Here is a 57110-nt window from a genome sequence, read left to right as displayed (position 1 = left end):
ACGCAGGCCTCCTCGCAGTCGGCGGGCGGGCCGCGACAGTCTGCCCTGCGGCGCGGGCACATCTGCGGTCTGATCGAGCCATGTCTGATCGGCACACGAGCCAGGAGAACGTGCCGGCGCAGCCGCCGACCGGGGTCGGGCTGGACGGCCTGCGTGGGGCGGCGGCCAACTGCCGGGCCTGCGAGCTGTGGGAGCCGGCCACCCAGACCGTCTTCGGGGAGGGGCCGGAGACCGCGCGCGTCGTGTTCGTCGGGGAGCAGCCCGGCGACCAGGAGGACCGCAGGGGCGAGCCGTTCGTCGGTCCGGCCGGCCGGTTGCTGGACCGGGCGCTGACCGACGCCGGCATCGAGCGCCGCGACGCCTACATCACCAATGCGGTCAAGCACTTCCGCTTCACGCCCACGCCCAAGCGGCGGCTGCACCAGACCCCCGGCCCCGAGCACCTGCGGGCCTGCCGGCCGTGGCTGGAGGCGGAGTTCGCCGTCCTGCAGCCGGAGGTCGTCGTCTGCCTGGGCGCCACCGCGGCCAAGTCGCTGATCTCACCGTCCTTCCGGATCACCAAGGACCGCGGGCAGCTGCTGCCCTGGACCCCGCCCGGCGTGGCCCGCGCCGAGGCCGGCGACGACACACCGGCCGACGACGACGAGGACGCGCCGCACCAGACCTGGATGCTGGCCACCACGCACCCCTCGGCCATCCTGCGCACGCCCGACGACGCCCGCGCGGCCGCCTACGACGCCCTCGTCGCCGACCTCACGGTGGTCGCGCACGCGCTGGCGTGAGGGGCCCTGGCGCAAGGGTGCAGCGGGCCCCTCCGACGCGGCCCGCCGAGCCCTCAGGAAGATGGGGTCGTCGGCCGGCCCTCGCCCCTCTCGGGGGCGGGCGAGGACGGCCGGAGCTCCTCCGCCGGCACGGTGTCCCAGGCCGAGCGCGAGGCGCGGAAGGCCCAGAACGAGGGCACGACCAGCGCGACCACCACCATCGCGACGACGACCACCACGCCGCCGGAGACCATCGCGGTGGTCACCCCGGCCGCGCTGGCGATCGCGCCCGCCCGCAGGTCGCCGAGCCGCGGGCCGCCGGCGACGACGACGAGGAACACGCCCTGCATCCGGCCGCGCATCTCCTCCGGGGCGGCCAGCTGCAGCATCGAGGAGCGCAGCACGGCGCTGACCATGTCCCCGGCTCCGGCCACCGCCAGGCAGACGACCGCCACCCACAGCGTCGAGGCGAAGCCGAAGCCGATGATCGCCACGCCCCACACCACGATCGCCACCAGCACGACGGCGCCCTGCCGGTCCACCCGGGACACCCACCCCGAGGTCAACCCCATGAGCAGCGCACCGATCGAGATGCCGGCGAAGAGCCAGCCCAGGCTGTTGGGCGAGTCGGCGTAACGGCCCTCCGCCAGCTCCGGGAAGACCGCCTGCGGCCAGGCGAAGAGCATCGCGACGACGTCGACGACGAAGGTCATCAGCAGCACCGGCTGGGTGCGCAGGAAGGCGAAGCCCTCCCCCACCCCGCGCACCGCGGCCCCGAGCTGCAGCGGCCCGGCGTCCCGTCCCGGGGGCAGCGGCGGCAACCCGCGCAGCAGCAGGACGGCGACGAGGAAGCCGAGCGCGTCGACCGCGTACGTGACCGGCAGGTTCCCGACGGCGATGAGCAGGCCGGCCAGCAGCGGCCCGACGATGACGCCCACCTGGCGCACGGTCATGGCCAGCGCGTTGGCCGCCGGGACGCCGTCGATCCCGACGATCGCGGGGATGACGGCGCTGCGGGTGGGCTGGTTGACCGCGGTGAACCCGGACAGGAAAGCGGTGAGCACCCACAGCAGCACCAGGTTGCCGCCGCCGGGCAGCAGCGCCTGGAGGGCGAGCAGGGCACTGGTGACCGCCGACCCGACGCCGGTGAGGAGCATCAGTCGCCGGCGGTCCGTCGAGTCGGCGATCGCGCCGCCCAGCAGGCCGAAGACGACGAGCGGCACCAGCGCGACGACCGAGGTGACGCCGACCAGCAGCGACGAGCCGGTCAGCGCGTAGACCTGGTACGGGACGGCGACCAGGGTCATCTGCTGGCCGATCATCGTAGCCGCCACGCCCCAGAACAGCCGCCGGTAGTGCGGGTTGCGCAGCGGGGTGGTGTCCATGGCCCAGCCGCGGCGGGGCCGGGGCGGCAGCGGCACCGGCTCCTCGACGGGACCGCCGCCCTCGACCGGGTCGACGGGGTAGGGCGCCGAACCGGTTGCGCCCGGGGACCCGGTCACGGCGCGAGGCGCTGGACGACCCAGCCGCCCCTCTCCGCCATGCCGTGCCCCCCGGCGGCGGACCGGACGAAGCGGAGCCGGTCGTGCAGCCGGTCGGCCCCGCCCTGCCAGAACTCCACCCGGTCGGGCACCACCCGGTACCCGCCCCACACCTGCGGGCGCGGCAGCTTGCCCTCGGGGGTCTCGGCGTCCAGCCGGCGCAGCCTGGCCTCCAGCTCGTCCCGGGAGTCCACCGGGGTCGACTGGACCGAGGCCGCGGCGGCCAGCTGCGCACCGCGGGGCCGCGGGTCCCACAGGTCGTCCGACGCCGCCGCGCCGATCCGCTCGACCCGACCGGTGGCCCGCACCTGGCGCTGCAGCGCGTGCCACGGGAAGACCAGCGCCGCGCGCGGGTTGACGGCCAGCTGGGCGCCCTTGGCGGAGGCGTAGCTGGTGCCGAAGACGAAGCCGTACTCGTCGTAGCCCTTCACCAGCACGATGCGGGCGTCCGGGGCCCCGTCGGCGTCGGCGGTGGCGACCACGACCGCGTTGGGCTCGGGCAGTTCGGCGGCGACGGCGTCGGCGAACCAGCGGTCGAACTGCTCGACCCACGTGGGAGCGAGGTCGGCCTCCCGGAGCCCCCGGGCTCCGTAGTCCCTGCGCATGCGGGAGAGGTCGGGCACGCGGCCCATGCTGTCACCGCCCTCCGGCCGGGGTGCGCGGCCTGCCTGCGCCCGCCCCGGGTGTCCCCGGCGTGTCGGCACGGCCTAGGGTCGAGAACCGCAGTCGTGCGCCGCTCCGTGCGCGCACGAGTCCCGCGCGCAGAGGAGCATGCGAGATGGCCGACGACTTCGTACCCGGCCTGGAGGGCGTCATCGCCTTCGAGACGGAGATCGCCGAACCGGACAAGGACGGCGGCGCGCTCCGCTACCGCGGCGTCGACATCCAGGACCTGGTCGGCAAGGTCACGTTCGGCAACGTCTGGGCGCTGCTGGTCGACGGCAAGTTCGGCCCCGGTCTGCCGCCGGCCGAGCCGTTCCCGATCCCCGTGCACAGCGGCGACGTGCGCGTCGACGTCCAGGCCGCCCTGGCCATGCTGGCCCCGTTCTGGGGGTACCGGCCGCTGCTGGACATCGACGCGGCGACCGCCCGCGACCAGCTGGCCCGGGCCGCGGTCATGGCGCTGTCCTACGTCGCGCAGTCCGCCCGCGGCATCGGCGTCCCGGCGGTGCCGCAGTCGCGCGTCGACGAGGCCGCGACCATCGTCGAGCGGTTCATGGTCCGCTGGCGCGGCGAGCCCGACCCCCGCCACGTCGCCGCCGTCGACGCCTACTGGACCTCGGCCGCCGAGCACGGCATGAACGCCTCCACCTTCACCGCCCGCGTGATCGCCTCCACCGGCGCCGACGTCGCCGCGGCGATGTCCGGCGCCATCGGCGCCATGTCCGGCCCGCTGCACGGCGGCGCGCCGTCCCGCGTGCTCGACACCCTGGACGGCGTCGAGAAGGCCGACAGCGCGGAGAAGTACGTCAAGGACCTGCTCGACCGCGGCGAGCGGCTGATGGGCTTCGGCCACCGCGTGTACCGCGCCGAGGACCCGCGCGCCCGCGTGCTGCGCCAGGCCGCCGAGGACCTCGGCGCCCCGCGGTTCGAGGCCGCCCTGGCGCTGGAGCAGGCCGCGCTCAACGAGCTGCGCGAGCGCCGTCCCGACCGGCCGATCGAGACCAACGTGGAGTTCTGGGCGGCCATCGTCCTGGACTTCGCCGAGGTGCCCAGCCACATGTTCACCTCGATGTTCACCTGCGCCCGCACCGCCGGCTGGTGCGCGCACATCCTCGAGCAGAAGAACACCGGCCGCCTCGTGCGCCCGTCGGCCCGCTACATCGGCCCGGCGTCCCGCACGCCGGAGGAGGTCGAGGGGTTCGACACGATCACCACCAAGGCCGTCACCGAGGTCGCGCCGGCCTGAACGAGGACCTCCCTGCCCCCCCACCGTGGAAGGACCCCGTTCTCCCCACCCCTCGGGGAAGGACCCCGTCCTCCTCACCGCTCGCAAGCTCGCGGTGAGCCTCTGGACGGGGCCGACCCGGAACGGGGCCACGGCGGGACCCTGCAGGGAGGCCGCCCGTCCTCCCCATCCCCCGAGAGGCAGCTCCCCCGGATGAGCATGACCATCCCCGCCGACCTCCTGCCCGCCGACGGCCGCTTCGGCTGCGGCCCGTCGAAAGTGCGCCCCGAGGCCCTCGAGGCGCTGGCCGGCAGCGGCGCCTCCCTGATGGGGACCTCCCACCGCCAGGCGCCGGTCAAGGGCCTGGTCCGGCAGGTACGGGAGGGGCTGACCGAGCTGTTCGACCTCCCGGACGGCTACGAGGTCGTCCTGGGCAACGGCGGGACGACTGCGTTCTGGGACGCCGCGATCATCGGGCTGATCCGGGAGCGCAGCGCACACGGCAGCTACGGCGAGTTCTCGAGCAAGTTCGCCTCCGGTGTGGCCGAGGCCCCCTTCCTCGCCGACCCGGTCGTCGCCAAGGCCGACCCCGGCGCGCTCGCGCTGCCGACCGCGACCGACGGCGTCGACGTCTACGCGTGGGCGCACAACGAGACCTCCACGGGTGTCATGGCCCCCGTGCAGCGACCGCACGGCACCGAGGACGCCCTGGTGCTCGTCGACGCGACCAGCGCCGCCGGTGGCCTGCCGGTCGACGTCTCGCAGACCGACGTCTACTACTTCGCCCCGCAGAAGAACTTCGGCGGGGACGGCGGGCTGTGGGTAGCGCTGATGTCCCGCGACGCCCTGGACCGGGTGGCCGAGATCAAGGCCTCCGGCCGCTGGATCCCCGGCTTCCTCGACCTGTCCATCGCCGTCGACAACTCGGTCAAGGACCAGACCTACAACACCCCGGCCGTCGCCACGCTCTTCCTGCTCGCCGACCAGATCCGCTGGCTGCTCTCCCTCGGCGGTCTGTCCGGGGCCGTGGCCCGCACCCAGGAGTCCTCCACCCGGCTGTACGGGTGGGCCGCCCAGTCGCCGTTCGCGACGCCGTTCGTCGCCGACCCCGACCAGCGCTCCTACGTGGTGGGGACGATCGACTTCGACGGCTCCGTCGACGCCGCCGAGGTGGCCACGGTGCTGCGGGCCAACGGCGTCGTCGACGTCGAGCCCTACCGCAAGCTGGGCCGCAACCAGCTGCGGGTCGGCATGTTCCCGGCCGTCGACCCCGACGACGTGAGCGCGCTGACCGCCTGCATCGACTTCGTCGTCGAGAAGCTGTGAGCGCGGGTCGGGGTGAGCGGACAGCGGCGCTGTCCGCCCACCCCGACCTCCTTCACCTGAGGAGGACGTCGGGAGCGGCGTTCGACCCGGTGCTGCCAGGTGCCTACGCTGCGTCAAGTCCCCGCTCGCCCCGCGCCACGCCGGGCGAGCCTGCCGACACGCTCCCGCGCACGCGGATAGCCTCGGCGATGGACTTCCCCATCCCGGGGTCGGTCCGCCCGCCGTCCGACCCCGAACACACGCCAGGAGGCCGCCCATGCGCACGCTGCGCCTCGTGGCGCTCTCCGACGACGGCAAGAGCCTGGTCCTCGCCCTGGACGGCGCCGAGCCCGGCGAGGAGGGCGAGCGCTTTGAGCTGGCCATCGACGAGCGGGTCCGCGCCGCCGCCCGCGGTGATGCCCGCCGGCTCGGGCAGATCGACGTCGAGATCGGTGCCGCGCTGCCGCCGCGGGTGATCCAGGCCCGCATCCGCGCCGGAGAGACCCCCGAGCAGGTGGCCCAGGCCTCCGGCATCCGGGTCGAGCGGATCATGCGCTTCGCCCACCCCGTGCTCCAGGAGCGCGAGCGGGTGGCCGAGCAGGCGCGGGAGGCCCGCGTACGACTGTCGGACGGAACGCCGGGCGCCCCGCTGCAGCAGTTCATGTCCGAGCGGCTGCGGCTGCTCGGCGCCGACCTCGACGCGGTCCGCTGGGACGCGCACCGCGCCGGTGACGGCGTCTGGCAGGTCACCGCCGCCTGGCAGGCCGGCGCCAAGTCCGGCGTCACCCGCTGGGCCTACGACATCCCGGCCCGCACCGTCACCCCGGTCGACGCCGCGACCAGCGACTTCGCCGAGGGCACCCGTCTGGTCCGCGTCGTCCCGCACGTGCCCGGCGAACGGTCGGCGCCGGTGCACCGCGGCCGGCCGGTCTCCGTCGTCCCCGACGACGACGGCGTCGCCGCGCCGGCCTCCTCGGCCCGGCTCGCGCGCGACGAGGACGACGACCCCACGGTGGACGACGACGTCCGTCCGGTGCTGCCGGTCGACGACCCCCCCGCCGGCGGACGGCGCACCGATGCGGCCGCCGACGAGGACGACATCAGCGAGCACGACACCGTCGTCCTCGGCCGCCCCGGCGACGACGACGAGGACCCGCGCGCCCGCATCCCGGCCTGGGAGGACATCGTCTTCGGGGTCCGCCGGCACCGCTGAACGCGACGTGTCCACCGTCCCCACTGCGGGTAGGACGCGGTCATGTCTGCGTCGGTTTCCATGCCCCTCGGCGGCGTCCAGGTCGGTTCCTTCGACAGCTACGAGCAGGCCCAGGCCGCCGTCGACCACCTCTCCGACGAGAAGTTCCCCGTCGAGAACGTCACGATCATCGGGTCGGACCTCCGCCAGGTCGAGCGGGTCACCGGCCGCCTCACCTGGGGCCGGGTGCTCGCCGCCGGCGCGGCCGGCGGCGCGTGGTGGGGCCTCTTCGTCGGCCTGCTGCTCGGCATCTTCGCCGTCGAGCCCGGCGCCTGGATCAGCTCGATCCTGCTCGGCCTGGTCATCGGTCTGATCTTCGGTGCGCTGTTCGCCGCCATCGGCTACTCGGCCACGCGGGGACGACGGGACTTCACGAGCATGAGTGCGATCGTCGCCGGCCGCTACGACATCATGTGCAACCCGGCCCGCGCCGAGGAGGCCCGCGCGCTGCTGGCCCGCTTCTCGCTGCGCGGCTGAGTCAGGCAGCCGCCCGCGTCACACGCCGCCGGGCATCCCCCGGTCGGCGGCCGGGTCCGGCCAGGCGCCGGGAGCCGTGGTCGGTCGGGTCGGGGTCCCCGACCGCCGCCCCCGCTGGTCGTGCACCCACACCGCGAGCACCAGCGCGGCCAGGGCGAGGGCCAGGACGCCGATCACCACCCACTCCATGCGCCGACCGTAGCGGTCGGGTCAGCGCAGCGCCGCGAACCCCACGGCGGCGGCGGCCGCGACGCCGAGGGAGTCGACCCCGGCCCGCATCGGGATGCGCGCCCGCACCTGCGCCGCGTGCTGCGCCTCCGGGGTCAGGCCCGGGCCTTCGGCGCCGAGCAGCACCGCGGTGCGCGAATGGACCCGCGGGTCCACGTCGGCGAGGTCGACGGCGTCGGGGGCCGGGGTGAGCGCGACGGTCAGGTAGCCGGCGGCGTGCAGCCGCGCCAGCCCGCCCGGCCAGTCGGGCAGGACGGCGAAGGGCAGGGCCAGCACGTGTCCCATGGAGACCCGCACCGAGCGCCGGTAGAGCGGGTCGGCGCAGCGCGGGTCCAGCAGCAGCCCGTCGACGCCGAGCGCCACCGCGGAACGGGCGATCGACCCCAGGTTCTCCGCGTCGTTGAGCGCTTCGAGCACGGCCAGCCGCCGGGGCGCCGCCGGGTCCGGCCCGGCCAGCAGCGCGTCCAGGTCGGCCGGCGGACGGCGGTCGGCCGAGGCGAGGACGCCGCGGGTCAGCCGGAAACCGATCACCTCCGAGAGCGCCCACCTGTCCGCCTCGTAGGCCGCGACGCCCTCCGGCAGGTCCAGTGCCGCCACCCGCCCGGGCACGCCGAACACCGCCCGCACCCGGTACGGCGAGGCCAGCAGCCGCTCCACCGCCGGCACGCCCTCCACGATCACCGGGCCGGTCCCCCGCTCGGTGCCCGGTCGCCGATCGCCGGCCTTGAGGTCGCGGAAGTCGGCCACCCGCGGATCGTCCGGGTCGGTGATCGTCACGGGCACGGTCGGCACGGGTCGATCATGCCCGCGACCGAGCGGCCGCCACCGCTCCGCGGAGATCGGAGATCCGTCCGGATCGAGTCCGATTTGCCCGTGGCGGAACGCGCCCATAGCCTCGTGCCCGGGTCAGGTCCGCCCGACGCGACGACGACAGGAACGGCGATGGCGACCCCACACCAGGAAACCCCCGCCCTCGACCGCCGGTCCCTGCGCCGGCTCATGACGGCAGGGCTCGTCGGCAGCTCGATCGAGTGGTACGACTTCTTCATCTACGCCACCGCGGCGGCGTTGGTGTTCGGCGACCTCTTCTTCCCCGACGCCTCTCCGCTCATCGGCACGCTGCTGGCCTTCAGCACCTTCTGGGCGGGCTTCATCGCACGTCCCATCGGCGGCTTGATCTTCGGTCACTTCGGGGACAAGGTCGGTCGCAAGCCAGCCCTCGTCACCTGCCTGGTGCTGATGGGTTCGGCCACCTTCCTCATCGGCCTGCTTCCCACGGCGGCCTCGATCGGCGTGCTCGCCCCCATAGCACTCGTCGTCCTGCGCTTCCTGCAGGGCATCGCCGTCGGCGGGCAGTGGGGCGGGGTCATCCTCCTGCTCACCGAGAACGCCGGGCGGGACCACCAGGGACGCGCGGGCACCTTCGGGCAGATGGGCGTCCCCATCGGCGTCATCCTGGGCAACGTCGTCTTCCTGGTGGTCAGCGCCACCGTGAGCCCCGAGGCCTTCCTTTCGTGGGGCTGGCGCATCCCGTTCCTGGGCAGCGCCGTGCTGCTCCCCGTCGTCCTGTTCATCCAGTTGCGCGTCGAGGACACCCCCGTGTTCCGGCAGTTGCAGGAGCGCCACGCGCATGCTCCCGAGGCCCAGGTCGCGCAGGCCCCCCTGATGGAGGTCGTGCGCAAGCACCGCCGGCCGGTCCTGCTCGGCGCGTGCCTGCTCTTCGGCACCAACGCCATCTTCTACATCAGCATCGCCGGCGTGCTCGACTACGCCACCCGCGACCTCGGCGTCGACCGCGACGCCCTGCTGACCGTCACCCTCATCACCGCCGCGATCTCCATCTTCGTGATCTACTTCAGCGGGTCGGTGTCGGACCGGATAGGTCGCCGGCCACCGATCCTGCTCGGCGCCGCGATCATCGCCCTGTGGGCGTTCCCGTTCTTCTGGCTCATCGACACCGCGTCGCTCCCGCTGATCTTCGTCGCGCTCACCGGTGGGCTGATCGGATCGTCCCTGACCTACGGCCCCCTGGCGGCCTACCTGGCCGAGCTGTTCGAGCCGCGGATCCGCTACTCGGGGGCCTCGTTGGCCTATCAACTGGCCGCCATCCTGGTCAGCGGGGCCACCCCGTTCCTCATGACCGCGCTGCTGGCGGCGACGGGCACGACGGCGTCGGTGTCGGCCTACATCTTCCTCATGGGTGTCGTCACGTTCGTCGCGGCGCTCGTCCTGCGCGAGACCCGCACCAAGGACGAGATCCACAGGAGCACCACCCGCGGCAGCACGGGGACGGCATCGACGAGTGGTATGCCCACGAGGGACCTCGAGCCCGGAACCTGACGGCACGCCCCGGTTGCGCTCCGACCGGGGCTCGCCGCCGGCTGTCGGTCCCTCGTCCGGACGACGCCGTCGGGCCTGAGCAGTCCTCGTCGGTACCGCCTCCGGTTGGTGAGGGCGGCGGCGCGGCCAGCCCAGCTCCCCTCGGCGAGGCATCCCTCACCGTCGAGCCGGAGGCGATCGAGGTGTCCGAGGTCTCCACGGTGGTGGGCAGCGGCTCTCCTCCCGGGCGGCACCCTGGCGTTCGACAACGTCCTCTTCACCTTCGTGATCCCGAACTCGCGCGGGCACATCGAGTTCCATGGCCCGTCGGAGCCTGCCTACCGTGGGCCTGCGTCATCGGAGCTGACAGCCGTGGTCGGCGGATCCGTGGTGGCCGGCGCCGTCGTGCAGCTGTGCGTCCAGCAGTGCACGTGCTCGGCGTGGACAGGATCCGCTGACCTCCGGTGCAGCCGGCGCCACCCTACGCATGACGCGGGCTCAGCGGGGCATCCGGGCCAGTTGGCGGCTCTGCGCGACCAGCCGGCCGGTGGCGTCCCAGATGCGGTAGTCCTCGTCGAGCCAGCCGCCGGCGATCTCGCTCGCCCGCGACTCCGCCAGGCACCAGCCCGGCGCGGGCAGCGCGCGCACCAGCACCTGCAGCTGCACCGTCGGTGCCCAGCCGAACCGGCCCATCGCCCAGCTGGTCGGCGGCAGGACGTCGGCGAACAGCAGCAGCGCCAGCGGATCGGGGTCGCGCCCGTCGGCGAGCCGCACCCAGCCGCGCATGACCGGCTCGTGGCCGGGGCGGCCCGTCGCCCAGCCCGCGGTCGCCGGGTCCAGCCGGGTCTCCACCCGCTTCCGCAGGCCCACCTCCGGCATCGGGTGCACCACGGTGCCGTCGTCCACCGGCCAGACGCAGCGCTCCACCGGGCTCGCCTCGGGAGGCGGGGCCGCGGAGTACGCCGGCGGCTCGTCGGTCAGGGTCGCCGTGGTCACCTGGACCGACAGCGTCGGGCCGTCCGCGCCGGCGAGGACGACCGCGGAGTGCGCCAGCGTGCGCCCGGCCGGGCCGGGCGTCACCGCGAGCGCCGCCCGGCCGGGCCCGGTGGCCCGCAGGAAGCTCGCCGACAGCGCCACCGGGTGCGCGTGCGGGCTCTCCACCAGGGCCGCCCGGGCCACCACGGCGAGCAGGTAGCCGCCGTTGAGCACGCCCGGGCCGACGTCCCAGCCGGGGTCGAGGTCGGCGGCCAGTCCCCCGCCGTCGCTGCGGGTCACGGCGGTGGTGGCGTCGAACACGGAGACGGCGGGATCGGTCTGCGGCACGGCCCCGAGCCTGCCAGGGTGGGTCTCCATGGAGTACACGCACCTGGGGCGCAGCGGCCTGTCGGTCTCCCGTCTCTGCCTCGGCACGATGAACTTCGGCTGGAAGACCGAGGAGGCCGACGCCCACGACGTCATGGACCGGGCCCTCGCCGAGGGCGTCAACTTCTTCGACACCGCCAACGTCTACGGCTTCGGGGCCGGCAAGGGCCGGACCGAGGAGGTCCTCGGCACCTGGTTCGCGCGGGGCGGCGAGCGCCGGGAGAAGACGGTGCTGGCCACCAAGGTGTACGGCTCCATGACCGACTGGCCGAACGACACCTTTCTCTCCGCCCGCAACCTGGTGCGCTCCTGCGAGGCCTCGCTGCGCCGGATGCAGACCAACTGGATCGACCTCTACCAGTTCCACCACGTCGACCTGTCCACGCCGTGGGACGAGATCTGGCAGGCCTGCGAGACCCTGGTCGCCCAGGGCAAGGTGCTCTACGTCGGCTCCTCCAATCACGCCGCCTGGCAGATCGCCGCGGCCAACGAGGCGGCCGCCCGGCGGCACTTCCCCGGCCTGGTCAGCGAGCAGTCGCACTACAACCTGCTCACCCGGCACGTGGAGCTCGAGGTGCTGCCCGCCGCACAGCACTACGCGGTCGGCGTCATCCCGTGGAGCCCCTTGGCCGGCGGCCTGCTGGCCGGGGTCCTCGGCAAGCAGGAAGGCGACCGGCGTCGCGCCGCGGAGGAGCGCGTGGAACGGCACCGCCCCGCGCTGCAGGCCTACGAGGACGCCTGCCGTGAGTGGGGCCTGGCGCCGGCGGACGTCGGTCTGGCCTGGCTGCTGCACCAGCCGGCGGTGACCGCGCCGATCGTCGGCCCGCGCACGATGGAGCAGTTCGAGGGCTCCCTCGGGGCGCTCGACGTCCGGCTCGACGAGGCCCAGCTCGCCCGGCTGGACGAGATCTTCCCCGGTTACGACGCGGCACCGATGGAGTACGCCTGGTGACCTGACCCCGCCTCTGGCGGCTGACCGTCACCGCACGGGCACGAAGCGCAACACGCCGAGCCCCGACCCCCCAGGACTGGGGAGCGGCTTCCCCCTCTGCCGCGTGTGTCCGGCACCTCCCGTCGCCCCCGACGCTCGGACCCACGAGAGCGGCCGGTGGGGGCGGGCTCTCCGACGCCGGGGGCGGGGTGCACGTGCGGGGGTACGGGAACGAGACGGCCGGGGTGTGTCCGTTCAGCGGGGCGGGTGCCGGGGACGGCGGGGCGACGCGCGGCAAGGTGTCCCGGCGGTCGGTACTGGCCGGGCTGGCGGGGCTGGCGGCACTGCCGGTCATGGGCGGGACGGCGCACGCCGCACCGTCCCGCCGCACACCACGGGTCACGCCACCACCACCGCCACCGCCGTCCCGCCGCTCGCGGGCCGCCCGAGGCGCGCACGCCGTCGGCAACCCGCGCGGCAGCGACATCGCGGTGCGCGCAGGCCGGGACAGGGAGGCCCGCTTCGGGGTCATGTTCAAGCGACTGCCGGCCTTCAGCCCGCCCGACGCGCTGCTGACCGCGCTCGCCCTGCAGATGGACGACGGCAAGAAGCCGCTCTCCGACGTCAAGGACTCCGACGTCGAGTTCGACAACCCTGGCATGCCGGCCGGCTACATCTACCTCGGCCAGTTCATCGACCACGACATGACGCTGGACAAGACGCCGCTCACCCTGCAGCAGCAGGACCCGCGGGGGATGACCAACTACGACACGCCGCGCTTCGACCTGGCCAGCGTGTACGGCAAGGGACCGACGGGCAGCCCGGAGCTCTACGACCGGACGCGACCGGGATACCTGCTCTGCAACGACCACGACGGCGTGCGCGACCTGCCCCGCGACGACGTCGGCGCGGCCTACCTCGGCGACCCGCGCAACGACGAGAACCTGATCGTCGCCCAGCTGCACGCGGTCTTCCTGCGCCTGCACAACAAGCTGCGCGACGAGGGCAAGAGCTTCGAGCAGGCTCGGCAGCTGGTCCGCTGGCACTACCAGTGGCTGATCGTCAACGACTTCCTGCCGCGGATCGTCGGCCGGGACGTCGTCGACCGGCTCATCCGCCGCCGCCGCAACGGGCCGGTCGAGTTCCTCGGGAAGTTCTACAAGCCGCGCAACCGGGAGCGGCCGTACATGCCGGTCGAGTACTCCGGCGCGGCCTACCGCTTCGGGCACAGCATGATCCGCGCCGAGTACGAGGTGCACGACGAGCGCACCGTGCCGATCTTCGCCAACGAGGGCTACCAGGACCTGCGCGGCAACCGGCCGGTCCCGGACGACCTGTGGATCGACTGGAACTACTTCTTCGAGATCCCCGGCATGAGCACGCCCGACGACCGCAACATGGCGCGGAAGATCGACACCCAGCTCTCGTTGCCGCTGTCCACGCTGCCACCGACGGTCGTGGCCCCGACCGCCGGCGCGATCGTCTCGCTGGCCGAGCGCAACCTGCTGCGCGGCAAGCGGCTGGGCCTGCCCGCCGGCCAGGACGTCGCCGCCGCCATCGGCCTCGAGCCGCTTCCCAACCAGGAACTGGGCCTCACCGACCCCGGATGGAAGGGCAAGGCGCCGCTCTGGTTCTACGTGCTCAAGGAGGCCGAGCTGCTCGGCGGCGACCGGCTGGGGCCGGTGGGCGGCACGATCGTCGCCGAGGTGATCCTGGGTCTGATGGCGTGCGACAGGTCCTCCTACTTCACCGCCGACCCCGGGTTCGATCCCGGCGCCGGGTACGCCATGGGTCACTTCCTGCTCTGGGCCGACGCCATCGACCCGCGGGCCTTCGAGGCTCCCGAGGAGGAGGCCCCCGAGGGTGAGGACGAGATCGAGGACGAGGCGCCGCACGCGGAGGAGCCGGAGGCCGACGAGCCGGACGACGACGAGCCCGAGCTCCTCGAGCCCGGCGAGGCGCCCGACCCCGCGGCGACCTCCCCGGTGCACGGCCCGGTGGTCTGAAAGAGGACCCCCTGCCCCCCGCCACTCGCACGCTCGCGGTGGGATCCTGCAGGGGGCCGTTCCAGTACGTCACTTGGACGGGGCCGCGGTCAGCGGCCGAGCGGCCAGGCGGCGAGCCGGTCGTAGCGCGGCGCGGGACCGAGGTGGCTCTCCAGCAGCTCCACCCCGGCCACCGGCCAGCTCGGGCCTCGGTAGCCGGCCAGCCGATCCGGTAGGTCGCCGTCCCCTGGGCGGCCCGGTCGCCACCGGCCGAGGGTGAGGTGCGCGCGGAACGGCCGGGTCTCCACCGGCAGCCCCAGTCCCCGGGCGACGGCGCCCAGGCGGCCGGCGAGGGCGCCCAGCGCGTCGCCGTCCCCCGTCACCCCGACCCAGAACACCTGCGGACGGCGGCGTGCGCGGAACCGGCCGCCGCCGGCCAGCCGTAGCGTCAGGGGCGGGGTGGCCGCCACGGCCGGGCCGGCCGCCGCCACCAGCGGATCCATCCGGTCGGCCGGCACGCTGCCGAGGAAGAGCAGCGTCAGGTGCCAGCGCGCAGGCGGGGTCCACCGGGGCGCACCGGGCGCGTCGCGCAGCGGACCCAGCGCCCGGTCGAGGTCGGCCAGCGCGCCGGGCGGCGGCGTGACCGCGAAGAACAGCCGCCGGGCCGCGGCCGCGGTCAGTCGGGCACCGCCAGGCCGGCGTGCGCGAGGCCGGCCTGCAGGCGCAGCCGCTCGACGTCGCGGGCACGGCCCGGCGGAGCGCTGGTCAGCGTGTTCGGCACCTGCAGCAGCCGCGCCGCCTCCACGAGGACGTCGTCGTAGGCCGCCTGCAGCCCCCGACGCCGGGCCATCGGCGCCCCGGCCGGCACCCGGGCGAGCTGGCTCCCCAGTCGGCGCAGGTCGGCGGCGACGAGCTCGAGCGGGCGGCCGGCCGGTGCCGGCGGCGCCGGCCGGAGACGGCGGACCGCCGTCGGCAGGCGCGCCGACCCGAACACCACGCGGGCCAGCCAGCCCATGAGGGCGACCGATCCGACCACACCCGCGACGATCGACCCGAAGTGCAGCAGCGAGCTGGCCATGTCGGCTCCGCGGACGACTCGACGGTGGTGGTCGTCACGGTACGTCGGAGAGGCGGTGTCCGGCAGCGGGCGGCGTCAGCCGGCGGCCTGCTGACCGGGCGCCTTGCCCGCTGCCGCCTCCGCGGCGGCCCGCACCGCTGCCGGCGGGACCGGCCGCGGGCCCACGTGCAGCTGCAGCCGCGGCGGGACGACGCGAGTCTCCAGGCGCACCGACCGGCCACGTGCCAGCCAGGCCGCCGCACCGGTCCCCGCGGCCATCGCGACCGCCCCGCCGAGGATGAATCCCCACGGCGCGCCGAGGTGCTCGGACACCCAGCCGATCACCGGGGCGCCGACCGGCGTGCCGCCCATGAAGCACATGAAGTACAGCGCCATCACCCGGCCGCGCATCTGCGGGTCGACCCCGAGTTGCACGAAGCTGTTGTTGGCGACGCTGAACACCAGACCGGCCGCACCGGCGGGCACGAGCAGGACCGCGAACCACAGGAACCCGGGCGCCAGCCCGCAGACGATGGTGAACAGGCCGAAGACGACGGCGGCGACCACGAGGAACCGCTGCCGCGGCCGGGCGCTGCGCCGGGTGGACAGCAGCGCGCCGGACAGCGACCCGACGGCGAAGCAGGTCGACAGCAGCCCGAAGGCCCCGGCGCCGAGGTCGAACACCTCGCGGGTCATGAGCGCGATGGTCACCTGGTAGTTGAAGGCGAACGTGCCCACCACGAACGCCAGCCCCATCGCCAGCACCAGGTCGGGACGCGACCAGGTGTAGGCCAGGCCCTCGCGCAGCTGCCCCCGCCGCCGCCCGAGCGCCGGGCTGGGGTGCAGCTCCCCCGGTCGCATGCTCAGCAGCGCGGCGATGGTGAAGGCGAAGCTGGCCGCGTTGAGGAAGAACGCCGGCGCGGTGTCGCCCGCCGCGACGGCGATGACCAGGCCGGCGACCGACGGGCCGATCAACCGGGCGCTGTTGAAGATCGTGGAGTTCAGGCTGACCGCGTTGGCGAGCAGCTCCGGGCCCACCATCTCCGCGACGAACGCCTGACGCACCGGCGCGTCGACGGCGGACACCGCGCCGAGCGCGCCGGCGAGGACGAAGACGTGCCACAGCGCGATGCCGTCGATGGCGACCAGCACCCCGAGCAGCAGGGCGAGCAGTCCCATGAGCGTCTGGGTCGCCACCAGCAGGCGGCGCTTGGCGTAGCGGTCGGCGAGCACCCCGCCGTAGAGGCTGAGCAGCAGGGTGGGACCGAACTGCAGCGCGGTGATCAGCCCGAGGGCCACGCCGTTGTCGTCGGAGAGCTGCAGGACCAGCCAGTCCTGTCCGATGCGCTGCATCCAGGTGCCGGTGAGGCTGACCAGGTTGGCCGCGGCGTACACCCGGTAGTTGCGAACGCGCAGCGACCGGAATGCGCCGGTGCCCTCAGCCCGGTTGCTCACCCACTCGCCAGCTTGTCCATGATGACCGCCGCCTCGCGCAGCACGGCCCGCTCCTCGGCGGTGAGCTGCTGGAGCATGCCGACCAGCCAGGCCTCCCGGGCGCGGGCCTCGGCGCTGAGCAGATCCTCCGCAGCCGGCGTCAGGTCGATGACCACCTGCCGCCCGTCGGTCGGGTGCGGGCTGCGGGTGACCAGCCCCATCGCCTCCAGGGCGACGACGACCCGGGTCATCGACGGCGGCTGGACCCGCTCGTGCCCGGCCAGCTCTCCCGGGCTCATCGGGCCGTGCCGCTTGAGCGTGGACAACGCCGCCAGGTGGGTGAGCGTCACGGACTGGTCGACCCGCTGGTAACGCAGCCTGCGGGAGAAGCGCATGACGGCCAGCCGCAGGTCGTGCGCCAGCGCCGCGGTCTCCAGCGTCGTCCGGCTCACGGTTGCTCAGCCTAACGACCTCCGGCGCGGCGGCTCAGAAGAGCTGCTGCAGCGGATCCAGGGCGAAGTAGACGACGAACACCGCCGCGATTCCCCACATCAGCGGGTGCACGTCGCGCCGGCGGCCGACCACCGTGCGCAGGAGCACGTAGCTGACCACGCCGGCGCCGATGCCGTTGGTGATCGAGAAGGTGAACGGCATGAGTGCGATCGCCAGGAACGCCGGGATGACCAGCGACATGTCGTCCCACTCTAGGTAGCGGATCTGGCTGATCATGAGCGCGCCGACGATGACCAGCGCGGGCGCCGCCGCCTCCGAGGGCACGACCAGCACCAGGGGGCTGAGGAACATGGTGACCAGGAACAGCACGCCGGTGACGACGCTGGCCAGGCCGGTGCGCGCACCGTCGGCCACACCCGAGGCACTCTCGATGTAGGTCGTGTTGGACGAGACGCTCCCCGCGCCACCGGCCGCGGCGGCCAGCGAGTCGACCAGGAGCACCGGCTGGGACTTCGGCAGGTTGCGGTTCTCGTCGAGCAGGCCGCCCTCGGCGCCGACGGCGGTCACCGTGCCGACCGTGTCGAAGAAGTCCGCGATCATGATCGAGAAGATGACGAGCAGGGCGGCGATGACGCCGATCCGCTCGAACCCGCCGAACAGCGAGAAGTTCCCCAGCAGCGAGAGGTCGGGGGCGCTGACGACGTCCTCGGGAAGCGCCGGGACCTGCAGCGCCCAGCCGCGCGGGTTGACCTCCTCGCCGTCGACGATCCGCGGGCCGATGTCGGCGACGGCCTCGACGATGATGGCGAGGACCGTGGTGACGACGATGCCGATGAGCAGGCCACCCCGGACGCGCCGGACGACCAGGACGCTCATCAGCAGCAGGCCGACGACGAAGACCAGCATCGGCCAGCCGGCGAGCTGACCGCCGACGCCGAAGCTGATCAGCGGATTGCCCGGCCGGATGACGCCGGCGTCGACCAGCCCGATGATGGTCAGGAACAGGCCGATGCCGACCGCGATGGCGGTCTTCAACTGCGGCGGGATGGCCTCGAAGACCGCCTTCCGGAAGCCGGTCAGCACCAGCAGCGTGATGAGCAGGCCCTCGAGGACGACCAGCCCCATCACCTCGGGCCAGGACAGCTGGGTGGCCGCGAACACCGCGACGATCGCGTTGATCCCCAGGCCGGTCGCGACGGCGAACGGGTAGCGGCCGACGACGCCCATGAGGATCGTCATGATCCCGGCGATCAGGGCGGTGACCGCTGCGATCGACGCGAACGGCAGTACGGTGCCGGTGACGTCGGCGCCCGGAATGCCGTCCGGACCCGGGATGCTGGTCAGGATGATCGGGTTGAGCAGCACGATGTAGACCATCGTGAAGAAGGTCGTCAGGCCGCCGCGCAGTTCACGGGCCGTCGTCGAGCGGCGGGCGCTGATCTCGAAGTAGCGGTCGAGTCCGTTGCGGGGCTTGACCCGAGGACCCTCGCTGCGCCGCGGGGTGCGGGCTCCGGCGGCGACGTCGGCCGGCGTGCCGCCGTCCGTGGTGTTGGCCCTGGACGGGCTGGACTTCTCTGCCATGACGACTCTCCGGGCGCGGGGCGGGCGAGCGGGCGGCGGGGGAAGCGCGCACCGGCCGACCGGCGAGAACTGCGATGAGCGGCGACAGCGTGCCATACCCGTGTTCCGGCCCGATGGGAGCGCGGGGTGTCGCGCGCCCTAGGGTCGGGCCGTGCCCCGTCCGGGAAAGCAGGCTCCTCCGCCGCTGCGGGTGGACACCGTCCGGGTGGTGCTGGCCGGGACGGCGTTGTGGGTCGTGGCCCTGGTGGTCCTGCTGCTGCTCGGCGACCGGGTGGACCGGGTCTGGACCTGGACCTGCGTCGCCGGGATCGTGCTGGCCGGCGTCGGCCTCGGCGTCATGCGCCTGCAGGGCCAGCTCGGCCGCCGCGACTGATCGCCGGCCCTCGCTCTTGCGGTCCTGTCCGAGCTCCCGCGGCCGTGCAGCACCGCAAGAGCGTCCAGGACACCGCAAGAGCCCAGCGCTCAGTCGGTCAGCACGTCGAACGAGCCGGTGTCGTAGCGCGCCGACCGCACGACCTCGGCCGCGTCGTCGGCCACCAGCGTGGCCTGGCTGTGCGCCCCGCACCCGTAGTCGACGGTGACCACGCGCCCGTCGGCCGGGGCGTAGACGTTGCCGCAGGCGCCGAACCCGTGCCGCAGCGAGCCGGCCAGCGGCAGGAAGAAACCGCAGGTACCGCAGGGACCGGGGGCCTGACGCGCCATCGCCGAGCGGGGACCGAACTCCCCGGCACTCCAGCGCGCCGCTGCCTCCGCCCGCCCCTCCCGTGACATGACCCGCTCGCGGCCGAGGCCGGCCTCGGAGGCGACCACGGACCCCTCCGGATCGTCGGCGGAGTCGTCGTCGGCCGTGTAGACCGGTACCAGCCGGGGGTCGTCCTCGGTGGAGGGCAGCACGTCGCCGATCGACAGGTCACCGGGGCGCAGCCGCTCGTGCCACGGCACCCAGGCGGGGGCGAGCAGGGCCTGCTCGCCGGGCAGCAGCACCACCTCGTCGAGGGTCACCCGCTCCTCGCCGGGCACGCGAGCGAGGGTCACCGCCCAGTACCAGCCGGTGTAGCCGGGCAGCCGGCTGGCGAAGGAGTGGGTGACCACCTCGCCGAGCGCTTCGCCGTCCGGCCCGGCGAACGGGGGCTCGGGCGAGGCCCCGAGGTGGTCGCCGACCACGTCGGGGGACCCGGCGGTGTCGACCGCCGCGGCCCGCGCCTGCTCGATCACGCTGCTGGGCGCGTCGCTCCCCGCGGCGGCGGGGTCGGAGGAGTTTGCCACGGCGCCATTCTCCCTGACGCGGGTGCGCGCCGGTGGGCGTGGGGCGGCTGCCACCGCCCGTCCAGGCTGGTGCGGCACCATGGGCGCCGTGTCCTCGTCCCGCCCGGCCGGCGCCCGCCGCCGTGCCCTTCGCCGGCGCCCGGCGGCACCGGCGGCACCGGCGCCACCGGCGGCACCGGGAGCGTCGACGACACCGATCGGCGTGCAGCGACCGGCCACCCGGCCGCTGCCGACGGCCGGGGACGGCGCGGGAGGACCACCGCCGACCGTCCCCCTCCCCCCGCCGCCGCGGAAGCTGACGGTCACCCGCGTGGCTGCCGTCCGCACCCGGGAGCTGACCGGGGCCGCCGTCCGCCGGGTGCAGACGGCCAGCCGGGCCGACGGCGCCGCCGAGAGCGGGCTGACCCAGCTGCTGTGGGTCAACGCGCTGCACATGGCCGGCGACGCGATGATCGCCGTCTCCCTGGCCGGCACGCTCTTCTTCGCCGCGACCGCCGATGCGCAGCGCACCAACGTGGCGCTCTACCTGCTGGTCACGATGGCGCCGTTCGCGGTCGTCGCCCCGGTGATCGGGCCGCTGCTCGACCGGCTGCAGCGCGGCCGCCGCTGGGCGATGGCCGCCAGCCACCTGGGCCGGGCCGCGCTGGCGCTGGTCATGGCCGCCCACTTCGACGACTTCCTGCTCTACCCGGCGGCGCTGGGCGTGCTGGTGCTGTCGAAGGCGCACAACGTGCTGCGCGCCGCAGTGGTCCCGCGGGTGCTGCCCGGCCCGATGTCACTGACCTCGGCGAACGCCCGCACGTCGGTGTTCGGACTCCTCACCGCTGCGATCTTCGGTGGAATCGGCGCCGGTCTGGCCTGGGCGCTGGGGTTCGACTGGCTGCTGTTCGCGACCGCCACGGTCTTCACCTACGGGGCACTGCTCGCGTTGCGGCTGCCCCGCCACGTCGACGTCCCCACCGGTGAACTGCCCGCCGACGTGCTCACCACCGCCCCCCAGCCGGTGACCACCGGACGCCGGCGCCGGCCGGTCCACCCGCAGGTGGTCGTGGCGCTGCGGGCCAACGCCGCGCTCCGCGGGCTCGGCGGGTTCCTGACGATCTTCGCCGCGTTTCTCGTGCAGGCCACGGTGGAGGGCGGCTGGCAGGGCACGCTGGCGCTCGGCGCCGTCGCCGCCGCGGCCGGGGTGGGCAGCGTGCTCGGCACCGCCGTCGGCTCCCGGCTGCACCGCGTCGACCCCGACCGGGTGGTGCTGTGGTCGGCCGGCAGCGCGGCGGCGATCACCGTCGTCGCCGCGGTGTTCTACAGCTTCCCGATGGCCGCCCTCGTCGCCGGCGTCGCCGCGGTGACCAACGCGCTGGGCAAGGTCGCCCTCGACGCGATCATCCAGCGCGAGGTGCCCGAGAGCCTGCGCGCCTCGGCGTTCGCCCGCTCGGAGACGATGTTGCAGCTGTCCTGGGTCGTCGGCGGGGCGTTCGGCATCGCCCTGCCGCCCGTCGGCTGGATCGGGTTCACCGTCGCGGCCGCCTTGCTCGTGCTCGCCGTCGGACTGGTGCTCTGGCGCCCGCGCCGACGCGCGACGGCGCCCACCACACCGATGGCGGCGACCGACCCGCTGGGCAGGACCCCGTGAGGCGGGCCGCGGTCCCGGCGCTCGTGCTGCTGCTCGCCGGCTGCGGGTCGGGCGAGCCCGCGGGGCCGCAGGACATCGTCGTCCAGGCCGGGCCGCAGCGGGTGGAGGTCGCGCCGACCCAGTCCTGCCTGGACGGCGAGGGCCAGCGCTACCCGACCACCCCGCCGATCCTCGAGGTCTCGCCCGACACCACCATCCGGCTCACCGTGCCCGACGCGGTGGCCGAGCGCGGTTGGAGCGTGCAGGTGTTCGACGAGCGGCTCGAGGAACTGCTCGGCGAGGTCGACGTCGAGGCCGGCCAGGCCGTGTTCGACGAGATCAACGCCTCCGACGTCGTCCCGCCGGCGTTCTACCTCGTCGTCGTCGAGGACGCCGACGAGGCCTGCGAGGGCTTCAGCGGGGCGTGGCCGGTCGGCTTCCTCCGCGCCGGCGGCGGCCAGGGCGGGACGGCGGCCGGCACGACGGCGCCCGCGCCCCCCGGCTGAGAAAGGACCTCCCTGCCCTGGTGACATGCTGGAACGGCCGCCCTTCAGGGACCCGCGCCGAGCCTGCGAGGCGTGGGGGGAAGGGCAGTCCTTCTAGTGCTCCAGGTCGGTGGCGACCGCGCGCAGCACCGAGGCGACCTTGCGGGCCACCGCTCGGTCGGGATGCCGGCCGCGGCGCAACCCGTTGGAGACGTCGTCGAGCAGCTTGATCAGATCCTCGATGATCGGCACCAGCTCGTCGGGCTTCTTGCGAGTGGCGGCCGCGTGCGCCGCCGTCACCGACGGCAGCGGGTCGAGGATCCGCACCTGCAGCGCCTGGTCGCCACGGCGGCCGGCGACGATGCCGAACTCCACCCGCTGTCCGGGCTTGAGCTCGCCGGTACCGGCCGGGAGTGCGTCCTTGTGCACGAAGACGTCCGGGCCGTCCTCGCGGGCGAGGAAGCCGAACCCCTTCTCCGGGTTGAACCACTTGACTCTGCCGGTGGGCACGTTGATCCCTCAGTCGTCGGTCGCGGGCGGCCCCGGCACCGGGCCGGGAGGACGGGGACGGCACGGGCGGCCGCTGTCCCCAGGTTAGTCGTCGGGCCGAGGGCCCCCACCGGGTTTCGCGCCCGATGCGGTGCTCAGCTCCCGCCGTCCGGCTGCTCCACGATCCCGAGCCGGTCGAGCAGCACCAGGAATACCGCCGCGAAGTCGTTGTGGGCAACCTGCCCGCGAACCCGGTCCCAGTCGACCTGCTCGCGCAGCGCGCGGGCCACCGGGAGCAGCCGCCCGTAGTCGCAGTAGTGCTCGTCGAGGGCCATGAGCTTGGTGACGACGATGTCGGTCGCCTCGAGCACCGGCATGTGCACCGAGAGCACCGGCATGTCCTCGGCCCGGTCGATGAGGTCCTGCTCCACCGGGACGCCGCACGTCCGCCACAGGACGTCGACGAACGAGTTGCCCTGGACCACCTTGGTCAGCCAGTCCTCCGCGGGGTCGACGACCTCGAGCCCCGCCTCGGCCAGCACCTTCGCCGCCCGCTCGGACTCCGCCGCGGGCACCAGGAAATCGGCGTCGTGATCCGGTTCGGGCGCCCCGCGCACCCAGGCCGCGTACCCGCCGCACAGGGCGAAGGGGACGTCGCCCTGCTTCAGCGCGACGGCGGTGCGCTTCAGGAGGTCACGGATCTCGTCGCGGTCGGAGGGCAGCACGGGGTGCCTGCTACCCGGGGTGCGCCCGTCGGAACGTGACGGTGTGGACGGCGGCGCGCGGGGCACAGGGCCTCTGTGCGGATCGCGACCTTCAACATCCTCCACGGGCGCTCGCCGGCCGACGGCCGGGTCGACGTCGAGCGCCTCGCCGCCGCGGTGAAGACCCTCGACGCCGACGTCCTGGGCCTGCAGGAGGTCGACCGGGACCAGCCCCGGTCGATGGGCGCGGACCTGACCGCGGTGGCCGCCGAGGCGATGGGCGCGGTGGGCTCGCAGTTCGTGGCGGCGCTGTCCGGTACGCCCGGCGGCACCTGGATGGCGGCCACCGGCGACGAGCAGCCGGGGTCGGCCAGCTACGGGATCGCGCTGCTGTCGCGCTACCCGGTGGTGTCCTGGCGCGTGGTCCGGCTGCCCGCGCTGCGCGGCCGGGTGCCGGTCTGGTTCCGCGGCTCCTCCCGCCCGAGGCTGGTGGGCGACGAGCCGCGGGTCGCCGTCGCCGCCGTCCTGGAGGGGCCGTCGGGGCAGTTCACCGTGGCGAACACCCACCTGTCGTTCGTCCCGGGGTGGAACACGCTGCAGCTGTCGAAGCTGGTGCGCTCGCTCACCGGCACCCGTGAGCCACTGGTGCTCATGGGGGACCTCAACATGGAGGGCCGCCAGGCGGTGCGGGTGAGCGGGATGCGGCCGCTGGCCTCCGGTTCGACGCCGACCTTCCCGGTCGACGTCCCGACCCGGCAGCTGGACCACGTGCTGGCCCGCGGGCCGATGACGGCCACGGGAGCGGCCGAGGCGGTGCGGCTGCCGCTCTCGGACCACCGAGCCCTCGTCGTCCCCGCGCGGGCTTAGCGGAGTCGCCCGAGTACGGAAACCGCACCCGAGCGACTCCGCTCAGGCGTTCTTCGTCGACGCGGCGGACTGCAGGCCGAGCTCCTCGACGGATGTCTGCCGCATCTCGACCTTGCGCACCTTGCCGGTGACGGTCATCGGGAACGCGTCGACGACCTTGACGTAGCGGGGCACCTTGTAGTGGGCCAGCTTGCCGGCGCAGAACCCGCGCAGCGCCTCCGCGGTGAGCGGTTCGGCGCCCTCCCGCAGCCGCACCCAGGCCATGAGCTCCTCGCCGTAGCGCTCGTCGGGCACCCCGATGACCTGGGCGTCGACGACGTCGGGGTGGCTGTAGAGGAACTCCTCGACCTCGCGGGGGTAGATGTTCTCCCCGCCGCGGATGACCATGTCCTTGATCCGGCCGACGATGTTGAGGTAGCCGTCGGCGTCCATGACGGCGAGGTCGCCGGTGTGCATCCAGCGGGCGGCGTCGATCACCTCGGCGGTCTTGGCCGGCTCGTTCCAGTAGCCGAGCATCACCGAGTAGCCGCGGGTGCAGAACTCCCCCGGCGTGCCGCGCGGCACGGTCAGCCCGGTGGCCGGGTCGACGACCTTGACCTCCAGGTGCGGGTGCACCCGCCCCACGGTGGAGGTGCGCCGGTCGAGGTCGTCGTCGGCGCCGGTCTGGGTGGAGACCGGTGAGGTCTCGGTCATCCCGTAGCAGATGGTCACCTCGGTCATGCCCATCTCGGAGACGACCCGCTTCATGACCTCCACCGGGCACGGCGAACCGGCCATGATGCCGGTGCGCAGGCTGGAGAGGTCGTAGTCGGCGAAATTCGGCAACGCGAGCTCGGCGATGAACATCGTCGGGACGCCGTACAGCGAGGTGCAGCGCTCCTCCTGCACCGCCTGCAGGGTGGCCGCCGGGTCGAAGCCGGGTGCGGGGATGACCATGGTGGCGCCGTGGCTGGTGGCCGCCAGGTTGCCCATGCCCATGCCGAAGCAGTGGTAGTAGGGCACGGGGATGCAGATCCGGTCGGCCTCGGTGTAGCCGCAGCCCTCGCCCACGAAGAAGCCGTTGTTGAGCAGGTTGTGGTGGGTGAGCGTGGCGCCCTTGGGGAAACCCGTCGTCCCCGAGGTGTACTGGATGTTGATCGGGTCGTCGGCCGACAGCTGGGTCTCCCGCTCGGCCAGCAGACCGCGGTCGCCCGCCCGGCCGGTGTCCGTCAGCTGTTCCCACTCCGCCGAGCCGAGGAAGACGACCTCGCGCAGGTCGGGGCACTCCCCGCGGACCTCGCCGACCATCGCGCGGTAGTCGCTGGTCTTGAAGTCCGGTGCGGCCACCAGCACCGAGATCCCGGCCTGCTGCAGCACGTAGGCCAGCTCGTGGGTCCGGTACGCCGGGTTGATGTTCACCAGGATCGCGCCGAGCTTCGCCGTCCCGTACTGGACGAAGGCCCACTCGGCGCAGTTGGGCGCCCAGATGCCCACCCGGTCTCCCTTGGCCACCCCCAGGGCATCCAGGCCCAGGGCGACCGCGTCGACCTCGGCGACGAACTGCGGGTAGGTGAAACGGCGGCCCGTGGCGCACTCGACCAGCGCCTCGTGATCGCCGACCCGCGCCGCCGTCCGGTCCAGGTTCGCCCCGATGGTGTCGCCGAGCAGTGGGACGGTCGAGGTGCCACTGCTGTAGGACGGCAGCGCGGGTGTCGTCATGGCTACTCGCCCGCCATCACGCCGGCGCGGTTGGGCTTGTCCGTCGGATGGGCGTAGCGCAGGCGGCTGGGCGGCAGCGGGAACTCGTGGTCCTCGCCGAAGGGCGACAGCGGGCCGGCCGACTCCGCGAGGAACTCGGTGACCGGCGCGCCGCCCTCGTCGTTCTGTCCCCAGGTGGGCTCGACCAGGTGCTCGTGCTTGGGATTCCGCTTGGCCATCACGCCGTGTCCTCCATGTGCTCTGTCCCGCGGTGCACCGCCCGGTGCCCGCGTCTGTCGTGCATCTTCTCGGATGCCCTACCCCGGATGCACGCAGTACGCCCGCCCGCGGGTCAGTGGCGGCGCACCGCCCGGGCGCCGTACACCGTCGGGACCCCGTCCGCGGTGAGGACCCACTCCCGCGGCCCGACCGGCGCGGCGCGCACCACCGCGTCGTGCAGCTGCTGGACCGCGCGGGTCCGCCAGACCGCGGTGCTGGTCAGCCGCAGCCGCACCGGGTCGGCCGTGGGGTCGAGCTCGTCGTAGCCCTCCGGCTCGAACGCCAGCACGGCCGGGCCCGCGATGCGCAGCATCCCGGTCTGCCACGGCACCGTCCGCAGCGCCCGCTGCCAGCGGTGGTAGCGGGCGAGCGCGCCCGCCCCGGCGACGGCCGCCACCGAGCCGACGAAGACCAGCACCACCACGAGCAGGCCGGCGAGCGGGAGCCGCCGCCCGGAGTCCTCGGCGATCGCCACCGCCGCGGCCGCGAGCAGGACGCCGAGGACGACGGCGATCAGCCCGCCGGCCAGCCAGCGCAGCGCCCCGGCCTGGTAACCGGTCAGCGCGCTGCGGGTCTGCGGGTCCTCGGCGGCCGGGTGCACGCCCCCATGCTGGCAGGAGCGTCGGGCTCCCCGGCGACGTAACGTGGACCGGATGCCCGATCGCCCGGCCACGCTGGCCGCCTGGCTGCGCACCCGTAGCGACGACCAGCTCGGCGCGCTGCTCGCCGCCCGCCCCGACGTGGCCCGGCCGGCCCCCTCCGACGTCGTCGCCCTCGCCAGTCGGCTGGCCGTGCCCGTGTCGGTCGATCGCGCCCTCGACGAGCTGGACGCCGCCACGCTGCAGGCCCTCGACGTGGTGCTGCTGGCCGACACCGACGGAGTGGACGCCGCCGACCTGCCCACCGCGCTCCCCGCGGTGCCCGACGACGTGCTGGAGGCGGCGGTCGCCCGGCTGACCACGCGGGCGCTGCTGTGGGGCGGCGACGTGCTGCGCGCGCCCGATCCGGTGCGCCGAGCCGTCCGGTACCCGGCCGGCCTGGGCCGACGGGCGGCCGACCTGCGGCTGACGCTGCCGCCGGACCTGCCCGCGGCGCTGGCCGAGCTGCCGGCCGAGGAGCGCGAGGTCCTGGAGCGGCTGGCCGGTGACCGGCCGGTGGGCCACCTGCCCGACACCGACGGCGGCACCGCCTCGCCCGCGCGCCGGCTGCTGCAGCGCGGGCTGCTGGCCCGCATCGACGCACTCAACGTGGAGCTGCCCCGCGAGGTCGGCCTTCAGCTGCGCGGCAGCCGGCCCTACGGTCCGCCGCGGCTGCGCCCGGAGCCGGCCGTCGTCGAGCGCGACCCGGCCGTCGTGGACCGGCAGGCCGCCGGCGCCGCTCTGGAGTCGATCGGGCGGGTCGGTGAGCTGCTCACGCTGCTCGAGGAGGAACCCGCCGGGCTGCTGCGCAGCGGCGGGATCGGCGTCCGCGACCAGAAACGGCTGGCCCGTGCACTGCACGTCCCCGAACCGGAGGCGGGCTGGCTGCTGGAGCTGGCGTCCCTCGCCGGTCTGCTCGACGTCGGCGGCCCGCACCGCGACGAGTGGCTGCCCACGCGGGCCTTCGACCTCTGGCGCGAGCAGGACCTCCCCGACCGCTGGGCCACGCTGGCCGAGGGCTGGCTGGCCGCCGTCCGGCTGCCCTCGCTGGCCGGGCAGCGCGACGTCTCGGGCAAGGCGGCGGGCGTCCTCTCCCCCGACCTGGTGCGGCACACCGCCCCGGCGATCCGCCGCTCGGCCCTGACCGCGCTCGCCGAGTTCCCGCCCGGCCGTGGCGTGACGCCGGCCGACCTGGTGGCGCTGCTGCGCTGGCGCACCCCGCGGCGGGCCGACCGGCTGGCCCCGGTGCCCGACCTGCTGGCCGAGGCCGCGCGGCTGGGCGTCGTCGTCGGTGGGGTGCTCTCCACCGGTGGACGTGGGCTGCTGGCCGCCGGCGAGGACGGTGCGGCCGAGGGGATGCGCGGGCTGCTGCCGGACCCGGTCGACCACGTGCTGGCCCAGCCCGACCTGTCGCTGGTCGCACCCGGCCCTCTGGTCGCCCAGCTCGCCGACACCCTCGCCGTCGTCGCCGACGTCGAGTCCTCGGGCGGGGCGACGGTCTTCCGCGTGTCGGAGGCCAGCGTGCGCCGCGCCCTGGACTCCGGCTGGTCGGCCACCGACCTGCACGAGTTCTTCGCCCGGGCCTCGCGGACCCCGGTGCCGCAGGCCCTCGACTACCTGGTCGACGATGTCGCCCGCCAGCACGGCCGGCTGCGGGTCGGCGCGATCGAGAGCTACGTCCGCTCCGACGACCACGGGCTGTTGTCGCAGGTGCAGGGCGACCGGCGGACGGCTTCCGCCGAGCTGCGCCGGCTGGCACCCGGGGTGCTGGTCAGCGGGCTGGGCGCCGACGAGGTGCTCACCGTGCTGCGCGAGGCGGGCTACGCCCCGGCCGGCGAGTCCGCGGGCGGCGCCGTCCTGACCCGGCCACCGGCCCGGCCGCGCGCTGCCGGCCGCCGCCCCGGAGCCGCGGCACCGCAGGTGGTTCGCCCGCTGCTGCCCGACGAGCTCGCCGCGACCGTCCGGGAGATCCGCGCCGGGGACGCCGCGCTGGCCGCCCGCCGGGGGGAAGCGGTGCGCCAGGTGCCCGGCGTGACCACCGCCGGCACGCTGGAGCTGCTGTCCCGCGCCGTCCGCGAGGGCGTGCCGGTGTGGCTGGGCTACGTCGACGCGCAGGGCAGTGGCAGCCAGCGCGTCGTCCAGCCGGTGTCGCTGGCCGGCGGCTTCCTGCAGGGGTACGACGAGCGGCGCGGCGAGAGCCGCACCTTCGCCGTCCACCGGATCACCTCGGTGGCGCTGGTGGAGGACGACGACCTGGCGCCGTCGTCCTGAGCCTCCGGGGCCGGTGGTGTGCGCACAGTGTGGTCTGACGCCGCGGCGCTGGAAGACCACCGTAAGCGCACAGCCAGCGCTGGGGACCGGTGCTGCCGGCGGCCGGGAAGGCCCTGTCGGTCCCCGTGGTTACCGTGCTTGGAGGCCGTACGCGGCCGCCGTCCCCTCCCCCTCCCGGAAGGTCCCGCGTGTCTGACGGCCCCTTGATCGTCCAGTCGGACAAGACCCTGCTGCTCGAGGTCGACCACCCCGCCGCCCGCGACTGCCGGGCGGCGATCGCGCCGTTCGCCGAGCTGGAGCGCTCACCCGAGCACGTGCACACCTACCGGGTGACGCCGTTGGCGTTGTGGAACGCGCGCGCCGCCGGGCACGACGCCGAGCAGGTCGTCGACGCGCTGGTGCGGTACTCGCGCTACCCGGTGCCGCACGCGCTGCTGGTCGACGTCGCCGACACGATGGACCGCTTCGGCCGGCTGACCCTGGCCAACGACCCGGTGCACGGGCTGGTGCTCACCACCTCCGACCGCGCGGTGCTGGAGGAGGTCATCCGGAGCAAGCGGGTGGCGCCGATGCTCGGTGCGCGCATCGACGAGGACACCGTCGTCGTCCATCCCTCGGAGCGCGGGCGGCTCAAGCAGGCGCTGCTCAAGGTCGGCTGGCCGGCCGAGGACCTCGCCGGCTACGTCGACGGGCAGGCCCATCCCATCGAGCTGGCGCAGGACGGCTGGCACCTGCGCGACTACCAGCAGGAGGCCGTCGAGGGCTTCTGGGCCGGCGGCTCGGGCGTCGTCGTCCTGCCCTGCGGGGCCGGCAAGACGTTGGTGGGCGCCGCGGCGATGGCCGAGGCCAAGGCGACCACGCTGATCCTGGTCACCAACACCGTCGCCGGGCGGCAGTGGAAGCGCGAACTGCTGGCCCGCACCTCGCTGACCGAGGACGAGATCGGCGAGTACTCCGGAGAGCGCAAGGAGATCCGGCCGGTCACCATCGCGACCTACCAGGTGATCACCACCCGCCGGAAGGGCGAGTACCGGCACCTGGACCTGTTCGACGCGCAGGACTGGGGCCTGATCGTCTACGACGAGGTGCACCTGCTGCCCGCACCGATCTTCCGGCTCACCGCCGACCTGCAGTCCCGCCGCCGGCTGGGCCTGACCGCCACGCTGGTCCGCGAGGACGGCCGGGAGGACGACGTCTTCTCCCTCATCGGCCCGAAGCGGTACGACGCGCCCTGGCGCGACATCGAGTCGCAGGGCTACATCGCACCCGCCGAGTGCATCGAGGTACGGGTCTCGCTCGACGACGACGAGCGCATGACCTACGCCGTCGCGGAACCCGAGGAGCGGTACCGCATCGCGGCGACGGCCTCGTCCAAGCTGCCGGTGATCCGTCGGGTGCTCGACCGCCACCCCGACGAGCAGAAGCTGGTCATCGGCGCCTACCTCGACCAACTCGACGAGCTCGGGCGGGCGCTCGACGCTCCGGTCATCCAGGGATCGACCACCAACCGGGAGCGGGAGAAGCTCTTCGACGCCTTCCGCGCCGGAGAGGTCAAGACCCTGGTCGTCTCCAAGGTCGCCAACTTCTCCATCGACCTGCCCGAGGCCGCGGTCGCCGTGCAGGTGTCGGGGACGTTCGGCTCGCGTCAGGAGGAGGCCCAGCGGCTGGGCCGGGTGCTGCGACCGAAGGCCGACGGCCGGCAGGCCCACTTCTACACGGTGGTCAGCCGCGACACCCTGGACGCCGAGTACGCCGCACACCGCCAGCGCTTCCTCGCCGAGCAGGGCTACGCGTACACCATCGTCGACGCCGCCGACCTGGCCGGCCCAGGCGAGGTCAACGGTCCCGACTGGGTCGACGAGCCCGCCGACTGAGCCGGAGGGTAGGACGGCCGCGTTGTCGCGCTTTCGGGCCCTTTCGATCGGGTTGCAACGGCTGACGATCTCCGCCCCGACGTGCGCGCACATGGCTCTACCTCGGGCGGTGTCGGGTGACCATCGCGGTCACCGCAGTCGAGGACCGGCTCCCGCGCGATCCGTAGACCTGCTCCGGAGTTTCTGAGTCTGTAGCACATCCGGTGCTACTATGGTCGGCGTGACCCGGATCGGAGTGCGTGAGCTGCGGCAGAACGCGAGCCGGTACCTGGCTCTGGTCAAGGCGGGCGAGACCGTCGAGGTGACCGAGCGAGGTGAACTGGTGGCCGTCCTCGCTCCGCCCTCTCCCGCGGCGACGGCGCGCGAGCGATTGATCGCCGAGGGGCGGCTGATCCCCGCCAGCGCACCGTTTCGCATCCCCGACCGCATCAGGCCCCGACCAGGGGCGCTCAGCGTGTCCGAGGCCCTCGACGAGCAGCGCGCCGAGCGGTTGTGATCGCTCTTGACTCCTCCGCACTCGTCAAGCTCGTGGTGGAAGAGCCGGAGTCGGCAGCACTGGAGGCGTGGCTGTCGGGCCGGGCCCCGCTGTCGGTCACGGCCAGCGACCTCGTGAGAGTCGAGGTCATCCGCGCGGTGGCGCGAGTCGACTCCGCCGGAGTACCGCGAGCCCGGACGCTCCTGGCCGGCGTCGACCTCGTCCCGGTGAGCAGGGTCCTGCTCGAGTCGGCTGCGGACCTCGGCCCGCCGTCTCTGCGCAGCCTCGACGCCGTCCATCTGGCGACAGCCCTGAGTCTCGGCCCGATCCTCGAGGCGTTCGTGGTCTACGACGAGCGACTCGCACGAGCGGCCACCGAGGTGGGGCTGCCTGTGGTCGCGCCGTCCTGACCCTCGCTCGACAGCCCCGCCATCAGGCCTCCGCCAGGACCGTGCCCAGCCGGCGCATCCCCTCGGCGATCCGCGCCGGGGTGTTCGTGGTGAACGACAGCCGCAGCGTGGCGCGGTCCGGCGTTCCGGCGTAGAAGGCGGCGCCGGGCACGAAGGCGACGTCGTGGGCCAGCGCCCGGTGCAGCAGATCGGCGGTGTCGACCACCCCAGGCAGCCGGACCCACACGAACATGCCGCCGTCGGGGTCGGTCCAGGTGCTCCCCGGCGGCAGCGCGCCGGGCAGGGCGTCCACCAGGGCGTCCCGGCGATCGCGGTAGGCGGCACACAGCCGGAGGACGTGCGACTCCACGTCGGTCGCGGCGAACCAGGCCGCTGCCGCGGCCTGGTCGACCGTGGAGGTGTGCAGGTCCGCGGCCTGCTTGGCGACGGTCAGCGCGGGCAGCAGCCGGGACGGCGCCCGCAGCCACCCCAGCCGCAGCCCGGGGGCCGCGATCTTGGAGAAGCTGCCGAGGTGCAGCACGTGCCCGTCGGCACCCGGCTGCGCGGCCAGCGGGAGCACCGGGGCGCCCCGGTAGCGCAGCTCCCCGTAGGGGTCGTCCTCGACCACCCAGACGCCGTGCCCGGCGGTCAGCTCGACGACCTCGGCCCGCCGGTCCGCCGGCATCGTACGGCCGGTGGGGTTGGCGAAGGTCGGGACGAGGTAGAGCAGCGCCGGCCGCTCCCGCTCCAGGACGTCGGCGAGCGCGGACGGGTCGATGCCGTGCTCGTCGGTGGGCACGGGGACCACCCGGGCGCCGGCGAGCTGGAAGCACTGCAGCGCCGCGAGGTAGGTCGGGTCCTCGACCAGCACGACGGCCCCCGGGTCCAGCAGCGCCGTCGCGACGAGGGCGAGCGCCTGCTGCGAGCCGGAGGTGACCAGCAGGTCGTCGATGGTGGTGAGCAGGCCGCGCGCGGTCATCCGGGCGGCGACCCGCGCCCGCAGTTCCCGGTCGCCCTCGGTGGGCGCGTACTGCAGCGCCCGGCGGGCGTGGGGCCCCCACAGCACGTGCTCGTAGGCGGTCCGGACGCCGTCGAGGTCGAACAGCTCGGGCGCCGGCAGGCCACCGGCGAAGGAGATGACCTCCGGCCGCTCGAGGAGGGCCAGCAGCTCGCGCACCGGTGAGCTGGCTACGCCGGCCAGGCGCTCGGCCAGGACGGGGTCGGGGCGGGAGAGGACGGCGGAGGGCACGGGAGCTCCAGGAGGACTCTGCGGTGAGGGGAGGCGGCACCGGAGCGCGGGTGGTGTGCCGCTGCCGTCCGGGCCGGGAGGGCCTCCTGGTCGAGGGGCCGCATCCAGCGTACGACTGCCGACGCCGGGACGCCGTCACGGCGCCGCGGTGGGGCGGCTGGGGTCGGCGGAGAGTCCGTGGCGCGCGGGACGGACGACCCGGTCCGTCACGGCATGGCGATCCCCACACCCAGGGGCCGGCAGCGACATCGCCGCAGGTCGGCGCCGCACCGCTCGGCTCCATACGTCGCCGGCCGCGGCGCGCGCGGGAGGTGGCCGGTTGGGCGTGTTGCCCCGGGCGCAGGCAGGATGACCCTCGACATGGCGAGTGCAGCACGCGCGGAGGCGGTCGCCCCGCAGAGAACCGGCCGATCGCTCCGGGCCTGGCAGCAGGCCGCTCTTGACCAGTACGAGCAGGAGTCCCCGAAGGACTTCCTCGTGACCGCGACGCCGGGCGCCGGCAAGACGACCTTCGCCCTCACCCTCGCCGCGCGGCTGCTGCAGCGGCGTGAGGTCGCCCGCGTGGTCGTCGTCTGCCCCACCGACCACCTGCGACTGCAGTGGGCCGACGCGGCCGACCGGATGGGCATCGTCCTCGACCCGGGTCTCACCAACGCCGTCGGGCCGGTGCGCGCCGGCACCCAGGGCTACGTGACCACCTACGCGCAGGTCGCCGGCAAGCCGATGCTGCACGCGGCCCGCGCCACCGCGGTGAAGACGCTCGTCGTCCTCGACGAGGTGCACCACGCCGGTGACGGCCTGTCCTGGGGCGAGGCCATCGAGGAGGCGTACGGCTTCGCCGCCCGCCGGCTGTGCCTGACCGGGACGCCGTTCCGCACCAAGCCCGACGAGCGCATCCCCTTCGTCCGCTACGAGGAGGACGGCTTCGAGGCCGAGGAGGGCGGGCTCGTCAGCCGGGCCGACTACACCTACGGCTACAAGGAGGCGCTGGCCGACAGCGTCGTCCGCCCGGTCGTCTTCGCCGCCTACACCGGGACGTCGCGCTGGCGGAACTCCGCCGGCGAGGTGGTCGCCGCCTCCCTGTCCGAGGCCGGCACCCGCTCGGTGGAGATGCAGGCGTGGCGGACCGCGCTGGACCCCAAGGGCCAGTGGGTGCCGCACGTCATCGCCGCGATGGACGACCGGATCACCCACCTGCGCGAGGAGGGCGGCATGCCCGACGCCGCCGGGCTGATCCTCGCCAGCGACCAGGACGACGCCCGCGCCTACGCCACGATCGTCCGCCGGGTCACCGGCAAGGCCCCCGAGCTGATCCTGTCCGACGACCCCAAGGCGTCGAAGAAGATCGAGCGCTTCGCCACCGGCTCGGCCCGGATCGCGGTCTGCGTTCGGATGATCTCCGAGGGCGTCGACGTCCCGCGGGCCGCCGTCCTGGCGTGGATGACCTCCTACCGGACGCCGCTGTTCTTCGCCCAGGCCGTCGGCCGCGTCGTCCGCGCCCGGGCGTCGCACGAGTCGGCCACGGTGTTCCTCCCCGCCGTCCGGCCGCTGCTCTCCCTCGCCGCCTCGATGGAGGAGCAGCGCAACCACGTCATGCCCCCGCCGAAGACGGTGCAGGGCGACGAGCTGGACCTCGAGCCGCTGCCGCCCGAGGAGCGCGAGCCGGCCACCATGAAGCAGTTCGAGGCGCTCGAGGCCGACGCCCGCTTCGCGCACGTGCTGGCCAGTGGCACCGCGCACACCGGCGAGGGCCGCCCGGCCGCGGCGCCGCTCGCCGCCGAGGAGGAGGACTTCCTCGGCATCCCCGGCCTGCTCACCGCCGAGCAGACGGCGTCGCTGCTGGCCAAGCGGGACGACGAGCTGCGGATGCGCATCGCCCAGCGCGCACACTCCGGCGACGACACCGGTGAGCTGCCGATCGTGGAGAACCACCCGGACGAGGACGACGCCGGCCGCTCGTGGCGCGACGCCGCGGAGCTCCGGCGGGAGATCAACCGGCTGGTCAGCCGGGTGTCGGCGAAGACGTCGACGCCGCACGCGGTGGTGCACACCGAGCTGCGCAAGGCCGTGCCCGGGCCGCCGTCGGCCTCGGCGTCGGTCGACGTCCTGCGCGCCCGCCGCGAGCGCCTCCGCACCATGCTGTGAGTCCGCCCGCCGGTTGATCACCGGCGGACGGCTGTCACGGTCAGACCCGCCTCACGTGTGGCTCCCCCCACGCTCCTCGGGTCCCACCCGATCGGGTGGGATCGGTGGCCGACCGGGATCGGCGACGTCCGTCCCGGGCACCAGTCGCTTCGCGGCGACCGCCGCCGGTCGCGTCGTGCCCCGCTGCAGCACCGCGACCTCGAGGAAGGGGAATCAGCATGCGACTCGGAACAGCGATCGTCCTGCTTGCACTCGGTGCGATCCTCATCTCCGCCCTGCGCGTCGACCTCAGCGGAGTCGACCTGCAGGTGGTCGGCTGGATCCTCATGATCGTCGGCGCACTCGGCATCGTGCTGGAGGTCGCGGTCTGGGGCCCGCGCCAGCGGCGTCGGGTCACCCGCACCGACTCCTACGGACCGCCCGCCTCGGACGGGCCGGCCCAGCGGACCACCACCAACGAGACCTACTGACCCGGCCGTCCTCCTCTCCGCTCCCCGGGAACGGCGGGCGGGGCGAGCATGGCCGCGCCCGGCGGCACGTCGCGGACGACGGTGGCGTTGGCGCCGATACGGGCGTCGTCCCCCACCGTCACCGGGCCGACCACGACGGCGCCGGCCCCGATGCTCACCCGGTCGCCGATCACCGGCTGGCCGCGGCCGGTGTGCCCGACGGTGACCTGCTGGTTGACCCGGCAGTCCCGGCCGACCGTGCGCGCGGTCAGCGTGGTGGCGTAGCCGTGCTCGACGCCGTAGAACGACCACTCGACGCCCAGCTCGACCGCTCGCGCCAGCGCCGTGTCCACCCAGCGCAGCGTCGCGCCGACGTCCCCGGATTCGTACGGGACGACGGCGAGGTTGAACAGCACCCGCAGCTCGACGTCGGTGTCGCCGGAGCGCCGGGCCCGCACCGGCCCGGGCCAGCTCGGTCGGGAGGCCCGCGACCGACTCGAACAGCTGCAGCCGGCCGTCGTCCAGGAGCGGCCGGGGCGTCAGCGGGCGGCCGAGGTCGGCGGCGTCCCCGGCCGGCAGCTCGGGGACGCCGGAGGTGACCCGGCCGGACAACAGCGCCGGCAGGCCGGGCTGCCCCGCTCCGGCGGCCACCGGGCGCAACCGGTCGACGAACGGCAGGTAGGGCAGCCCGACGTCGCCGAGGCCCACGCAGTGGCCGGTGAGCACGCGCAGGCCGCGGTCCGCGGCGCGGGCGGCGAGCTCGTCGAGCAGCCGGGTCTTGCCGACGCCGGCATCGCCGGCCAGCAGCACCGCGCAGGTGCGCCCGTCGAGGCGGCGGTCGACCGCGGCGAGCAGGCGAGCGAGCTCCGCGTCCCGGCCCACCAGCGGTCGGTCGTCCCACTGGGGCACGGTGCCGATCGTGGCACGGTCCCCCGACGGGACCGGTGCGACCGGGACGCGGGTGGTGCCCGCGACGCTCAGCTCGCCCGCCGGCGGGTCCGGAGTCCGCGCCGCGTGCGGGTGCCGCGACCGCTGCGCTGCAGCACCTCACGGCGGTAGGCCAGCTCGGCCTCCAGTCCGGGGCTCGGGTGGAAGGTCATGACCGTCTCCTGTCGTCGTCGGTGTCCGGTGACGACGACGGTCGTGCTGAGGGGTGGGCCGCGGCGTCGGTCGATCGGGCGTTCTCGCCCGCCGTGCCGCCGCCTGAGGCCCCTCAGCCGGCCCTCAGCGCAGCTCGGTGCCCTTGGTCTCGCGCAGGGTGGTGAGGATGACGACGAACGCGATGGCCGCGGCGATCGCGACGTACCAGAAGAACCACAGCGGCCGGTCGTTGTTCGACAGCCAGACGATGACCAGCGGCGCGGTGCCGCCGAACGTGGCGACCGTGAGGTTGTACCAGGCACCGATGCCGGTGGCCCGGAGCTCGGTGGGGAACAGCTCGCTCATGATCGCCGGCGCGATCGAGGCCAGCAGGGCGTAGAGCCCCAGCCCCGTGCAGAACACCACGATGAGCGACAGCAGGTTGTCTCGCACGAGATAGGACAGCGGCACGATGAGCAGCGCGTACGCGGCCGACCAGACGAGCATCTGCGGTCTGCGGCCGAAGCGGTCGGAGAGCGCCCCGAAGGGGTAGCAGAGCGCTACGAACAGCGCGGTGCCGATGGAGAGCGCGAGGAAGACGTCGGTCCCGTCCGCGCCGCGGAACGTGATCGCGAACGGGGTCAGCGCGCTGAAGAAGGTGTAGTAGGACAGGGTCGACAGCAGGGTGATGGCACACAGCTGCACCACGGCCTTCGGGTGGTGGCGGATCGTCTGCCACAGCGGGTGCTTGGTCGCCCGCGCCTTCTCCGCGTTCTCCTCGAACTGCTCGGTCTCCACCAGCGACCGGCGCAGCCACATGCCGACCAGGCCCAGCAGGCCACCGATGAAGAAGGCGATCCGCCAGCCGTAGGACTCCAGCTGCGGCCGGGTGAGCACGTTGGTCAGCAGGACGCCGAGCAGGGACGCGGCCAGCAGCGCCGAACCGGTGGAGATGTAGAAGAACGACGAGTACCGGCCGCGGTGGTCCGGAGGGGCGATCTCGCCCAGGTAGGCCGAGGCGTTGGAGACCTCCCCGCCCAGCGACATGCCCTGGGCGACGCGGGCGAGCAGCAGCAGGATCGGGGCCAGCCAGCCCACCTGCTCGTACGTGGGCAGGATCGCGATCACCATCGAGCCGCCGGCCATCAGCAGGATGGTCAGCAGCATCCCGGCCTTGCGGCCGCGGAGGTCGGCGAACCGGCCGAGCAGGATGCCGCCCAGCGGCCGGAAGAAGAAGGCGAGCGCATACGTCGACGTCGCCCCGATCAGCGCGAGCGCCTCGTTCTCGGCCGGGAAGAACTGGCCGGCGAAGAAGACGACGAAGGTGGCGTAGACCGTCCAGTCGAACCACTCGACGGCGTTGCCGATGCTCGCCGAGACGAGGGTCCGTATCGGGAGCCGGTGCCGTTCCTCGACCGTGCTCGTGCTCGTTCCGCGGTCCACCGTGCCGGCCATGGGAGCTCCTGACGTTGCCCGGTTCCTGCCCCGGGACGACAGTAAGGCGGCCGACGCACGGCGGCACGTCGATCGTGACGGCCGCCGTCCGCGGTGGACGGGGGCTGCCGGAGGAGAGGGTCCGGACCGGATGACGGCCGCCTCGCGGCGAGCGGCACAACGCGGCTCCAGACCCCCGACCGGAGTCGGGGCGGTGGTCCGCGAAGGCGTAACCAAATTGGCACCCGGGGGCACGATGCACCCGGCCCGGACACTCTTCACGCTACCCCTGTCCGCGCCCGGTCACACGGCCCGGAACGACCGACCTGGGCCGTCCGCGCCGTGCCAGACTCCGGCCGTGGCCGACCTGACCGATGCCGAGGCGCGCGTCCTCTCCGCCGTCGACGAGGCGTGGGCGGTCTCCCGGCTGCGCGATCTGGTGGCCGTCCCCTCGGTCGGGGGCACGGCCGCCGAGAGCGAGGTCCAGCACCTGGTCGCCGACTGGCTGGAGGAGCTCGGCTGCGCCGTCGACCGGTGGCCGATCGACCTCGCCGCCGCGGCCACGGCCCCCGAGGCCCCCGGCCAGGAGGTCGAGCGGAGCGAGGCGTGGGGCGTCGTCGGCACCGTCCCGGCCACCGAGGAGAGCCTGCCGGCGCTGGTGTTCTCCGGCCACACCGACGTCGTCCCGCCCGGTGAGCGGTCGCTGTGGCCGGCCGACCCGTTCGACCCGCGCGTCGTCGACGGCGCGGTCCTCGGCCGCGGGTCCTGCGACATGGAGGCCGGCGTCGTCGCCGCCCTCGCCGCGGTGGCCGCCGTCCGGACGGCGGGCGTGCGGCTGGTCCGCCCGGCTGCCGTGCACGCCGTCGTCGGCGAGGAGGACGGCGGCCTCGGGGCGTGGGCGACCCTGCAGCGCGGGCACCGCGGCGAGGTGTGCGTGATCCCCGAGCCGACCGCCGGTGCGGTGGTCACCGCCAACGCCGGGGCGCTGACCTTCCGGTTGGAGGTGACCGGCCACGCCGCGCACGCCGCTCACCGCGACCGGGGGGTCAGCGCGGTCGAGCTGTTCGCCGACGTGCACGCCGGGCTGCGCGCGTTCGAGGCCGAGCGGCAGGTCGGGGCCGATCCGCGCTTCGGCGGCGCGCCGTACCCCTACGGCATCAACATCGGCCGCGTGCGGGCCGGCGACTGGGCCAGCTCGGTGCCCGACCGGCTGGTCGCCGACGGTCGCTACGGCGTCCGGCTGGGCGAGGACGTCGCCGAGGCGCGGACGGCGTTCGAGCGGCGGCTGGCCGGGATCTGCGCCGCCGACCCCTGGCTGGCAGACCATCCGGTGCGCCTGACCTGGACCGGCGGCGCCTTCGCCAGCGGCTCGCTGCCCCCCGGCCATCCCCTGCTGCCCGCCGTCCAGCGGGCGGTCGCCGACACGGGAGTCGGCGTGCCACCCGAGCGGGCCATTCCGGCCGGCAGCGACCTGCGGCTCTACACCGCGGCCGGGGTGCCGACGCTCCACTACGGGCCCGGCGACCTGCACCTGGCCCACGGGCCGCTGGAGCGGGTGCCGGTCGACGAGCTGGTCACCGCCGCCCGGGCGTTCGCCCTGCTGGTGGTCCGGACCTGCGGCGTCCGATGAGTCTCGTCGGCTTCGAGGCGTGGACCCGACTGGCCGGCGACTCCCCCACCTCCCGCACCGAGTGGGCCGCCGTCGTCGCCGCGTGGGGCGAGCCGCACCGCCGCTACCACGACCTGGCCCACCTGGCCGCGGTGCTCGGGCTGGTCGGCGAGCTGGCCGGCGCCGCGACCGACCCCGACGCGGTGCGGCTGGCCGCCTGGTACCACGACGTCGTCTACGACCCCCGCCGCGTCGACAACGAGCGGGTCAGCGCCGAGCGGGCGCGAGCCGGGCTGCGCGGGCTGGTGCCTCCGGATCGGGTCGAGGAGGTCTCCCGGCTCGTGCTGCTCACCGCCGGGCACGACCCCGGCCCGGACGACGCGAACGGCGCGGTGCTCTGCGACGCCGACCTCGCGGTGCTGGCCGGCCCGCCCGAGGCCTACGCGGGCTATGCCTCGGCGGTCCGGGAGGAGTACGGGCACCTCTCCGACGCCGAGTTCACCGCCGGGCGCACCGCCGTCCTCGACCACCTGCTGGCGCTGCCCGCGCTGTACCGGCTGCCGGCGGTCGCCGCGAGGTGGACGCCGCGGGCTCGGGCCAACCTCGCCGCCGAGCTCAGCCTGCTGAGGGCGAGATCCGGCGCTTCTTGAGTCGCAGACCCGCCCCCATCAGCCGGGCGAGCAGCTCGCGAGCGCCCACGGGTTCCGCGCCGGCGGCCACGGCGACGTCGTAGAGCTCGTCGGGGACGTCGTAGTGGTCGCCCTGGAACGCCCGCCGGGGAATGCCGAGCTCGGCGGAGACGAAGGCGTGCAGCTCCTCGTAGGAGACGTCGCTGACCAGGTGTGACCAGCGCCGCCCGCGCCACGGCCACACCGGGGGGTCGATCAGCACCGCCACGCCGGCCAGTCTGCCGGTCGCACTACCGTGCTGCTGATGAGCGACGAGATCCGCTGGGGCGTGGTGGGGCCCGGCCGCATCGCCGAGAACGTCATGGCCGACTTCGCGCACGTGCCCAGCGCCCGGCCGGTGGCGGTCGCCTCTCGGTCGGCCGAGCGCGCGGCGGCCTTCGCGCAGCGGCACGGGCTCGAGCGGGCGCACGGTTCCTACGCCGACATCGTGGCCGACCCGGACGTCGACGTCCTCTACGTCGCCACCCCGCACGCCCAGCACTCCGCCGTCGCACTGGCCGCCACCGACGCCGGCAAGGCGCTGCTGGTGGAGAAGGCGTTCACCGCGACGACCGCCGGCGCCGCCGAGGTCGTCGAGCGGGCGCGCGAGCGCGGCGTCTTCGTCATGGAGGCGATGTGGACGCGCTTCCAGCCGGCCGTCGTCCGGCTGCGGGAGCTGGTCGCCGACGGCGCGATCGGGGAGGTCCGCACGGTGCAGGCCGACCTGGGCGTCGCACGCGACTTCGACCCGGCCGACCGGTTGTTCGCGCTGGAGCTCGGCGGCGGGGCGCTGCTGGACCTCGGCGTCTACGTCGTCTCGTTCGCCCAGATGCTGCTCGGCGCCCCGGACACCGTCACCGCGACCGGCTCGCTGTTCACCACCGGCGTCGACGCCGAGGCCGCCCTCCTGCTGGGGTACGCCGACGGCCGGTCGGCCACGCTCACCACGTCGCTGCGCCATCCGACGCCCGGGCAGGCCCGCGTCTTCGGCACCTCCGGCTGGATCGACGTCCTGCCCCGCTTCCACCACCCGCGGACCATCGTCCTGCACCGCATCGGTGCCGAGCCCGAGGAGATCACCCTCCCACCGGCCGGCACCGGCTATTCGCACGAGCTGGCCGAGGTCACCGAGTGCCTGCGGGCCGGGCGCACCGAGAGCGCGGTGATGCCGCTCGCCGACACCCTCGCCGTCCAGACGGTGCTCGGTGAGGCGGCCGACCAGCTCGGCGTCGCGCACAGGGAAGACCCGTACGTGCTGCGCTGACCCCACCCCGACGGGTGACCCGCCTCAAGCCGCCGGTCAGTGCGCCGATGGTCACAGGGACCGCCCGCCCGGCCGGTCATCGACGACCCCACTGGAGCCTCGCGTGTTCCTCATCGAAGGCCTCGCCGCCCTCGCCGCCAAGGTGGCGGCCGCCTCCACCGTCAGCCAGGCCGCGGCCGGTCTCGGCATCGCCGTCGCCGGCGTGACCGGGGCCGGCGCCGCCGGTGTCCTGCCCACGCCGGTGCAGGACACCGTTGCCGGCGCCGTCGAGGTGGTCTCCCCCTTCGACCTGCCGGACTCGGCCGAGGAGACCGACGACTCCGACACCGATCCACCGGGCGACACCGACGAGAGCGACGACTCCGGCACCGATTCCCCGGGCGACGACACCGAGGCCGGCGACTCGGGCACCGATCCGGCCGATGACGCCACCGAGACCGACGGCTCGGGCACCGACTCCCCGGGCGACGTCCCGGACGAGGAGGCCTCCGGTGACGACTCCGACGACCCGGCGCGGGCCGGCCGGGAGGCCGAGGAAGAGGCTCGCGAGGCCGCCGAGGAGGCTGCCGAGGACAAGCGCGAGGCCGCCGAGGAGGCTGCCGAGGACCGGCGTGAGGCCGCCGAAGCCGCCGCCGAGGCGCAGCGCGAGGCCGAGGAGGAGGCCCGTGAGGAGGCCCAGCGCGCCGCCGAAGCCGCCGCGGAGGCCCAGCGCGAGGCTGACGAAGCGGCCCGCGAGGCCGCTGAGCGCGCGGCCGAGGAGGCCGCCGAAGGCAGTGAGTCCGACGACCGGGGCCGCGACTCCGACGACGACTGAGGGTTCACCCGTCCGGCAGGCCGGGGCCCGCTCCCGCGAGCGGCGCCCCGGCCTGCGGCGTCTCCGGCGGGGCCCAGGCCCGGCCGGACGCCTGATCGAGGGTCGGCACGCGGGTCGGCGTCCGGCCGGTGCGCCGCACCGCCTCGGCGAACACCACGGCGTCGACGACGGCGGCACCGCCGGGGTCGTTGTTGAAGTACACGAGGACGTCGTCGTTCCCGTAGGCCGCCGACAGCCGCTCGGCCCACAGCTGCAGGGTCTCCGGTCGGTAACCCCAGCCTTCGGCGCCGGTGTGCAGCCGGAAATACCCCCACTCGGCGGTGCGCCACAGGGGTGCGACCGGCTGCTCGGCCCGGTCCGCCCAGCACAGCGCCGCCTGGTAGCGCTCCAGCAGGGCGCGGACCTCGTCGGTCCACCAGCTCTCGTGCCGGGGCTCGACGGCGACGCGGGTGCCCGCCGGGAACTGCGCGAGGCAGACGCTGAGCAGCTCCACATCGGCCTTCAGCGTGGGCGGCAGCTGCAGCAGGACGGCGTCCAGCCGGTCGCCGAGGCCGGCCACCCGCTGCATCAGCCGGGCGACCGGCTCCTCCGGGTCGCGCAGCCGCTTGACGTGGGTGAGGAACCGGCTGGCCTTGACCGCCCAGCGGAAGTCCGGCGGGGTGCGGGCACGCCACGCCTCGAACGTCGCCCGCTCCGGCAACCGGTAGAAGGCGTTGTTGCTCTCGACGGTGGCGAAGTGCCCGGCGTGGTGCTCCAGCCACAGCCGCTGCGGCAGCTTCGGGGGATAGAAGCGGCCGCGCCAGTCCCGGTACTGCCAGCCCGACGTCCCGATCACCATGGCCACGGGTGCCGCTTACCCCACCCTCTCCCGACGACGCGCGGCGCCCTGGGACGACGCGATCGGCGGCGCCGACCTGGTGAGCGGCCCGTCGGACGAACTCACGGAGAGGTCGTACGACCAACGTCGTCCCCCCGCATTGGGGACAGGACGGCCCCCTCCGCTCGGCTGCCGGTACCGCGTCGCGGCAACGACTGTGACTCCCACGAGACCGACCCGCTGCAGGAGCGGGCACGGCGCGACTGCGGAGAAGGCGATGACCAGGACACGACCGACCCAGCACGGCGGTCGCGGGGGTGGACACGGAGCTGTGCTCCCCCCCGCGTCGCGAGCATCCCGATCCCCCAAGCGGCTGATGGCCGGCGGCCTGGCCGCCGTCACGGTCACCAGCGCAGCAGTGACCCTCGCCAGCAGCGCCCAGGCGGGAACCCCACCGACCGGCCCCGGCAACATCGAGATCTTCAACAAGCGGAGCATGGTGGCTCTGGAGGGCTACGTCGCCCAGGCCGGGCAGGAAGCCACGGTCGAGGTGATCCGGGGAACCGAGACCATCGGCATCGGCCGAGGAACGGTGGACGAGACCGGCTTCCTGGAGTTCAACCACCCTGGTGGCGAGTGTTGGATCGGGGTCACCCCCACCATCAAGCCGGGCGACGAGGTGAAGGTCTCGTTCAGCGGAGAGGCCTTCACGGACTCCGCGATCACGGCCTCCCCCACGGTGACCGCGGTCGAAGGCAGCGGTTTCACGCCCTCCGGCGAGGTGGTCCCGGGAGACCCGGAGAACCGGGTTCGCGGTACGGGGACGGTCGCGATCCGTGGCACCTACGATCCCGGCGACCCGTGGTGGGACCCGGCTCGGTTCGTCATCGAGACGGTCAACCCGGAGAACGACGACGACAAGACCCCGCCGGGGGAGGACCCCGGCCTGTCCGACAACCGGGCCATGGGGATCACCCTGGTGCCGGACGCAGAACACCCCAACGGCGAGCCCGGTCTGTGGGACGCCTCGGCCACGGCCGACCCTGCCACCGGCGAGATCGTGGGCACCTACACCCTCTACACCGAGGCCGACTACGACCGCGTGCTCGAGGGCGACCACGTCTTCGCAGCCTGGATGGCGGGCGAGGAACCGGCGCTGGGCCTGACCCAGAACGAGTTCGAGGAGATCCCCGGCCCAGGGATGGGCGGCTGCCCGCCGAGCCCCGACGGTCAGGTGCCGACAGCGCCGACGACGGCCCAGCTGTCCTCGGTCGCGGACTCCACCTCGGTGACCGTTGCCTGGGAGACCCCGACCCAGCCCGCCGACGCCCCGGAGGTCACCGGGTACCGGGTGGCCGCGGTCGGTGGCACCCACGCTGAGCAGGAGGTCGCGGAGCGGACCGGCGGGACCACCGTTTCGCTCGACGGTCTGGAGGCCGGCGCGCAGTACGAGATCAAGATCGAGGCCTTCAACGGCCAGTGGTCGGCGCAGCAGTCACTCGGCACGATCACGGTCGGGTCGGGCACCTCCACCGGCGGCACGGGTGGCGGCAGCGGTGGTGAGACCCCGCCGCCGGACAACTCGACGCAGGCTCCTGCGGCTCCGACCGATGTGACTGCCACGGCCAACGACAGCGGCGGTGTCGACGTCAGCTGGACCGCCGCCGACGGTGCGGCGAGCTACGAGGTCAGCGCGACGACCGACGCAGCGGGTGCCGCTACCCCGGTCACCACGACGGTCCAGGCGCCGGCCACCACGGCGGCCCTGAGCGGGCTGACCGCCGGTACGTCGTACACGGTGTCGGTCACCGCGGTCAACGCGGCGGGCAGCACGGCGGCAGCGGAGACGGCCTCGGTCACCACGAACGCGGCGGCGGCGCCCGCGGCGTTCAACCTCACCCGCGTCATCCCCGGCCACGAGCAGATCACGGCTGAGTGGACCGCAGCCCAGCCAGGAAACGCCGCCAGCCCGGTGACGGGGTATGACCTGACCGCCACTCCGGCCGACGGCGGTGTTGCGGTCACCACCTCCGCGACCGGCACGACCGGCACGGTGGCCGGCCTCCGAAACGGCGTCGAGTACACGGTCTCGGTCACCGCCAAGAGCGGCACCGCGGCGACCACGGGCACGGTTCCTGCGAGCGTCGACAACACGGTCGCGCCGAACGACGTGGTGACCGTCACCCGGGCCCAGTACCGAGCCGACAAGCGCGAGTACAAGATCCAGGGCACGGCGCAGGACACCACGGCCAACCGGGTGCACCTCCGGATCGGTGACGTCGCGGGGTCGGGCACGACCATCCAGCTCAACGTTCCGGTCGCGGCCGACGGCACCTGGTCGGTCGACCTCCGCAACGGGCCGGCCCTGCCGAGGAACAACCGCTTCAACGTCGTGTCGGACTCGGGCGCCAGCCTGGTCACGGTGATGACGCGGTCGCGCTGATCCCGACCGGCACCACGGGGCCGAGACCGGGCCCCGATCACAACCGAACAGACCCGAGGGCCCGTCACCGCGCCGGTGACGGGCCCTCGGCCTGCGTGCCGGTGGAGGCGACGCGTGACCGCCCCGCGGCAGGGGCACAGCTGACCGGGAGTGCCCCTGCCGAGAAGACCCCGTGCACGAGCTGGCGAAACCACGCAGGAGCACCGCACCGCCGGGCACGGGTCCGACGAACGCCAGTGAGGAGGAGACGTGACCGATCTGCCGCCGACCGTCTTCGTGCTCTTCGGTGCCACGGGCGACCTGGCCCGCCGGATGGTGCTGCCGGCCTTCCACCAGCTCGCCGAGGCCGGCCTGCTGCCCGACGACTGGCGCCTGGTCGGCAACGGCCGCGGCGACGTGTCGCACGCCGACTTCGCCGCTCTGGTGCACGACGCGCTCGCCGAGTTCGGCCCGGACCCCGACCAGGGGCCCTGGGCGGAGTTCGCCGGCCGGCTCCGCTTCGCCGGCGGTGGCTTCGACGAGTCCGACCCGGGCAGCCTGCTCGACGTCCTCACCGAGGCCCGGAACGAGCTGGACGGCGACTCCCAGCTCGTCCACTACCTCGCCGTCCCCCCGGCGGCCTTCGAGAAGCTCACCCGGGGCCTGCAGCAGCACGGGCTGACCGAGGGCGCGCGGGTGGTCTACGAGAAGCCGTACGGCACCTCGCCGGAGACCTTCCGCGAGCTCGACGAGCTGGTGCTTTCCGTGCTGGACGAGGACCAGGTCTTCCGGATCGACCACTTCCTGGGCAAGGAGGGCACCCAGGACCTGCACGTGCTGCGCTTCGCCAACGGGCTGTTCGAGCACGTGTGGAGCCGCGAGCACGTGGCGCAGGTGCAGATCGACGTCCCGGAGGACCTCGACGTCGCCCAGCGCGCGGAGTTCTACGACGCCACGGGCGCCGCCCTCGACATGCTGGTCACCCATCTGTTCCAGCTCGCCGCCGAGGTCGCGATGGAGCCACCGGTCAGCTTCTCCCCCGCCGACCTGCAAGCGGCCCGGGAGAGCGTCCTGGCCGCCTTCCGCCCCCTCGACCCCGACGAGGTCGTGCTCGGCCAGTTCGACGGCTACACCGGCACCGAGGGGGTCGCCGACGACTCCCGGACCGACACCTTCGTGGCCGCCCGGCTGTGGGTCGACACCGAGCGCTGGCGCGGCGTCCCGTTCCTGCTGCGCACCGGCAAGCGGATGGCCGCCAGCGAGCAGCGCGTGAGCCTGCTGCTGCGCGAGCCCGAGGGCCCGGTGACCGACGCACCCGGGCACGGCAACGTCCTGTCCCTGTCGCTGTCCGGGTCCGGCGCGGTGGACCTGCAGGTGGTCGCCAAGGAACCCGGCCCCGAGCTGGCCCTCGCCACGGCGACCGCCACGCTCCAGCTCGCCGACGTCCCGGGCGGAACCCCGCTGCCGCCCTACGTCTCCCTGCTGCACGACGTCCTGACCGGTGACCGGTCGTTGTTCACCAGCAGCGACGGCCTGGCGCACGCGTGGCGGGCCTTCGCCCCGCTGCAGCAGCGCCGTCCGCAGGTGCACGGCTACGCGCCGGGGTCGTGGGGTCCGGCCGAGGCCGATGCGCTGGCCGAGCCGGCCGGCTGGCTGCTGGGCGGCTCGCAGTCCTGAACCGCGGCGCGGTGTGCTGAGCTGCACGCATGGCCGACGCACCCGCCCGCTTCAAGGACCTCTGCCTCGACGCCCGCGACCACCAGGCGATGGCCGACTGGTGGTGCGCCGCTCTGGGCTACGTCCGCTACGCCGACCTCGCGCCCGGTGACTACAGCGCCCCCCGACCGGCGGAGTGGCCGGTGCCCATCGCCGACCCGACCGGCGCCGGCCCGCTCATCTGGCTCAACCCGGTGCCCGAGCCGAAGACGGTCAAGAACCGGATGCACCTGGACGTCGTCGGGGACGCCGCGGCGCTGCTGGCGGCCGGCGCGACCCTCGTGCGCGCACGGGACGCCGAGATCGGCTGGGACGTGCTGGCCGACCCCGAGGGCAACGAGTTTTGCTGCTTCACCCCGGAGGACTGAGCGAGGACCCCGCCCTCCCCACCCTTCGGAGAAGGACCCCGTCCTCCTCGCCGCTCGCAGGCTGGCGGCGAGGAGGACGGGGCCGGCCCGGGACGGGCCCGGGGGCGTACACGCCGACAGGGGCGGCCCCGCGAGTGCGGGGCCGCCCCTGCCGGGCTGTGCTCGGTGTTACGGGAGGAGTGGACTCAGAAGTCCATGCCGCCCATGCCGCCGTCGGCGCCCGGCATAGCCGGGGCGGCCTTCTCCGGCTTGTCGGCGATGACGGCCTCGGTGGTGAGGAACAGCGCCGCGATGGAGGCGGCGTTCTGCAGCGCCGACCGGGTCACCTTGGCGGGGTCGATGATCCCGCTGGCGACCAGGTCCACGTACTCGCCGGTTGCGGCGTTGAGACCGGTGCCGGTGTCGGAGTTGCGGACCTTCTCCGCGACGACGCCGCCCTCGAGGCCGGCGTTGATCGCGATCTGCTTCAGCGGCGCCTCGAGCGCGACCCGCACGATGTTGGCACCGGTGGCCTCGTCACCGTCGAGCTCCAGCTTCTCGAACGCCACGGTGGTGGCCTGCGCGAGGGCGACGCCACCACCGGCGACGATGCCCTCCTCGACGGCGGCCTTGGCGTTGCGCACCGCGTCCTCGATGCGGTGCTTGCGCTCCTTGAGCTCGACCTCGGTCGCGGCGCCGGCCTTGATGACGGCGACGCCACCGGCCAGCTTGGCCAGGCGCTCCTGCAGCTTCTCGCGGTCGTAGTCGGAGTCCGACTTCTCGATCTCGGCGCGGATCTGGTTCACCCGGCCGGCGATCTGGTCACTGTCGCCGGCACCCTCGACGATCGTCGTCTCGTCCTTGGTGACGACGACCTTGCGGGCGCGGCCCAGCAGCTCGGTGCCGGCCGACTCGAGCTTGAGGCCGACCTCCTCGCTGATGACCTGGCCACCGGTGAGGATGGCGATGTCGGCGAGCATGGCCTTGCGGCGGTCACCGAAGCCGGGGGCCTTGACGGCGACCGACTTGAAGGTGCCGCGGATCTTGTTGACCACCAGGGTCGCCAGGGCCTCGCCCTCGACGTCCTCGGCGATGATGGCCAGCGGCTTGCCCGACTGCATGACCTTCTCCAGCAGCGGGAGCAGGTCCTTGACCGAGCTGATCTTCGAGTTGACGACGAGCACGTACGGGTCGTCGAGGACGGCCTCCATGCGCTCGGCGTCGGTGACGAAGTAGGGCGAGATGTAGCCCTTGTCGAAGCGCATGCCCTCGGTGAGCTCGAGCTCGAGGCCGAAGGTGTTGCTCTCCTCGACGGTGATGACACCTTCCTTGCCGACCTTGTCCATCGCCTCGGCGATGAGCTCACCGATGGCGTTGTCGGCGGCGGAGATCGACGCGGTGGCGGCGATCTGCTCCTTGGTCTCGACGTCCTTGGCGGTCGAGAGGAGGTACTCGGTGACCGACTCGACGGCCTTCTCGATGCCCTTCTTCAGGGCCATCGGGTTGGCGCCGGCGGCGACGTTGCGCAGACCCTCGCGGACGAGCGCCTGGGCGAGCACGGTGGCGGTGGTGGTGCCGTCACCGGCGACGTCGTCGGTCTTCTTCGCGACCTCCTTGACGAGCTCGGCGCCGATCTTCTCCCACGGGTCCTCGAGCTCGATCTCCTTGGCGATGCTCACACCATCGTTGGTGATGGTGGGAGCGCCCCACTTCTTCTCGAGGACGACGTTGCGGCCCTTCGGACCGAGGGTCACCTTGACGGCGTCGGCGAGGGTGTTCATGCCCCGCTCGAGGCCGCGGCGCGCCTCTTCCTCGAAGGCGATCATCTTGGCCATGTGGTGATGTCCTCCATGCATGGATCGCTGCACGGCCGGGACCGGCGCCCGCGACGGACGACACCGGCGACGCGGACTCCCTTGCGCCCGCACACCAGTGCCTCACCGTTCCGACCTGATTGGCACTCGGCACTGTCGAGTGCCAACTCCGAGTCTGGCACTCGACCGGTAGGAGTGCAACAACACGGTCGGCCTACCGGCCTCCACCGCGGCCATGACATCGTCGTCCCACCGGACGACACCGCCATCACACTGTCGTCCTTCGGACGACGACCGCGGCCAGGAGTCGTCCCCCGCCTGCGTGGAGCCCGCCCACGTCCCTCCTCGGGGACCCTCGGGGCCCCGCTCGTCGGTCGTCCCTGCGGGGCCCGTCACTTCGTGGCCGTGGAGGTCGCCCAGACACGACGAAGGCCCGATTCCCCTTGCGGGGAATCGGGCCTTCGCTACTGCTGAGTGGTTCTCAGGCGGTGCGCACGGCGTCGGCCTGCGGACCCTTCTCGCCCTGGACGACCTCGAAGGTGACCCGCTGGCCCTCGTCGAGGCTCTTGTACCCGTCCATCTGGATGGCCGAGTAGTGGACGAAGACGTCCTGGCCGCCGTCGACGGCGATGAAGCCGAAGCCCTTCTCGGCGTTGAACCACTTCACGGTGCCCTGTGCCACGTGTGCTCCCACGTTTCCTGCGTGCGGACGACCCCCACGAACCAGGAGGCCGGGTCGAGCTCTTCCGCCCGCCGAACACGAACGTGGAACCGAACCGCGGGAGAAGGTACAGCACGAAAGACGTGGTGAGAGCAACCTCACGCACGCGGCACACCGGAGGGGCCGCAGCCGCCCGGTCCGGTTCTGCGGTGACCCTACTCCGTCATCCGATGAGTCCCGCGTCCCGTGCCGACCTCAGCGACGGCTCCACCCGGTGGGTGGGCCCGACGACCGGCTCCAGCGGGTCGAGGGTCTTCAGGCCCTCGCCGGTGTTGAGGACGACGGTCTCCTTGGTCGGGTCGAGCCGGCCGTCCTCGACCAGCTGGCGGAGCACCGCCACGGTGACGCCGCCCGCGGTCTCGGCGAAGACGCCGGTGGTGCGCGCCAGGTCGCGGATGCCCTGCACGATCTGCGCGTCGTCCACCCGGCCCACGGCGCCGCCGGTGCGCCGGATGGCGTCGAGGGCGTACGGGCCGTCGGCGGGGTTGCCGATGTTCAGCGACTTGGCGATCCCCGTGGGCCTGACCGGCTTGACGACGTCCCAGCCGTTGTCGAAGGCGGTGGCGATCGGGTCGCAGCCGGCCGACTGCGCGCCGAAGATCGTCCACTCACTCGCCTCGACGATGCCGGCCACGGTGAGCTCGCGGAACGCCTTGTCCACCTTGGTCAGCAGCGACCCGGACGCCATCGGGATGACCACCTGGGCCGGGATCCGCCAGCCGAGCTGCTCGGCGAGCTCGTAGCCCATCGTCTTGGAGCCCTCGGCGTAGTACGGCCGCACGTTCTGGTTGACGAACGCGGTGTCCTCGAACTCGTCGGTTTCGGCGAGCTCGCTGGTCAGCCGGTTGACGTCGTCGTAGGAGCCGTCGACGGCGACCAGCGTCTGCCCGTAGACCGCCGACTGCACGACCTTGCCCGGCTCGAGGTCGGAGGGGATGAAGACGAAAGAGGGCAGGCCGACACGGGCGGCGTGCGCGGCCACCGAGTTGGCCAGGTTGCCGGTCGAGGCGGCGGCGATCTTGGTGTACCCCAGCCCCCTGGCCGCGGTGGCGGCGAGGCTGACCACGCGGTCCTTGAAGGAGTGGGTGGGGTTGGCCGAGTCGTCCTTGACCCACAGCCCGCCGGTGAGGCCGAGCTCCGCGGCCAGCCGGTCGGCGCGCACCAGCGGGGTCAGGCCCGGGTCGAGGGTGACGCGGTCGGCCGGGTCCTGGCCGACCGGCAGCAGCGCGGCGTAGCGCCAGATGTTCTGCGGCCCCGCCTCGATCTGCTCGCGGGTGACCGCCCGCATCAGCTCGGGGTCGTAGTCGACCTCCAGCGGGCCGAAGCACTCGGCGCAGGCGTGCTCGGCGACGAGCCCGAAGGTGGCGCCGCAGTTGCGGCAGACGAGGCCACGCGCGGGGCACGGCGGAACCGGGCCGCCGGCGGACGAGTCGGCCTGGACGGCTGGGCTCGTCCTGGTGGAGCTGGGAGCGGTCAGGGTCATGCGACGACTACCTCCTCATCTTCCCCGCGTCGGGCCGTCGAGCCGCGCGGGACGGAATTGGCACCTTCCGCCGCGCGAACGCGCGGACGGCGGTTGCCGGGGCTTCGTCGGGCCGTGTCCCTCTGCCCCTCTGGATGAGTGGAACGCCCACGACTCTACCCAGGTGCCGGACGGCGCACCGGCCCGGGCCAGGATGGAGGGGTGGGAACCCGCGTCGTCTACACCGACCTCGACGGCACGATGGTCGGGCCGCGGGGCTCGTTCTGGCACACCGCCGGCCGGGACCTCACCGACGACCCCGCCCTGGCGCTGCACGACCTGCACCGGGCCGGCGTCGCGCTGGTGCTGGTCAGCGGGCGGACGTTCGAGCAGGTGGTGGAGGCGGCGCGCATCTTCGCCGCGGACGGTGCGATCGCCGAGCTAGGCTCGGTGGTCAGCTGGGACGTCGGGCGCGGCGTGCACCGGCTGACCGGGGCGCTGCCCGACGAGTACGCCGGGCGGACGCCGATGGAGGTGATGGCCGAGCTCGGCGTCGTCGAGGAGCTGCTGGCCCGCCACCCGGGCCGGCTGGAGTGGCACGCGCCCTGGCACGCCACCCACCTCACCGACGCCCTGCTGCGCGGCCGGGTCGACCCGCTGGGCGTCGACGCGGAGCTGGCCGAGCGGGGCGTGGGCTGGCTGACGCTCAAGGACAACGGCGCCATCCCGGCGACGTCGCGCATGACGCTGGCCCCCGAGGCACTGCCGCCGCGGGTCTACCACCTGATGCCGCGCGGCATCTCCAAGGGCGCGGCGATCGCCTGGGACCTCGAGCGGCGTGGGCTGGGACCGGCCGACGCCGTGGCGATCGGCGACAGCGTCAGCGACCTGGAGATGGCCCCGGCGGTCGACCGGCTGTGGATCACCGCCAACGGGGCGACCGTCGACGGGATGGCCGACCTGCTGGCCGCCGTCCCCAACGTGACGGTGACCGACGCCCCCATGGGCGAGGGCTGGGCCCAGGCCGTCCGCGCCTCGCTGTAGCGGAGTCGCTCGAGCGCGGTTTCCGCGCTCGAGCGACTCCGCTCAGGAGGTGACGTCGCGGCGGGAGAAGTGGCGGAACGCCAGCGCGGTGAAGACCGCCGCGTAGACCAGCGACTGGACGACGCCGCGGAACAGGTCGCCGGAGTCCACCGGGGTCTGCAGCAGGTCGGTCCAGGCGAACTCCTCCGCCGTCGGGAAGAAGTCGCGGATGTCGCCGAGCTGCTCGACCTGGTCGAGGATCGCGAACACGAACATGGTGAACACTGCGCCGCCGACGGCGGCCAGCGGCGCGTCGGTGACGGTCGACAACCAGAACGCCAGCGTGCCGACGACGAGCAGGTGGACGGCGAGGTAGCCGACCATCCCGGCCAGCCGCAGCAGCCCGTCGGCCTGGCCGAGGGTCACCCCGATCGGCGTCCGGACGGCGTCGAACCCGAACGCGATGCCGCCGGCGACGAGCGCGGTGAGGACGACCGTGAGCAGGGCGCCGACCGACAGGACGAACGCCGCGTACCACTTCTGCCGGAGCAGCCGCATCCGCGGCACCGGGGTGGCCAGCGTGTACCGCAGCGAGCCCCACTGCGCCTCGCTGGCCACCGTGTCGCCGAAGAACAGCGCGTAGACCACGACCAGGAAGAAGCTGGTCGTCGCGAACAGCACGAACAGGGTGAAGTTGAGCCCGCTGGCGGTGGCGACGTCGACCAGGTTGAGCCGGCTGTTCTCCTGCGCGTCCTCGCCGGCGCCCAGCTGGAGCGCGGCGATGAGCAGCAGCGGCAGGGCCACCATCAGCGCGAAGACGCCGATGGTGCGCCGCCGCTTGAACTGCCGGCGCAGCTCGACCGACAGCCGCAGGGTGCGCTCGGGCCGGTAGCCGGCGATCGCCCCCGTGGGTTGCACGTGCTCGCTCACCGAACTCATGACTCCCCCACCAGTGCCAGGAACGCGTCCTCCAGCCGTCGGCGCGGGGTGAACGCGTCCACCGCGACGCCCGCGGTCACCAGGGCCTGGAGCGCCCGCGCCCGGCTGGTGCCGTCGAGGTCGGCGACCAGTCCCTCGTCGGTGCGCTCGACGCCCACCCCGGGCAGCTCCGCGAGGACGGCGGCCGCCCGGTCGCTGTCGGCGTCGTCGGCCAGCCCGACCAGCACCGAGCCGCCGGTGCCGACGATCTCCTCCACCGTGCCCTGGGCGATCTTCTGCCCCTTGGCCATGACGACGACGTGGCTGCAGGTCTGCTCGATCTCGCTGAGCAGATGGCTGGAGACGATCACCGTGCGGCCGGTCGCGGCGTAGGAGCGCAGCACCTCGCGCATGGCGTGGATCTGCGGCGGGTCCAGCCCGTTGGTCGGCTCGTCGAGCACCAGCAGGTCGGGCAGGCCGAGCATCGCCTGGGCGATCGCGACCCGCTGGCGCATCCCCTGGCTGTAGCGGCGCACCGGCCGGTCGATCGCGGCACCGAGGCCGGCGACCGCGATCGCCTCGTCCATGTGCGCGTCCTCGGCGGGGCGACCGGTGGCGGCCCAGTACAGCCGCAGGTTGTCGCGGCCCGACAGGTGCGGCTGCAGGCCGGTGCCCTCGACGAACGAGCCCAGCCGGGACAGCACGGGCGCGCCCGGCCGGATCTCGTGGCCGAAGACGGTGATCCGCCCGTCGGTCGGCCGGATCAGGCCCATGAGCATGCGTAGCGACGTCGTCTTACCGGCGCCGTTGGGCCCCAACAGGCCGAGCACCTGCCCTCGGCGCACCTCGAAGGAGAGGTCGCGGACGGCGACGAACCCGTCCTTGTAGGCCTTCGAGACGCCGGTGAAGCGCAGCGGCACGTCCTCGCCGTCGGGCTCGACCGCCGAGACCCGTCGCCGGCGCCGGCGTCCCCACAGGACGGCGGCGCCCCAGCCGACCAGGCCCAACGCCACCGCGGCCCCGAGCAGCACCCACCACCGCGAGGTCCCGCCCGCGGCCTCGGTGCGCCCGTCGACCGTCGGGACGGCGAGCGCGGCGGCGTCCCCGCCGGAGGCCAGGGCGACGGTGTAGACGCCCGCCTCGGCCGGCAGCGCGAAGGCCTGGTCGGTCGAGGAGACCACCACGCGCATGGTGTGCCCGGCCTCGAAGCGGTGCACGATCCCCGGCAGGGTCACGCTGACCTGCGTCGGCGCCGCGGGGTCGGCGGACAGCCCGGTCAGCGCCAGCGGGGCGACCAGCCCCGCCGGCAGCGTCGCCGTCCCGTCGGGGGCGACGTCGTAGAGCTTGGCGAAGAGGGTGGCCGAGCCGCCGGGCGCGGCGACGGCGAGGTCGATCGTCGGCGCCCCGACGACCTCGACGGCCTCGTCGAGCGGCTCGCTCTCGAAGGCGGCGAACTGCCCGGGGATCTCGAACGAGCCCCCCGGTAGCGCCGCTGCCAGCGAGCCGAGCCCGGGCACCACGGTGATCGCGGCGGGGGTGCCGCCGGCGGGGGTGACGACCGGCTGCACCGGCCCGTCGACGACGACCGCCGACCGCTCGGCCGGCTCGGTGCCGGCCAGGCCGGGGTAGGCGGGCGCGGTCACGGTGCGGTTGCCGCCCTGCACGCTGCCGATCCCGGCGGCCACACCGGTGGGGGCGGGGAACTCGAAGCCGGCGCCCGGGTCCTCGCCCCGCCCTCGCAGGTGCCAGTCGAACCAGCCGGCCACCAGCTCGCGGAGCCGCTCGGTGGTCCGCTCCGAGGCCTGACCGTCGTGGCCGCCCTGGTACCAGACGACCTTCACCGGGGTGCCGTCGGCGGCGATGCCGCGGGCGTTGGCGTCGGCCTGGCCGAGGCCGAACAGCGAGTCCTGGGTGCCCTGGACCAGCAGGGTCGGCGCATCGATCCGGTCGAGGACCGTGGCCGGGCTGCTGCGGTCGAGCACGTCGGCGACCTCGGGGGTCAGCGTGCCGGTGGACGCGGCGGACTGGTAGGCGGCGCAGACGTCGGCGCGGAAGCGCCCGCAGGTCAGCAGCTGCTCGACGGCCTCCAGGTCGATCGAGGCCGGGTCGATCGAGCCCGGGTCGACCGGCAGGGCCGCAGGCAGGTCCCCGGCCGGGGTGGCGCCGTCCTGGAGCGCGTCGAGCAGCCCGCCGGTGGGCGCCGACCCGACGCCGAAGAACAGCCCCGACCACAGCCGCTTGTAGACGCCGCCGTCCGGGGCCTGCGGGATGGCCGCGACGGTGTCGGCGGCGGGCTCGCCCACCTGGGAGGGGAACAGCGCGGCGGTCAGCGAGTGCCAGGTGATCTGCGGGGCGATCGCGTCGACCCGGTCGTCGTAGCCGGCGGCGAGGAGCGCGAGCGCCCCGCCGTAGGAGGCGCCGGCGACGCCGACCCGTGGGTCACCCTCGGCGTCGAGGAGGACGTCGTCCCGGTCGGCGAGCCGGTCGAGCAGCGCGGAGAGGTCGGCGACCTCGAACCGCGGGTCGTTCAGGCCGATCCGGCCGGTGCTCTTCCCGAAGCCGCGCGCGGAGTAGGTGAGGACGACGTAGCCCCGGCCGGCGAGGTCGCGGGCGTCGTCGGCGACCGACTCCTTGCTGCCGCCGAAGCCGTGGGCGAGCACGACGGCGGGGGCGGGCTGCTCCGCGGTGGCCGAGGCGGGCAGGAAGAGGGTGGTGTCCAGCTCGACGGCGTCGGCGCCCTCGCCCACGGCGACCCGCGCCTCCTCGGTGACGACGTCCTCGGCAGCCGCGGCGGGGGCGGCCGGCAGGAGCCCGATCAGCACCAGGGTGAGCAGCAGGAGGAGGGCGGCGGGCGTCGCGCGGGCACCGGAGCGCGGGCGGGGACGCACGGGCCCGCGAACGGGACGCACGGAGCGGCCAACGGACGGGTGCTCACCGATGTTCCGGAGACGGCCGCACACGGGGCGGTCTGCGGTCAGGGCAGCCACTCGCCGGTGGTGACGACCACGAGGCCGGGCGCCGCGACGCCCGGGACCTCGAAGAAGCGCACGGCGGGCCCGCTGATCTGCGGGAACTGCTGCATGAGCTGGACCGCAGCGTCGTACTGGACCTGGTCGCCCTCGGTGTAGAAGACGGTGGTCGTGGCGACGTCGGCGCCCTGGTACTGGCCGACACCGGGCGACTCCCACCCCTGGGTGGCCAGCTCGGCGGCGACGTCGGCGGCCAGCCCGGAGATCCCCGTGGCGTTGAGCACGGTCACCGGCGCGCGCACGGGTGTGGCGGGCGCCGCGTCGACCGGCGGCAGCGGGGACACATCCAGCGGCGGCAGCACCGAGCTCGGGACGGACGGCGCCGCCGCCGTGGTCGGGGCGATGTCCGCCGCCGTGCTGCGGGAGGCATCCCGGGCCTCCGGCGAGGCGAAGGAGTAGACGCCGAGCACCACGAGGGCGACGACGGCGACGGACAGCAGCCCGATCGCGGCACGGCGCACGCCGGAGCCACGGCCGCCCTCCCCGGCGGCGCGGGCGGCCCGGAGGCGTTCGGCCTCGGCGGCCTGGC

The 57110-nt window shown here is 74.1% G+C and carries 53 protein-coding genes, 2 pseudogenes and 1 riboswitch (1 of these 56 running past the window's edge); of the genes and pseudogenes, 26 read left to right on the top strand and 29 right to left on the bottom strand.

Annotated features, from left to right (window positions below):
• Position 1, bottom strand: partial view of a hypothetical protein gene (locus E4P41_RS21925; RefSeq protein ID WP_167760930.1) — a 1-nt sliver only. 710 nt of this gene lie to the left of the window's left edge; only 1 of the gene's 711 nt is visible here; the start codon is cut by the window's left edge — 1 of its three bases falls inside, at position 1; its stop codon lies beyond the left edge, outside the window.
• A 79-nt stretch (positions 2-80) separates the two neighbouring features.
• Here E4P41_RS21925 and E4P41_RS04995 point away from each other — a divergent pair, with 79 nt between their 5' ends.
• On the top strand, positions 81-782 hold the full coding sequence (locus E4P41_RS04995) for a UdgX family uracil-DNA binding protein (RefSeq protein WP_135139830.1): 702 nt from the start codon (positions 81-83) through the stop codon (positions 780-782).
• Between the two features lie 53 nt (positions 783-835).
• On the opposite strand, the gene E4P41_RS04990 is transcribed toward E4P41_RS04995, so the two are convergent.
• Together E4P41_RS04990 and pdxH are read right to left on the bottom strand one after the other, a co-directional pair.
• Entirely contained in the window at positions 836-2263 is a 1428-nt protein-coding gene (locus tag E4P41_RS04990) for an MFS transporter (RefSeq protein WP_245177112.1), read from the bottom strand.
• Positions 2260-2934, bottom strand: coding sequence for a pyridoxamine 5'-phosphate oxidase (pdxH, locus tag E4P41_RS04985; protein WP_135139829.1), 675 nt, complete (start codon positions 2932-2934; stop codon positions 2260-2262). Before pdxH ends, E4P41_RS04990 begins: the two co-directional genes overlap by 4 nt.
• Positions 2935-3080: 146 nt before the next feature.
• Between pdxH and E4P41_RS04980 the strand changes: the two genes are divergently transcribed.
• From E4P41_RS04980 to E4P41_RS04960, 4 genes are all read left to right on the top strand, one after another.
• Entirely contained in the window at positions 3081-4211 is a 1131-nt protein-coding gene (locus E4P41_RS04980; RefSeq protein ID WP_135139828.1) for a citrate synthase 2, read from the top strand.
• 198 nt (positions 4212-4409) lie between these two features.
• Positions 4410-5516: a phosphoserine transaminase gene (gene serC / locus E4P41_RS04970; protein WP_245177111.1), complete on the top strand. Its 1107-nt coding sequence runs from the start codon at positions 4410-4412 to the stop codon at positions 5514-5516.
• A 256-nt stretch (positions 5517-5772) separates the two neighbouring features.
• Positions 5773-6708: a septation protein SepH gene (sepH, locus tag E4P41_RS04965; RefSeq protein ID WP_135139826.1), complete on the top strand. Its 936-nt coding sequence runs from the start codon at positions 5773-5775 to the stop codon at positions 6706-6708.
• A 42-nt stretch (positions 6709-6750) separates the two neighbouring features.
• The gene (locus E4P41_RS04960) at positions 6751-7224 is read left to right on the top strand and encodes a general stress protein (RefSeq protein WP_135139824.1); all 474 of its coding nucleotides are present in this window, start codon (positions 6751-6753) and stop codon (positions 7222-7224) included.
• Positions 7225-7242: 18 nt separating this feature from the next.
• On the opposite strand, the gene E4P41_RS21920 is transcribed toward E4P41_RS04960, so the two are convergent.
• Both E4P41_RS21920 and E4P41_RS04955 read right to left on the bottom strand, forming a co-directional pair.
• Entirely contained in the window at positions 7243-7413 is a 171-nt protein-coding gene (locus E4P41_RS21920; protein WP_167760929.1) for a hypothetical protein, read from the bottom strand.
• Between the two features lie 21 nt (positions 7414-7434).
• A complete protein-coding gene (locus tag E4P41_RS04955) occupies positions 7435-8244 on the bottom strand; it encodes an RNA methyltransferase (RefSeq protein WP_135139822.1) in 810 nt (269 codons plus the stop codon).
• Positions 8245-8394: 150 nt separating this feature from the next.
• Here E4P41_RS04955 and E4P41_RS04950 point away from each other — a divergent pair, with 150 nt between their 5' ends.
• The gene (locus E4P41_RS04950; RefSeq protein ID WP_135139820.1) at positions 8395-9792 is read left to right on the top strand and encodes an MFS transporter; all 1398 of its coding nucleotides are present in this window, start codon (positions 8395-8397) and stop codon (positions 9790-9792) included.
• A gap of 477 nt (positions 9793-10269) precedes the next feature.
• On the opposite strand, the gene E4P41_RS04945 is transcribed toward E4P41_RS04950, so the two are convergent.
• Entirely contained in the window at positions 10270-11094 is an 825-nt protein-coding gene (locus E4P41_RS04945) for a thioesterase family protein (protein WP_167760928.1), read from the bottom strand.
• Positions 11095-11122: 28 nt separating this feature from the next.
• On the opposite strand from E4P41_RS04945, the gene E4P41_RS04940 reads away from it, so the two are divergent.
• Together E4P41_RS04940 and E4P41_RS04935 are read left to right on the top strand one after the other, a co-directional pair.
• A complete protein-coding gene (locus E4P41_RS04940; RefSeq protein WP_135139816.1) occupies positions 11123-12085 on the top strand; it encodes an aldo/keto reductase in 963 nt (320 codons plus the stop codon).
• 224 nt (positions 12086-12309) lie between these two features.
• The gene (locus tag E4P41_RS04935) at positions 12310-14070 is read left to right on the top strand and encodes a heme peroxidase family protein (protein WP_135139814.1); all 1761 of its coding nucleotides are present in this window, start codon (positions 12310-12312) and stop codon (positions 14068-14070) included.
• An 89-nt stretch (positions 14071-14159) separates the two neighbouring features.
• Here the strand turns inward: E4P41_RS04935 and thpR are convergent, their stop codons facing one another.
• The 5 genes from thpR to E4P41_RS04910 all read right to left on the bottom strand — a co-directional run bounded on the left by thpR (position 14160) and on the right by E4P41_RS04910 (position 18574).
• A complete protein-coding gene (gene thpR / locus E4P41_RS04930; RefSeq protein ID WP_280659308.1) occupies positions 14160-14705 on the bottom strand; it encodes an RNA 2',3'-cyclic phosphodiesterase in 546 nt (181 codons plus the stop codon).
• A 20-nt stretch (positions 14706-14725) separates the two neighbouring features.
• Complete coding sequence (locus E4P41_RS04925) at positions 14726-15127, bottom strand: hypothetical protein (protein ID WP_135139810.1); 402 nt, start codon at positions 15125-15127, stop codon at positions 14726-14728.
• Between the two features lie 75 nt (positions 15128-15202).
• Positions 15203-16561 carry an MFS transporter gene (locus E4P41_RS04920; RefSeq protein WP_135139808.1) on the bottom strand — a complete coding sequence of 453 codons (1359 nt, stop codon included), beginning with the start codon at positions 16559-16561 and terminating at the stop codon, positions 15203-15205.
• The gene (locus E4P41_RS04915) at positions 16558-16992 is read right to left on the bottom strand and encodes a MarR family transcriptional regulator (protein ID WP_135139806.1); all 435 of its coding nucleotides are present in this window, start codon (positions 16990-16992) and stop codon (positions 16558-16560) included. Before E4P41_RS04915 ends, E4P41_RS04920 begins: the two co-directional genes overlap by 4 nt.
• 34 nt (positions 16993-17026) lie before the next feature.
• Entirely contained in the window at positions 17027-18574 is a 1548-nt protein-coding gene (locus tag E4P41_RS04910; RefSeq protein WP_135139804.1) for an NCS2 family permease, read from the bottom strand.
• Positions 18575-18725: 151 nt separating this feature from the next.
• Between E4P41_RS04910 and E4P41_RS04905 the strand changes: the two genes are divergently transcribed.
• Positions 18726-18947, top strand: coding sequence for a DUF2530 domain-containing protein (locus E4P41_RS04905; protein WP_135139802.1), 222 nt, complete (start codon positions 18726-18728; stop codon positions 18945-18947).
• An 89-nt stretch (positions 18948-19036) separates the two neighbouring features.
• Here the strand turns inward: E4P41_RS04905 and E4P41_RS04900 are convergent, their stop codons facing one another.
• Positions 19037-19840, bottom strand: coding sequence for a DUF3027 domain-containing protein (locus E4P41_RS04900; protein ID WP_135139801.1), 804 nt, complete (start codon positions 19838-19840; stop codon positions 19037-19039).
• A 310-nt stretch (positions 19841-20150) separates the two neighbouring features.
• On the opposite strand from E4P41_RS04900, the gene E4P41_RS04895 reads away from it, so the two are divergent.
• Positions 20151-21473 carry an MFS transporter gene (locus E4P41_RS04895; RefSeq protein WP_245177110.1) on the top strand — a complete coding sequence of 441 codons (1323 nt, stop codon included), beginning with the start codon at positions 20151-20153 and terminating at the stop codon, positions 21471-21473.
• Complete coding sequence (locus E4P41_RS04890) at positions 21470-21958, top strand: DUF2771 family protein (protein WP_135139797.1); 489 nt, start codon at positions 21470-21472, stop codon at positions 21956-21958. Before E4P41_RS04895 ends, E4P41_RS04890 begins: the two co-directional genes overlap by 4 nt.
• 312 nt (positions 21959-22270) lie before the next feature.
• On the opposite strand, the pseudogene E4P41_RS23025 reads toward E4P41_RS04890, so the two are convergent.
• Together E4P41_RS23025 and E4P41_RS04880 are read right to left on the bottom strand one after the other, a co-directional pair.
• Positions 22271-22447 (bottom strand): annotated as a pseudogene (locus E4P41_RS23025) (cold-shock protein); the annotation flags it as partial.
• 134 nt (positions 22448-22581) lie between these two features.
• Positions 22582-23151, bottom strand: a complete 570-nt coding sequence (locus E4P41_RS04880; RefSeq protein ID WP_135139793.1) for a hypothetical protein — start codon at positions 23149-23151, stop codon at positions 22582-22584.
• A gap of 75 nt (positions 23152-23226) precedes the next feature.
• Between E4P41_RS04880 and E4P41_RS04875 the strand changes: the two genes are divergently transcribed.
• Positions 23227-23997, top strand: coding sequence for an endonuclease/exonuclease/phosphatase family protein (locus E4P41_RS04875; RefSeq protein WP_135139791.1), 771 nt, complete (start codon positions 23227-23229; stop codon positions 23995-23997).
• A 42-nt stretch (positions 23998-24039) separates the two neighbouring features.
• Here E4P41_RS04875 and E4P41_RS04870 read toward each other — a convergent pair whose 3' ends face one another.
• The 3 genes from E4P41_RS04870 to E4P41_RS04860 form a co-directional block, all read right to left on the bottom strand.
• Complete coding sequence (locus E4P41_RS04870; protein ID WP_135139790.1) at positions 24040-25695, bottom strand: AMP-binding protein; 1656 nt, start codon at positions 25693-25695, stop codon at positions 24040-24042.
• 2 nt (positions 25696-25697) lie between these two features.
• Positions 25698-25913: a hypothetical protein gene (locus E4P41_RS04865; RefSeq protein WP_135139788.1), complete on the bottom strand. Its 216-nt coding sequence runs from the start codon at positions 25911-25913 to the stop codon at positions 25698-25700.
• Between the two features lie 113 nt (positions 25914-26026).
• Entirely contained in the window at positions 26027-26554 is a 528-nt protein-coding gene (locus E4P41_RS04860; RefSeq protein ID WP_135139786.1) for a hypothetical protein, read from the bottom strand.
• Between the two features lie 52 nt (positions 26555-26606).
• Between E4P41_RS04860 and E4P41_RS23565 the strand changes: the two genes are divergently transcribed.
• From E4P41_RS23565 to E4P41_RS04840, 4 genes are all read left to right on the top strand, one after another.
• Entirely contained in the window at positions 26607-28862 is a 2256-nt protein-coding gene (locus E4P41_RS23565) for a helicase C-terminal domain-containing protein (protein ID WP_135139784.1), read from the top strand.
• A 188-nt stretch (positions 28863-29050) separates the two neighbouring features.
• On the top strand, positions 29051-30736 hold the full coding sequence (locus E4P41_RS04850; protein WP_135139782.1) for a DNA repair helicase XPB: 1686 nt from the start codon (positions 29051-29053) through the stop codon (positions 30734-30736).
• Positions 30737-30956: 220 nt separating this feature from the next.
• Positions 30957-31232, top strand: coding sequence for a type II toxin-antitoxin system prevent-host-death family antitoxin (locus tag E4P41_RS04845; protein WP_135139780.1), 276 nt, complete (start codon positions 30957-30959; stop codon positions 31230-31232).
• Entirely contained in the window at positions 31229-31621 is a 393-nt protein-coding gene (locus E4P41_RS04840; protein WP_135139778.1) for a type II toxin-antitoxin system VapC family toxin, read from the top strand. Before E4P41_RS04845 ends, E4P41_RS04840 begins: the two co-directional genes overlap by 4 nt.
• A 22-nt stretch (positions 31622-31643) precedes the next feature.
• Here E4P41_RS04840 and E4P41_RS04835 read toward each other — a convergent pair whose 3' ends face one another.
• Positions 31644-32849, bottom strand: coding sequence for a PLP-dependent aminotransferase family protein (locus E4P41_RS04835; RefSeq protein WP_209307547.1), 1206 nt, complete (start codon positions 32847-32849; stop codon positions 31644-31646).
• A 360-nt stretch (positions 32850-33209) separates the two neighbouring features.
• Here E4P41_RS04835 and E4P41_RS04830 point away from each other — a divergent pair, with 360 nt between their 5' ends.
• The gene (locus E4P41_RS04830) at positions 33210-34994 is read left to right on the top strand and encodes a DEAD/DEAH box helicase family protein (RefSeq protein ID WP_135139776.1); all 1785 of its coding nucleotides are present in this window, start codon (positions 33210-33212) and stop codon (positions 34992-34994) included.
• A 218-nt stretch (positions 34995-35212) separates the two neighbouring features.
• Entirely contained in the window at positions 35213-35464 is a 252-nt protein-coding gene (locus E4P41_RS04825) for a DUF6458 family protein (protein ID WP_135139774.1), read from the top strand.
• Here the strand turns inward: E4P41_RS04825 and E4P41_RS04820 are convergent.
• The 3 genes and pseudogenes from E4P41_RS04820 to E4P41_RS04810 form a co-directional block, all read right to left on the bottom strand.
• Complete coding sequence (locus tag E4P41_RS04820; protein ID WP_135139772.1) at positions 35458-35901, bottom strand: DapH/DapD/GlmU-related protein; 444 nt, start codon at positions 35899-35901, stop codon at positions 35458-35460. The genes E4P41_RS04825 and E4P41_RS04820 overlap by 7 nt on opposite strands.
• A 229-nt stretch (positions 35902-36130) precedes the next feature.
• Positions 36131-36325, bottom strand: a pseudogene (locus E4P41_RS23010) (AAA family ATPase); the annotation flags it as partial.
• Positions 36326-36667: 342 nt separating this feature from the next.
• A complete protein-coding gene (locus tag E4P41_RS04810; RefSeq protein ID WP_135139770.1) occupies positions 36668-37978 on the bottom strand; it encodes an MFS transporter in 1311 nt (436 codons plus the stop codon).
• A 337-nt stretch (positions 37979-38315) separates the two neighbouring features.
• Between E4P41_RS04810 and E4P41_RS04805 the strand changes: the two genes are divergently transcribed.
• Together E4P41_RS04805 and E4P41_RS04800 are read left to right on the top strand one after the other, a co-directional pair.
• Positions 38316-39587, top strand: coding sequence for an ArgE/DapE family deacylase (locus tag E4P41_RS04805; protein WP_135139768.1), 1272 nt, complete (start codon positions 38316-38318; stop codon positions 39585-39587).
• Positions 39584-40216, top strand: a complete 633-nt coding sequence (locus E4P41_RS04800) for a metal-dependent phosphohydrolase (RefSeq protein ID WP_135139766.1) — start codon at positions 39584-39586, stop codon at positions 40214-40216. Before E4P41_RS04805 ends, E4P41_RS04800 begins: the two co-directional genes overlap by 4 nt.
• Here E4P41_RS04800 and E4P41_RS04795 read toward each other — a convergent pair.
• On the bottom strand, positions 40182-40463 hold the full coding sequence (locus E4P41_RS04795) for a DUF4031 domain-containing protein (RefSeq protein WP_135139765.1): 282 nt from the start codon (positions 40461-40463) through the stop codon (positions 40182-40184). The two genes, E4P41_RS04800 and E4P41_RS04795, sit on opposite strands and share 35 nt — an antisense overlap.
• A gap of 36 nt (positions 40464-40499) precedes the next feature.
• Here E4P41_RS04795 and E4P41_RS04790 point away from each other — a divergent pair, with 36 nt between their 5' ends.
• Together E4P41_RS04790 and E4P41_RS04785 are read left to right on the top strand one after the other, a co-directional pair.
• Positions 40500-41498 carry a Gfo/Idh/MocA family oxidoreductase gene (locus E4P41_RS04790; RefSeq protein WP_135139763.1) on the top strand — a complete coding sequence of 333 codons (999 nt, stop codon included), beginning with the start codon at positions 40500-40502 and terminating at the stop codon, positions 41496-41498.
• A gap of 103 nt (positions 41499-41601) precedes the next feature.
• Positions 41602-42312 carry a hypothetical protein gene (locus E4P41_RS04785; protein WP_135139761.1) on the top strand — a complete coding sequence of 237 codons (711 nt, stop codon included), beginning with the start codon at positions 41602-41604 and terminating at the stop codon, positions 42310-42312.
• A 4-nt stretch (positions 42313-42316) separates the two neighbouring features.
• Here the strand turns inward: E4P41_RS04785 and E4P41_RS04780 are convergent, their stop codons facing one another.
• Entirely contained in the window at positions 42317-43150 is an 834-nt protein-coding gene (locus E4P41_RS04780; protein ID WP_245177114.1) for a DUF72 domain-containing protein, read from the bottom strand.
• 310 nt (positions 43151-43460) lie between these two features.
• Between E4P41_RS04780 and E4P41_RS04775 the strand changes: the two genes are divergently transcribed.
• The 3 genes from E4P41_RS04775 (at position 43461) to E4P41_RS04765 (ending at position 47635) form a co-directional block, all read left to right on the top strand.
• Positions 43461-45572, top strand: coding sequence for a fibronectin type III domain-containing protein (locus tag E4P41_RS04775; RefSeq protein ID WP_167760926.1), 2112 nt, complete (start codon positions 43461-43463; stop codon positions 45570-45572).
• Positions 45573-45821: 249 nt separating this feature from the next.
• Entirely contained in the window at positions 45822-47228 is a 1407-nt protein-coding gene (locus tag E4P41_RS04770) for a glucose-6-phosphate dehydrogenase (NADP(+)) (RefSeq protein ID WP_135139756.1), read from the top strand.
• 29 nt (positions 47229-47257) lie between these two features.
• Entirely contained in the window at positions 47258-47635 is a 378-nt protein-coding gene (locus E4P41_RS04765) for a VOC family protein (protein WP_135139754.1), read from the top strand.
• A 185-nt stretch (positions 47636-47820) separates the two neighbouring features.
• Here E4P41_RS04765 and groL read toward each other — a convergent pair whose 3' ends face one another.
• The 3 genes from groL to thrC all read right to left on the bottom strand — a co-directional run bounded on the left by groL (position 47821) and on the right by thrC (position 51632).
• Complete coding sequence (gene groL, locus E4P41_RS04760) at positions 47821-49449, bottom strand: chaperonin GroEL (RefSeq protein ID WP_135139752.1); 1629 nt, start codon at positions 49447-49449, stop codon at positions 47821-47823.
• 460 nt (positions 49450-49909) lie between these two features.
• Positions 49910-50110 (bottom strand): cold-shock protein, encoded by a 201-nt coding sequence (locus tag E4P41_RS04755; protein ID WP_091109274.1) that lies wholly within the window; start codon positions 50108-50110, stop codon positions 49910-49912.
• 202 nt (positions 50111-50312) lie between these two features.
• Entirely contained in the window at positions 50313-51632 is a 1320-nt protein-coding gene (gene thrC, locus E4P41_RS04750) for a threonine synthase (RefSeq protein WP_135139750.1), read from the bottom strand.
• A gap of 12 nt (positions 51633-51644) precedes the next feature.
• A riboswitch (SAM riboswitch) is annotated at positions 51645-51773 on the bottom strand.
• A 60-nt stretch (positions 51774-51833) separates the two neighbouring features.
• On the opposite strand from thrC, the gene E4P41_RS04745 reads away from it, so the two are divergent.
• On the top strand, positions 51834-52655 hold the full coding sequence (locus E4P41_RS04745; RefSeq protein ID WP_135139748.1) for an HAD family phosphatase: 822 nt from the start codon (positions 51834-51836) through the stop codon (positions 52653-52655).
• A gap of 42 nt (positions 52656-52697) precedes the next feature.
• On the opposite strand, the gene E4P41_RS04740 is transcribed toward E4P41_RS04745, so the two are convergent.
• The 3 genes from E4P41_RS04740 to E4P41_RS04730 form a co-directional block, all read right to left on the bottom strand.
• The gene (locus E4P41_RS04740) at positions 52698-53573 is read right to left on the bottom strand and encodes an ABC transporter permease subunit (RefSeq protein ID WP_135139746.1); all 876 of its coding nucleotides are present in this window, start codon (positions 53571-53573) and stop codon (positions 52698-52700) included.
• A complete protein-coding gene (locus tag E4P41_RS04735; RefSeq protein ID WP_245177109.1) occupies positions 53570-56440 on the bottom strand; it encodes an alpha/beta fold hydrolase in 2871 nt (956 codons plus the stop codon). Before E4P41_RS04735 ends, E4P41_RS04740 begins: the two co-directional genes overlap by 4 nt.
• 86 nt (positions 56441-56526) lie before the next feature.
• Positions 56527-57110 (bottom strand): LytR C-terminal domain-containing protein (locus E4P41_RS04730; protein WP_135139742.1); only part of this gene is annotated, 584 nt, incomplete at its 5' end.

The sequence above is a fragment of the Geodermatophilus sp. DF01-2 genome (assembly GCF_004571065.1).
Lineage (GTDB): Bacteria > Actinomycetota > Actinomycetes > Mycobacteriales > Geodermatophilaceae > Geodermatophilus.
Note: the sequence above shows the minus strand (reverse complement) of the source record. Positions and strands in the feature narration are given on the sequence as shown.

Bases quoted from the DNA above. Each gene is read 5' to 3' on its own strand.
- E4P41_RS04995 (WP_135139830.1), top strand. From the start codon at position 81: ATGTCTGATCGGCACACGAGCCAGGAGAACGTGCCGGCGCAGCCGCCG.
- pdxH (WP_135139829.1), bottom strand. From the start codon at position 2,934: ATGGGCCGCGTGCCCGACCTCTCCCGCATGCGCAGGGACTACGGAGCC.
- E4P41_RS04980 (WP_135139828.1), top strand. From the start codon at position 3,081: ATGGCCGACGACTTCGTACCCGGCCTGGAGGGCGTCATCGCCTTCGAG.
- serC (WP_245177111.1), top strand. From the start codon at position 4,410: ATGACCATCCCCGCCGACCTCCTGCCCGCCGACGGCCGCTTCGGCTGC.
- sepH (WP_135139826.1), top strand. From the start codon at position 5,773: ATGCGCACGCTGCGCCTCGTGGCGCTCTCCGACGACGGCAAGAGCCTG.
- E4P41_RS04960 (WP_135139824.1), top strand. From the start codon at position 6,751: ATGTCTGCGTCGGTTTCCATGCCCCTCGGCGGCGTCCAGGTCGGTTCC.
- E4P41_RS21920 (WP_167760929.1), bottom strand. From the start codon at position 7,413: ATGGAGTGGGTGGTGATCGGCGTCCTGGCCCTCGCCCTGGCCGCGCTG.
- E4P41_RS04950 (WP_135139820.1), top strand. From the start codon at position 8,395: ATGGCGACCCCACACCAGGAAACCCCCGCCCTCGACCGCCGGTCCCTG.
- E4P41_RS04940 (WP_135139816.1), top strand. From the start codon at position 11,123: ATGGAGTACACGCACCTGGGGCGCAGCGGCCTGTCGGTCTCCCGTCTC.
- E4P41_RS04925 (WP_135139810.1), bottom strand. From the start codon at position 15,127: ATGGCCAGCTCGCTGCTGCACTTCGGGTCGATCGTCGCGGGTGTGGTC.
- E4P41_RS04910 (WP_135139804.1), bottom strand. From the start codon at position 18,574: ATGGCAGAGAAGTCCAGCCCGTCCAGGGCCAACACCACGGACGGCGGC.
- E4P41_RS04870 (WP_135139790.1), bottom strand. From the start codon at position 25,695: ATGACGACACCCGCGCTGCCGTCCTACAGCAGTGGCACCTCGACCGTC.
- E4P41_RS04865 (WP_135139788.1), bottom strand. From the start codon at position 25,913: ATGGCCAAGCGGAATCCCAAGCACGAGCACCTGGTCGAGCCCACCTGG.
- E4P41_RS23565 (WP_135139784.1), top strand. From the start codon at position 26,607: ATGCCCGATCGCCCGGCCACGCTGGCCGCCTGGCTGCGCACCCGTAGC.
- E4P41_RS04830 (WP_135139776.1), top strand. From the start codon at position 33,210: ATGGCGAGTGCAGCACGCGCGGAGGCGGTCGCCCCGCAGAGAACCGGC.
- E4P41_RS04825 (WP_135139774.1), top strand. From the start codon at position 35,213: ATGCGACTCGGAACAGCGATCGTCCTGCTTGCACTCGGTGCGATCCTC.
- E4P41_RS04810 (WP_135139770.1), bottom strand. From the start codon at position 37,978: ATGGCCGGCACGGTGGACCGCGGAACGAGCACGAGCACGGTCGAGGAA.
- E4P41_RS04800 (WP_135139766.1), top strand. From the start codon at position 39,584: ATGAGTCTCGTCGGCTTCGAGGCGTGGACCCGACTGGCCGGCGACTCC.
- E4P41_RS04790 (WP_135139763.1), top strand. From the start codon at position 40,500: ATGAGCGACGAGATCCGCTGGGGCGTGGTGGGGCCCGGCCGCATCGCC.
- E4P41_RS04780 (WP_245177114.1), bottom strand. From the start codon at position 43,150: ATGGTGATCGGGACGTCGGGCTGGCAGTACCGGGACTGGCGCGGCCGC.
- E4P41_RS04765 (WP_135139754.1), top strand. From the start codon at position 47,258: ATGGCCGACGCACCCGCCCGCTTCAAGGACCTCTGCCTCGACGCCCGC.
- groL (WP_135139752.1), bottom strand. From the start codon at position 49,449: ATGGCCAAGATGATCGCCTTCGAGGAAGAGGCGCGCCGCGGCCTCGAG.
- thrC (WP_135139750.1), bottom strand. From the start codon at position 51,632: ATGACCCTGACCGCTCCCAGCTCCACCAGGACGAGCCCAGCCGTCCAG.
- E4P41_RS04740 (WP_135139746.1), bottom strand. From the start codon at position 53,573: ATGAGTTCGGTGAGCGAGCACGTGCAACCCACGGGGGCGATCGCCGGC.